General features: G+C 47.3%; 33 protein-coding genes. 20 read left to right on the forward strand and 13 right to left on the reverse strand.

Going from position 1 to position 48,380, the window contains the following annotated elements; translation table 11 throughout:
* Positions 1-188 precede the first annotated feature (188 nt).
* Positions 189-2,108: an AAA domain-containing protein gene (locus H8S65_RS17545; RefSeq protein WP_186931160.1), complete on the reverse strand. Its 1,920-nt coding sequence runs from the start codon at positions 2,106-2,108 to the stop codon at positions 189-191.
* A gap of 135 nt (positions 2,109-2,243) precedes the next feature.
* Here H8S65_RS17545 and H8S65_RS17550 point away from each other — a divergent pair, with 135 nt between their 5' ends.
* The 4 genes from H8S65_RS17550 (at position 2,244) to H8S65_RS17565 (ending at position 6,917) form a co-directional block, all read left to right on the forward strand.
* Positions 2,244-2,909, forward strand: coding sequence for a YMGG-like glycine zipper-containing protein (locus H8S65_RS17550; RefSeq protein WP_186931161.1), 666 nt, complete (start codon positions 2,244-2,246; stop codon positions 2,907-2,909).
* 93 nt (positions 2,910-3,002) lie between these two features.
* Positions 3,003-4,295 (forward strand): L-cysteine desulfidase family protein, encoded by a 1,293-nt coding sequence (locus H8S65_RS17555; RefSeq protein ID WP_186931162.1) that lies wholly within the window; start codon positions 3,003-3,005, stop codon positions 4,293-4,295.
* A gap of 10 nt (positions 4,296-4,305) precedes the next feature.
* Positions 4,306-5,361: a winged helix DNA-binding domain-containing protein gene (locus H8S65_RS17560; protein WP_186931163.1), complete on the forward strand. Its 1,056-nt coding sequence runs from the start codon at positions 4,306-4,308 to the stop codon at positions 5,359-5,361.
* A 344-nt stretch (positions 5,362-5,705) separates the two neighbouring features.
* Positions 5,706-6,917, forward strand: coding sequence for a peptidase associated/transthyretin-like domain-containing protein (locus H8S65_RS17565; protein ID WP_186931164.1), 1,212 nt, complete (start codon positions 5,706-5,708; stop codon positions 6,915-6,917).
* A 7-nt stretch (positions 6,918-6,924) separates the two neighbouring features.
* On the opposite strand, the gene H8S65_RS17570 is transcribed toward H8S65_RS17565, so the two are convergent.
* Positions 6,925-7,851, reverse strand: coding sequence for a magnesium transporter CorA family protein (locus H8S65_RS17570; RefSeq protein WP_186931165.1), 927 nt, complete (start codon positions 7,849-7,851; stop codon positions 6,925-6,927).
* A gap of 407 nt (positions 7,852-8,258) precedes the next feature.
* On the reverse strand, positions 8,259-9,602 hold the full coding sequence (locus tag H8S65_RS17575; RefSeq protein WP_186931166.1) for an MATE family efflux transporter: 1,344 nt from the start codon (positions 9,600-9,602) through the stop codon (positions 8,259-8,261).
* Between the two features lie 122 nt (positions 9,603-9,724).
* On the opposite strand from H8S65_RS17575, the gene H8S65_RS17580 reads away from it, so the two are divergent.
* The 5 genes from H8S65_RS17580 (at position 9,725) to H8S65_RS17600 (ending at position 19,584) form a co-directional block, all read left to right on the forward strand.
* Positions 9,725-10,663, forward strand: coding sequence for a tyrosine-type recombinase/integrase (locus tag H8S65_RS17580; RefSeq protein ID WP_186931167.1), 939 nt, complete (start codon positions 9,725-9,727; stop codon positions 10,661-10,663).
* Positions 10,664-11,102: 439 nt separating this feature from the next.
* Entirely contained in the window at positions 11,103-11,288 is a 186-nt protein-coding gene (locus H8S65_RS17585) for an HU family DNA-binding protein (protein ID WP_186931192.1), read from the forward strand.
* Between the two features lie 102 nt (positions 11,289-11,390).
* The gene (locus H8S65_RS17590; protein WP_186931168.1) at positions 11,391-15,257 is read left to right on the forward strand and encodes a DUF6383 domain-containing protein; all 3,867 of its coding nucleotides are present in this window, start codon (positions 11,391-11,393) and stop codon (positions 15,255-15,257) included.
* Between the two features lie 20 nt (positions 15,258-15,277).
* Positions 15,278-19,246: an Ig-like domain-containing protein gene (locus H8S65_RS17595; protein WP_186931169.1), complete on the forward strand. Its 3,969-nt coding sequence runs from the start codon at positions 15,278-15,280 to the stop codon at positions 19,244-19,246.
* A 191-nt stretch (positions 19,247-19,437) separates the two neighbouring features.
* Positions 19,438-19,584, forward strand: a complete 147-nt coding sequence (locus H8S65_RS17600; protein WP_186931170.1) for a DUF6364 family protein — start codon at positions 19,438-19,440, stop codon at positions 19,582-19,584.
* An 81-nt stretch (positions 19,585-19,665) separates the two neighbouring features.
* Here the strand turns inward: H8S65_RS17600 and H8S65_RS17605 are convergent, their stop codons facing one another.
* From H8S65_RS17605 to H8S65_RS17615, 3 genes are read right to left on the reverse strand one after another with little or no spacing between them, the layout of a single operon-like run.
* On the reverse strand, positions 19,666-20,610 hold the full coding sequence (locus H8S65_RS17605) for a GNAT family N-acetyltransferase (RefSeq protein ID WP_186931171.1): 945 nt from the start codon (positions 20,608-20,610) through the stop codon (positions 19,666-19,668).
* A gap of 9 nt (positions 20,611-20,619) precedes the next feature.
* On the reverse strand, positions 20,620-21,528 hold the full coding sequence (locus H8S65_RS17610) for a DUF2156 domain-containing protein (protein WP_186931172.1): 909 nt from the start codon (positions 21,526-21,528) through the stop codon (positions 20,620-20,622).
* Positions 21,529-21,579: 51 nt separating this feature from the next.
* Entirely contained in the window at positions 21,580-23,445 is a 1,866-nt protein-coding gene (locus tag H8S65_RS17615) for an SLC13 family permease (RefSeq protein ID WP_186931173.1), read from the reverse strand.
* 113 nt (positions 23,446-23,558) lie between these two features.
* On the opposite strand from H8S65_RS17615, the gene H8S65_RS17620 reads away from it, so the two are divergent.
* The 6 genes from H8S65_RS17620 (at position 23,559) to pgl (ending at position 30,587) form a co-directional block, all read left to right on the forward strand.
* Complete coding sequence (locus tag H8S65_RS17620) at positions 23,559-24,365, forward strand: helix-turn-helix domain-containing protein (RefSeq protein WP_186931174.1); 807 nt, start codon at positions 23,559-23,561, stop codon at positions 24,363-24,365.
* A gap of 35 nt (positions 24,366-24,400) precedes the next feature.
* Positions 24,401-25,252, forward strand: coding sequence for an AraC family transcriptional regulator (locus H8S65_RS17625; protein ID WP_186931175.1), 852 nt, complete (start codon positions 24,401-24,403; stop codon positions 25,250-25,252).
* Between the two features lie 164 nt (positions 25,253-25,416).
* A complete protein-coding gene (locus H8S65_RS17630; RefSeq protein WP_186931176.1) occupies positions 25,417-26,793 on the forward strand; it encodes an FAD-dependent oxidoreductase in 1,377 nt (458 codons plus the stop codon).
* 11 nt (positions 26,794-26,804) lie between these two features.
* Positions 26,805-28,298 (forward strand): decarboxylating NADP(+)-dependent phosphogluconate dehydrogenase, encoded by a 1,494-nt coding sequence (gene gnd, locus H8S65_RS17635; protein ID WP_186931177.1) that lies wholly within the window; start codon positions 26,805-26,807, stop codon positions 28,296-28,298.
* A gap of 46 nt (positions 28,299-28,344) precedes the next feature.
* The gene (gene zwf / locus H8S65_RS17640; RefSeq protein ID WP_186931178.1) at positions 28,345-29,811 is read left to right on the forward strand and encodes a glucose-6-phosphate dehydrogenase; all 1,467 of its coding nucleotides are present in this window, start codon (positions 28,345-28,347) and stop codon (positions 29,809-29,811) included.
* Positions 29,812-29,861: 50 nt separating this feature from the next.
* Entirely contained in the window at positions 29,862-30,587 is a 726-nt protein-coding gene (pgl, locus tag H8S65_RS17645) for a 6-phosphogluconolactonase (protein WP_186931179.1), read from the forward strand.
* Here the strand turns inward: pgl and H8S65_RS17650 are convergent.
* The 6 genes from H8S65_RS17650 to H8S65_RS17675 form a co-directional block, all read right to left on the reverse strand.
* Positions 30,548-31,456, reverse strand: a complete 909-nt coding sequence (locus H8S65_RS17650) for a DUF368 domain-containing protein (protein WP_186931180.1) — start codon at positions 31,454-31,456, stop codon at positions 30,548-30,550. The genes pgl and H8S65_RS17650 overlap by 40 nt on opposite strands.
* Positions 31,457-31,458: 2 nt before the next feature.
* Complete coding sequence (locus H8S65_RS17655) at positions 31,459-32,901, reverse strand: tetratricopeptide repeat protein (RefSeq protein ID WP_186931181.1); 1,443 nt, start codon at positions 32,899-32,901, stop codon at positions 31,459-31,461.
* Positions 32,902-32,910: 9 nt separating this feature from the next.
* Entirely contained in the window at positions 32,911-34,656 is a 1,746-nt protein-coding gene (locus tag H8S65_RS17660; RefSeq protein WP_186931182.1) for a glutamine--tRNA ligase/YqeY domain fusion protein, read from the reverse strand.
* A gap of 100 nt (positions 34,657-34,756) precedes the next feature.
* Entirely contained in the window at positions 34,757-36,010 is a 1,254-nt protein-coding gene (locus H8S65_RS17665) for an Nramp family divalent metal transporter (protein ID WP_186931183.1), read from the reverse strand.
* A 121-nt stretch (positions 36,011-36,131) separates the two neighbouring features.
* The gene (locus H8S65_RS17670) at positions 36,132-37,448 is read right to left on the reverse strand and encodes a sensor histidine kinase (RefSeq protein ID WP_186931184.1); all 1,317 of its coding nucleotides are present in this window, start codon (positions 37,446-37,448) and stop codon (positions 36,132-36,134) included.
* A complete protein-coding gene (locus tag H8S65_RS17675) occupies positions 37,448-38,803 on the reverse strand; it encodes a sigma-54-dependent transcriptional regulator (RefSeq protein ID WP_186931185.1) in 1,356 nt (451 codons plus the stop codon). The genes H8S65_RS17670 and H8S65_RS17675 overlap by 1 nt, the downstream gene beginning before the upstream one ends.
* Positions 38,804-39,134: 331 nt before the next feature.
* Here H8S65_RS17675 and H8S65_RS17680 point away from each other — a divergent pair, with 331 nt between their 5' ends.
* The 3 genes from H8S65_RS17680 to H8S65_RS17690 all read left to right on the forward strand — a co-directional run bounded on the left by H8S65_RS17680 (position 39,135) and on the right by H8S65_RS17690 (position 43,238).
* On the forward strand, positions 39,135-40,469 hold the full coding sequence (locus tag H8S65_RS17680; protein ID WP_186931186.1) for a TolC family protein: 1,335 nt from the start codon (positions 39,135-39,137) through the stop codon (positions 40,467-40,469).
* Positions 40,470-40,518: 49 nt separating this feature from the next.
* Positions 40,519-41,769: an efflux RND transporter periplasmic adaptor subunit gene (locus H8S65_RS17685; protein ID WP_186931187.1), complete on the forward strand. Its 1,251-nt coding sequence runs from the start codon at positions 40,519-40,521 to the stop codon at positions 41,767-41,769.
* Positions 41,770-41,996: 227 nt separating this feature from the next.
* Complete coding sequence (locus H8S65_RS17690) at positions 41,997-43,238, forward strand: serpin family protein (RefSeq protein WP_186931188.1); 1,242 nt, start codon at positions 41,997-41,999, stop codon at positions 43,236-43,238.
* An 8-nt stretch (positions 43,239-43,246) separates the two neighbouring features.
* Here H8S65_RS17690 and H8S65_RS17695 read toward each other — a convergent pair whose 3' ends face one another.
* Entirely contained in the window at positions 43,247-44,197 is a 951-nt protein-coding gene (locus H8S65_RS17695; RefSeq protein WP_186931189.1) for an NAD(P)H-dependent flavin oxidoreductase, read from the reverse strand.
* Between the two features lie 171 nt (positions 44,198-44,368).
* On the opposite strand from H8S65_RS17695, the gene H8S65_RS17700 reads away from it, so the two are divergent.
* Both H8S65_RS17700 and H8S65_RS17705 read left to right on the forward strand, forming a co-directional pair.
* Positions 44,369-45,868, forward strand: a complete 1,500-nt coding sequence (locus H8S65_RS17700) for a sulfatase-like hydrolase/transferase (protein ID WP_186931191.1) — start codon at positions 44,369-44,371, stop codon at positions 45,866-45,868.
* 46 nt (positions 45,869-45,914) lie between these two features.
* A complete protein-coding gene (locus tag H8S65_RS17705; protein ID WP_186931190.1) occupies positions 45,915-48,035 on the forward strand; it encodes a M3 family metallopeptidase in 2,121 nt (706 codons plus the stop codon).
* The last annotated feature ends 345 nt before the right edge of the window (positions 48,036-48,380 follow it).

The raw sequence follows: 48,380 nt of genomic DNA on the forward strand, positions 1-48,380 counted from the left end.
AATGATTTTGTCCATATTTTTTGTTTGCACTTATAATATAGACTTTTATTTTTTAAGCTGTGCTCTTTTATTAATCAAATACACTAAAAGCAGCCATACAGCAAATGTGAACAAGACCCATTCGAAATAGATGCGGTAGTAGTTTCGATTTGGACCAATGTCTTTTTTATGAATATGACAATAAGGGGTCATGGCGGAGGAAGGGGGTGAACGTCAACCACCTGTCCGTTCCGTTGGATATACTCATATAATTCTTTGTAGAAAGCATGCCGTGTCAGTGTCGGGGCGTCTCCCAAGATCATCAGTTTCATGCGGGCGCGGGTGATGGCGACATTCATGCGGCGCAGGTCGCCGAGGAAACCGATTTGCCCTTTGTCGTTGGCGCGTACGAGGCTGATCATGATCACGTCGCGCTCCTGTCCCTGGAAGCCGTCTACGGTGTGGACGGTTATCAGGCGGCGGAAGGGTTTGAAGAAAGCGTTGCGCTTGATCAGTCCGCGGATATACTGAACCTGCGATTTGTAAGGCGAGATCAGGCCGAAGTCGATGCTTTCGTCCAGGACCCGCTCTTTGCCGATCTTTTCGATATACTTCTGCAAAGTCGAGACAAGCAATGCCGCTTCATCCTTGTTGATACGGCTCATGCTGTCGGTGAGCCGGTCTTCCTCAAAATGGCAATCCGCCGTGTCGAGCCAGACGACAGGCGTATCGAATTCCAAGATGCCGCGATGCTTGACTTCCGGTGCGGATTGCAGCTCGTCATGGTAGAACCAGCGGGAAGGAAAGCGCATGATGTCCTCGTTCATCCGGTACTGTGTTTTCAAAAGCGAGACGGTTTCGGGTTTCCGGTCGGTTATTTTTTGCATCAAGGTGTGATCCAAGCCGCCGCGTGCCGCTTCCATACATTTAATAGTAGGAGGGAGTTGGTGATGGTCGCCCGCCAAAATGACCCGGTCCGCTTTGCCGATCGCAATCCAGCAGGCGGCTTCGAGCGCCTGGGCGGCCTCGTCGATAAAGAGAGTCGTGAAGTTACGGTTGGTCAACACCCGGTTGGCAGAACCGACCAGCGTGCAGGCTACGACACGCGCCTCGTCGAACAGTTCCGTGTCGATCTTCACTTCCAGTTCCGTTGCCCGGAAACGGAGGCGGGAGAGGCGGTTGCGGGCCGTTTCTTTTTCACTGTGGCTCTTTTTGCGGAGGTTGGATTGTATTTCGCGGATCGCCTTGCGGATTCCCCATAATTCGGCATAGTCGGGATGCGACTCGAAACGCCGTTCGTATGTGAAGGAAAGCATCTTGTCGTTTACCCGCGTCGGGTTGCCGATACGCAGGACGTGGATGCCGCGATCGACCAGTTTTTCGGATATCCAGTCAACAGCCGTATTGCTTTGGGCACAGACCATTACCTGGTTCTCCCGGTGCAAAGTCTCGTATATCGCTTCTACCAAAGTGGTCGTTTTGCCGGTTCCGGGAGGACCGTGCACGATCGACACATCCTTTGCCGCCAATACGTGGTTGACCGCCTCCTCCTGCGATACGTTCAGCCAGGGAAAGCGCACGGGGAAAAGCGTGCGCCGGGCGACGGGGATTTTGCCTAACAAGACGTCCCGCAAGTAAGCTAACCGGTTTCCTTTCGCCTGGATAACGGCAGACAGGGCGTTGAACATCGTCTTGTAGCTGGTCTCGTCGAAATAAAGCTGGACGCCGATCTCGCCTGCCTTTTGCAGGTCGAACAGTGCGGAGGGTGAAGGAAGCACGACAACCATCCGGTCGTCTTCCACATAACTGATGACAGCCGAGAAGTTCAAATATCCGGGTTTTCCACCTCCGTTTGTCGTGAAGAAGCAGACCGGACGGCCATATTCGAAATTGTGTTCGATCTCCTTGTCCTCCCGCCGTTCCACTTCGACGACAAACTGGTTCAATGAATTATAGTAACTCTTCCCCGGTACGACAGGATACCAGCAAAGCCCTTGCTGGATGCGGCGGTGTATGCCGGCCCGTTCGGTTTGCTGGCGGTACATCTCCTTTTCATATTCGAATTCTTTTTGCAGAAGATCGTACTGGTGTTGTAATTCTGCCGCCGGAGTCTTGAATTGAGTTGTCATCGTTTATTATTTAATCGGGCGCAAACTTACATAAAAAAACGCAATCGGATAGGGGTTTTTCTCCTTTCCGTTGTCATTAAGTCAAACGGATGACTATCTTTGTTTATTAATTTGGAAGGATTAAAATAGCTGAGTATGAAAAATAAAATTCTATGCGTGATTATGTCTTTGTTAATTCTGACGGGATGCGGATCGATGAAGAATATGAGCCGGGAAGACCGGGCAGGCGTAGGAGCCCAGATCGGAGCCTTTGTCGGGTGGCTTTTCGGCGGGGCGGTCGGACATGCTATAGACGATGATATCGGGGGTGACATAGGTGCGTTTGTCGGGACGGCGGTCGGAGGAATCGCCGGTGCGCAGATCGCAGCAAATACAGGCGACGAGGTAAGAGTGGAGAAGAGGAATCCGGGAAATTATACGCCGTCCTCGCATGTTCTGCTTCCCGATTTGCAGATCGAAGACATCCTGCTGGAAGAGGACAGCGTCACCCGCGATAACAAGATCAATGCAGGCGAAACCTGCCGTATCTCCCTCGTGATCGTGAACAACAGCTTTCAGGATGCTTTGGACGTGGAACCGATAGTGAAGGTCAAGAAGGGCAAATACCTGAAACTGTCCGAACCGGTCAAGATTGCCAAAATCACCCGCGATGACCGTATCACCTATAACGTCACGGTGCAGGCCTCCCCGAAGTTGCGTACGGGCGAAGCTGTGTTCAGCGTTCACCTGAAAGAGGGGCGGGGCAATGGCACGGAGGAGGAAACGTTCACGGTCGAAACTGTCGGCAACGATGATAAATAGCGGATTGTGGTATAATTTTCAATTTTCAACTCTCAATTTTCAATTAATAAACTACCTTTGCCGGATAAAGTCGAAGAAAAAAAGATCTATATCATGGATAAAACAACTCAAACACAAATCATCAAACTTATACATCAGGAAGTGATTCCCGCTATCGGCTGCACGGAACCGGTTGCGGTCGCACTGGCTGCCGCCAAGGCTGCCGAGGTTTTAGGCTGCAAGCCGGAGAAGACGGAAGTATTCCTGAGTGCCAATATCCTGAAGAATGCGATGGGCGTCGGAATACCCGGAACCGGAATGGTCGGGCTGCCGATAGCGATCGCTTTGGGCACGCTGATCGGCAAGTCCGCATACGGCCTTGAAGTCTTGCGCGACCTGACACCGGAAGCGCTCGCCGAAGGAAAGCAGGTGATCGAAGATAAACGGATTCATATCGCTTTAAAGGAAAATGTCGACAAGCTCTATATCGAAGTGGTTTGTTCCGCCGGAAATGAAACTTCGCGGGTGATTATCTGCCATGAACATACGAATATCGTGTATGTGGAGAAGAATGGCGCTGTCCTGACAGACCGGAGGAAAGAAGGCGTTGCCTGCGATGCTTCGGACGATGAAGGCGAACTGAGGCTTTCTTTCTCTACCGTGTATGAGTTTGCGATGGAAATGCCGCTCGACGAGATCCGTTTTATCCTGAAGACTGCCGATCTGAACCGGAAAGCGGCCGAGGCTTCCCTGAAGGGGAATTTCGGCCATACGGTTAGCAAGACCGTTTCCGGCGCATACGGACGTAAATATATGGGCGATTCAGCCTATACCCACATGTTGGCTATGACGGCTGCCGCCTGCGATGCCCGCATGGATGGCGCCATGATCCCGGTGATGAGTAACTCAGGCAGCGGAAACCAGGGGATTGCCGCGACGCTTCCCGTCCTCTCTTTTGCCGAAGATATCGAATGCACGGAAGAACAATTGATCCGCGCCCTGATGCTAAGCCATCTGATGGTCATCTATATCAAACAGAGCTTAGGACGCCTGTCCGCTCTTTGCGGTTGCGTGGTGGCCGCTACGGGAGCCAGTTGCGGCATTACCTATCTGATGGGGGGCGATAAGGTGCAGGTTTCCTATGCGATCAAGAATATGATCGGCAACATCACCGGCATGATCTGCGACGGGGCTAAACCCAGTTGTGCCATGAAAGTTTCCAGCGGCGTTTCGACCGCGATGTTGTCCGCACTGATGGCAATGGAAAATAAGGTGGTGACTCCGGTCGAAGGCATTATCGATGAGGATGTCGACAAGTCGATCATTAACCTGACTTCTATCGGTTCCAAAGGTATGGAAGCCACCGATAAGTTGGTGTTGGATATTATGACCGGAAAATCCTGCTAACAATAAGAATATGCTGACCGATATCCGCCTGTTAAGCCAGCAATTGGCAAAACCCCGGTTCAAGAGTCCGAAGGAAGTGGTTGCCTGGATGGGAGCTATCCAGGCACAGGAGTATGCGATGGCGAAATGGGCGGTCGGAACCCGCTTGAAGTCTTCTTCGTTGCAGGCGGTGGACGATGCGCTTGCAAAGGGGGAAATCCTGCGTACCCATATATTACGACCGACCTGGCATTTCATTGCAGCAGAGGATATCCGCTGGATGTTGCAATTGTCGGGAGGCCGTATACGGACGGCTTTCGATTCTTATGCAAAAAGCCGGAAGATGGAGATAACCGGAAGTTTCTATGCGAAAGGTTGCAGATTGCTGGAACAATTGTTGGGCGGGAACAAGAGCCTGACAAAACAGGAGTTGATGGATGAGTTCGGCCGGGCAGGGGTCGAGGCAGACAATCACTTGATACATTATTTTCTGGTCCGTGCCGAAACGGATGGCCTTGTATGCAGCGGGGTAGATAAAAACAAGAAGCCGACCTATGCTTTGTTGGAAGAACGTGTGCCTCCGGTGAAAGAACTCAACCGCGAAGAGGCGCTCGCCCGGTTGGCTACCCTATATTTCCAAAGCCATTCTCCGGCTACATTGCCCGATTTTGTCTGGTGGTCCGGTTTGACGACGACTGAGGCGCGGCAAGCGGTTGCATCGATCGGAACCGATCTGCTTGCCGAAAAGTTTGATTCGGAAACCTTTTATCTGCATGTCTCCTGTGACTTGAAGGCCCGTTGCCGGAAAGTGTTGCATCTGTTGCCCTCGTATGATGAATATCTGATCAGTTATAAAGACCGGACGAGCGTTATGCTACGCGAACATCATCCTAAGGCATTCAATACGTACGGCATCTTTTACCCCGTGATCCTGTATAATGGCCGTATCATCGGCAACTGGAAAAAAGATTCGAAGAAGAAAGCTCCTGTTGTCGAAACTTCTCTGTTCGATGAATCCTTCGATCTCCCGGAAGATTTGCTGAAAAAGGCAGCCGGTTATTATTGCTCTTTCCACACCAAAAAGTAGGGATTCCACACTCGATTGTGGAATTTTTACACACTTTCCCCAATCCGTTCCACACCTCCCTGATTTCTTCTGTATTATGTGTGTCGCTTTTATTGGCTTGTATATCAGTATCTTATTTTAAAAAGTATTCCCTTTCTCATTTCTGGCACGTCCTTTGCAACTTATTTATCAGAATTAGATATTATCCTTCCCGAGATATTGTTTTCTGATTAGATATTTGATTAGAAAAAGCTTATCGATTTTAAATCCGCTTCGCCTGTGAAGGTAAAGCGGATTTTTTATTGGTAAACAAGGAATTAATAAATAATCTTTGCTAATTTTACAGGATATATAAATCTATTATTATGAAATCAGAGAAAATCCTGATATCCATCATTCTTTCCATGTTCTTCGCAAACATAGGTTTGGTATCTTGTAGTAAAGAAAATACATTGGAGATTGTCAAAAATCCTTTGGAAGAGGAAGTTTATTATATCGTAGGCAAATTGAATCAGGAATATATGCCTGTGGAAGATGTTGCTGTGAGCGCTTCCGGCGTCACGGTCAAAACATCGCAAGATGGCATGTATCAATTGCCTGTGAAAAAGAAAGGAGATTATGTCGTATCGTTTACGAAAGACGGATATATACCGCTGACATCATCTGTCACGATTCCCGGAAATATGCATACCGGGAGTACTGTCTCCTTGCCTTTACAAATGACTAAGAAAAACGCAACGATTACAATAGACCCATCTAAAGATACGGTTATTATTTATCCGGGAGCCGATAAACTTACTTCTATAATATTTCCGGCGGGTATAACTAATAAACCGATTGAAGTTTCTGCAACAGAGTTTATAAATGGGGCAATGGAAAATGCTAAACGTGCAAGTTTTTCCACCTTTGAATTGGAAATATCTGGGATGGAGGGCACTTTGCCTGTTGAAATAAAAAATCAGGCGCATCCTCTCATTCGCGTCGGAAATATTGTTCAGTATGCCGAAATAGACGGGCAGTGGACCCTGTTAGGAGATGTTTCCACTTTTGATTGGGGACAGAATGTTCTTAAGACAACCATACAATCCTCTTATGTGAAACATTCCATAGGCCCTGTATTTGAAATAGTTTCCACCGATACGTCTTTAGAGAGCTTGGGCGAAGTCACGATCGATAATTTAGGCAATTTATCATCTAAAGAGGTCGAAGTCATGGTCAAACAAAAAATGGGTTGGGACATTACAACGAATATGGATGATTATTATTCAATTTACCCAGGGTTGGTTGATGACGACTGCAAATATACGACTGCTACTTTGTACAGGGTCTTGGCTTCCATTAATGGTTCTTTATTCGGAATAGATGAAACGGATCTCTCATTAGGCGTAGCCAAAGTGAGCGGAGATACCAAAATGGAAGTTAAATGTTTTGCACGTGTGGAAGATATAACGTTTAGATTCATATTATTCTTTCAAGGGATATGGGTTACTCATCATATCAGTATAAAAAAATATAGTGGCGTCAATGTTGAGTTTGATTACCAGTATGGCCCTAACCACACTGGTAATCAAGAATAGTTTGTTTTTAGAACCATTTTATCTTCTTGAAAATAAAGAACGATAAGGCCGACAATGTGATAGAGACAATGACGATGACGGCAAAACCGTATGGCATGTTCTCACCGTAGATCGGGACGTTCATACCGTAGAAGCTGGCGATGAGAGTGGGGACCATCAGGATGATGGAGATGGAGGTCATGCGCTTCATGATGGTGTTCACGTTGTTGGAGATGATGGAGGCGAACGCGTCCATCGTGCCGGTCAGGATGTCGCTATAGATATTGACCGTGAGATGTGCCTGTTTCAGTTCCGTTTCCACATCTTCCACCAGCTCGTTGTCCATATAAACCGGTTCCTGGAAGATGCTTTGCAGTTTGGTGAGCATCACTTCATTGCCACGGATGGAGGTGTTGAAGTAGACCATGCTCTTCTCCAACTTCATCAGGCGAAGCAGGTCTTCATTGCGGATACTTTTTTCCAGTGCTTTTTCGGCATGTGCCACCTCGTTGTTGATTTGTTTCAGATATTTCAGGAACCATACGGCGGACGAATGGATCAGCCGCAGGATCAGGTCGTATTTATGACGTACGACAACCTCTTTACGGCGGGTGTAGCGGATAAAGTCCGGTATCAGTTCTGTCTTATAATAGCAAACGGATATGATGATTTCATTGTTTGTCATAATCCCTAAAGGGATAGTCGTGAAAGGAATACCCTGTTCCTGGCTCTGCACCGGGATTCGAATGATGGTCAATAACCAATTCCCTTCGTATTCGATACGCGGGCGTTCGTCCGTATCGGCAATATCGCTTAAAAAAGATTCGGGAACATTGAATTGGTTTGTCAGGTAATGGATATCCTCCGGTGTAGGACATTCTACATTGATCCAGCTGTTTGGAAGCCACTGGTCTTTTTCCACAAAGCCGGCTTCACAATAAAGAAAAGTTCTCATTATTGCCTCCTTTCGTTTTTTTGTCAACGTACAGAGGCCTTACTGTTTTACCCCTGCGCGTTACGTGTTACTTACTGTTTCTGTTTCTCGCGGAATACTGTCGTCCATAATTTATCATTACTTTTTACGGCTGCAAAGATAGAAAAATCCGGCAATAGTCAAATCTCTTGGAATAGATGTTTTGACTGTTTCATCCTCTTGTTATGTCGATATTATACGAAATTGCACTCTCATAGTGCAATTTTATATACCATTTTGCACTGTCAAAGTGCAAAATTACTATCTTTGTCTGAGACAAGAAATAAACTTCAAGAGCATTTTAGTAAATTGTTGCAAGAGACTACAACCGGTTTTCATCGTTATATGACTATCCTATCTGTTCTCCAGTTATGTCTGTTCCTTTTTTGTCAAGCCCGTAAGGCTGCATATTTGCGGTAGCGGTAATAAGCGATGCCGGCCAAGTCGGCCAGGAACCAACCGATAGGAATAGACCACCAAATACCGGTGACCCCGATAGAAGGAATGGAGGCCAGCCAGTAAGAAAGAACGACACGTGTGCCTAAAGACAGAACAGTGAGCACGACGGACATTCCCGGCATACGGACGGCACGGTAATAACCGTAAAGGAGAAACAAGATACCGATACCTGAATAGAAAGCCCCTTCGATGCGTAGGTATTCTACTCCGATGCGAAGTATCTCGGTTTCATCCGGACGGACGAAAATAAGCATCAACGGCTTGGCAAAAAAGAAAACCAACAGCGAGATGACAAGGGAAAAGACGATCGTTATAAGAAATGCGCTGCGTACTCCCCGGCGTATGCGATCTCCTTTCCGCGCCCCGAAATTCTGGGCGACAAAAGTGGAAAAAGCATTCCCGAATTCCTGAACGGGCATATAGGCGAAAGAGTCGATCTTGACTGCCGCGGCGAATGCTGCCATGACAGCCGTGCCAAAACTATTTACCAACCCTTGCACCATCAATATGCCGAAGTTCATCACAGATTGTTGGATGCAAGTCAGTGTGGAGAAGGAAGTGATTTCTTTCAGGCTGGAACGGTCGAAGCGCATATCCTCCCGCTGCAACCGCAGTTCGGGACGTTTCTTGTAAGTATATAACAGAATGCCGGATGCTGCCGCTCCCTGTGCGACGACCGTTGCGACCGCTGCTCCTTCGATACCCCGGTCCAGGACGAGGATAAGGAACAAATCAAGCCCGATATTCAAAACAACCGATACGGCCAGAAACCATAGAGGTGTCACGGAATCGCCCACGGCGCGAAGCAATGCCGCATAAAAATTATACAGGAAAGTAAAGGCTATCCCCCAGAAAATGATCCATAGATAGCCGTGCATCAACGGATAAACATCACTGGGAACTTGCAACCATCGCAAAATCGGATCGAGCCAGAGGAACGCCGCCCCATTCAACAAGACGGTCACCGTGCCGATCAACAGGAAAGAAACATAGACGCTACGTCGCAGGGCAGGCAAGTTGCCGGCTCCGTATTGCAGCGAGAAAACCGTACCGCTCCCCATCGACAACCCCAGCAGGATAGAGATAAGGAAAACCATCAGGGTATAGGCGGAACCGACCGCGGCCAACGCATTTGCACCGATACATTGTCCCACGATCAGCGTATCGGCTATGTTATAGCATTGTTGCAAAAGCGACCCTGCCAGCATCGGCAATGTGAATTGTAGCAGGGTGGTGGTTATGCCTCCTTGTGTAAGGTCTCCTTTCCGTAACATTATCAGCTCTTTTTATCCGTATAATTTTGTATGAATTTGCAAAAGTACGAATTTAATCAGATAACTATTCCTTCGGGTATCCTGTTGTATATTTACCTTTTTTAAAAAGAGGTGATTAGCTTATGGAAAAGAATGATTTTTATGAATTGATGCGGGAGCAGGAAAAGAAGAAGCGGGAGGCTGGTGCAGAGAGTACCGCTGACCTGTACCGGGCGGTGCGGAACCGCTTTTTACGTTTCTGCGGGAAGGAAACTTTTTCGTTTAAGGAATTAAGGCCCCTGCAAGTGACCGATTTTATGTCTTCCCTGAGAAATGAAGGTTTGTGTGTGAATACGGTAAACAGTTATATTAGCTGTTTCCGGTCCATGTATAACAAGATTTGCCGGAAAGCCCGTTATAAACCGAAGATACATCCGTTCGAAGGGATCCGGTTAAAGCGGGAAGAGACCGTGAAACGTGCCGTGACGGTGAAGGTGATGGAGATGATGGCCCGTCTGGATTATAAAGACTGTCCGGAACAAGCCCAGGCGGCGGGGCTTGCCTTGTTTAGTTTTATGGCTTGCGGGATGCCTTTTGTTGATTTGGTACATCTGACGAAAGATAATATTCAGAAAGGAGGACGTATTTTGACTTATCATCGGCAGAAGACAGGGACACTGATACAGATTCAGATCAGCACCAGCATGAAGTATCTGATCGACCGCTATGCGGATACGCGCTCTCCTTATCTTTTTCCGCTGTTGTCGAAGGAAACCAATCATGAGCAGTATAAAGCATTGCTTGCCGAATACAACCGGCAGTTGAAAAAGATCGGCGAACGTTTGCGGTTGCCTGTTCCGCTGACGAGCTACGTTTTCCGGCATACCTGGGCTTCGGAAGCCTACCGCCAACATGTAGCCGTGAATGTAATCAGCCAGGCATTGGGGCATACTTCCGAGAAAATGACTCATCATTATCTGGCAAGACTTGACCCGCGTGAGATCGGAAATGCGAATGAATTAGTAATAAATAAAGTGGAGAAATTGATAAGAAAGGAAAAGATACCCTTATTTATGATATAAGGAGAATCGACTGCTTTTTGATTCTATTACAGTTCTTTATGGATTAGTAATTCTCCTTGAATCAACAAATACATGGCAAAGGTCACAATAAAAAGTATGAAAAGCAAGAGATTTCTTATAATTTAAAAAAATAATCAAAGCCCCTTGACAATAATTCAACCAATGTCAGCCTAATCGCCTGTTTAATAGTACACTTGTTTTTTACAGGCATAAGACGGATCGGGACTGCCTTGCTTTTAATAATCCTTAGATTAAGGATATGAAATAAAAATCCCCTAATCTTTAAAATATTACATCAAAGTCAGTACGATATACCCTGTTCTTTGAGATCCCTTTTCTCGGATAGAGACCTGAAAACACTCATTACACCTTATATCATAAATAAGGGTAAAACAGGTATTTCCCGCCTCACCAACGGGCAACTTAAATTTAGAACATTATGGCTACCGAAAAAACGATCTTATCTATCGACTTGTACGACAATGTCCTGACCGAAGCCCCCGGCGATTACACCGGAAAAGTAAATATCACCGGTACGGTTCACATGATCCTCGGCCTTGCCGGCCAAAGGAAGATAAAAGCCATACTCAGTTGTAAAAGCGTCGTCGACGGGCATGCCCCCTAACATGAGAGGGGCGGTGTACTCTCGTACGAGAGGGGTAACCTCATGTAATAAATATTAAAGACATATTTCAATATTAATAACTTACTTTTAAATGAAAAGCTTATGAAGCGAAAATTACACTTTTTGCTTGCCGTCGGTATAGGGCTGACGGCAAGTGTCGGTTGGCTGCATGCGCAATCAGAGGTTAATTCTCTGGCTGCATTAAAACAAGCCATTGAAGACGCTCAATCTGGCGCAACGATTACGTTAACCGGTGATATTACGGATGTAAACCACCCTGATGGAACTGCCGGAGGTTCGGCTATTACGATCAAAAAGGCCATAACATTGGATGGTATGGGACATTCCATTTCCGGAGCAGCCATGAATAACATTCTTGTTGTTGAAGGATGGCAGGAGGGCGCAGGGAAAGACTCTGTCGTGACAATTAAAAACCTGACACTCTCCAATACGAGTCATAACGGACTGACAGTATATAAATTGTCACCGAAGCACAAGGTCGTGTTAGAGAATGTAAAGCTGATTAACAATAAGACGGCCGGTTTGATTATCCAGTCTTCCAGGGTTGACGGAAAGAGTTTGATCGCTCACAGTAACGGTTGGGGAAGCGTCAACTTAGATGGCTCTGATGCCGTAGGCGATTCTCTTTCTTTGAAATTAGATGATAAGAGTGCTTTGGCCGGACCGGGGCAGATTTGGGCAGACCATGCGAATAAGAAAAATTGGTTTACCGCTGTTGGTTGGGAAATCAATAAAACCATTGAGGGTAAGACATATTGGACGAACAAACTCTCTGACGAGGGCAAAACGTATGCTGCCGATTTTGCAACAGAATTGCAAACGGTTCTGAATATGATCAATAAGCAAAATGCTCCGATTACTAAGATCGTGCTTAATAGAGATCTTTATTTATCAGATATATCAAAAGCACAAAGCGATATTTCTTCATTTCAGGGTATTATTAACATACAAAAGCGAATCACTTTAGATGGGCAGGGACATGCGATTTCCGGTAAATTTCCTGTTTCTGATGAAAATTCTACCAAGTATTTTTATGCGATTAAATTGGATAAGGATGCCGAAGGTGCTACTATCCAGAATTTGACAATTGAAGATACAAATACTACAGCATTGGATATTGTTACAAATGCTGATAAACAAGATGCTGAAAATGATATTAATATCCTCAATGTCACTTTGAATAGAAACACAGGTGGAGGTCTGAATGTAAACTCTTCTCATGTTATAGCCGAGAACTTAAAAACATCTGGCAATGGAATTGCTGCAGTTCGTTTAACAATGGAAGCTAATTGGACAAATCCGGTTGATCCTTCGTTTACATTAAAGGGCGATTGCCAAATAGATGAAGCAATAAAGATTGCTTATAATGCAAAAGAAAATATGAACACCTATGCAAAGCCACAAGCAGCAAAGACTATAAAAGAACGTGTTGCAATGGTAACCATTGAAACTTTAGACAAGGACAATTGGGGCATAACCTGGCAGGAAGCTAAATTCAGGGCTGCAGATAATCTTTATCCGGCCTTAACTTGGACGAATGATTTTGATACAAGTACTCTTCCCGGTAAGAAATTAGCCAAGATGACCAATGCAGCCGAACTGGATTCACTGTTTGCTTTCGGCGGTTCGACAGTTGACGGTATTGTCTGGACGGCAACGGATAAACAGACGCTTACGAAGGATATTACGTTGGATAAGTCGTTTGCGATTGTTGGTAGTGATAAAGCTAAGTGTATTGTAGAGGGACATTGGACAATTGCTCCGAGTGATACAACGGATATTGCCTTAACGAACCTGACTTTGACAGAGGCCAGCAGTGCAACAACTGCTATCATAACTCCGATGATTGATATCACAAAGCCTAAAATAAATTTGTCGTTGACAGACCTCGATATTATTCCGGTCGCTCCGGGAACAACTGATAGAAGAGCTGCCATAGCTTTGGGTAAAGAAGTCACGACTTCGACTATCGAGTTACAAAAAACGAATATTTCATTGACTAAAGATAGTCAGATCGGCTTGTTTAATGATGGTGGTTTTTGTAACTTCTCAATGACTGATTCTAAAATAGCATCCGATGAAAATGTTAATTCATTGAGTGCCCTTAGATGTATTTTAACTCAAGGTGCTGAGAACTCGACTTATACTATTAGTAATTCCAGGTTATCTGTCGGAGATAATTTCCATTATGCAATATGGGTTAAATCTCCTAAGCAGCATTTCGTAATCAACGATTCTGATGTTTATGGGTGGGCTGCTTTTTATATGCAGGGAGCTTGGTATGGTGACAAAGGTGCTGATGAAATGACTTTGAAAGCAACTAATTCTTCTTTTACGGGCGTTGGAAAAGAAGGTAGTTCTAATGGCTTTGGTGTGATTGTTTTTGAGGCTACGGAACGTTCTGTTGTTGAAATGGATAATTGTGTTGTCACAAGTAAGATTATAGACAATACGAAAAATTATGGATTTATACCCTCTATCGTGTTTCAGATGGGTGGTGGAACGGGAGCCAGTGAAAATCGTCCTTCCAGAAAACCAAGTGCCGATTGCTCCGTTTCATTAAAAAATTGTACTCTTCAGAATCTGGCAGAAGCGACGACTCCTATTTTTGTCTCTTATGAAAATGTACTTGAAAAAGACGCTGACGGATATATCGATTATAACAGAAACAAAGTGTCGATAGATTCAAACACTAAATTCTTGAATGCAGACGGTTCAAAAAGTATCTTGATTCAGAATGGTGATACGCTTCGTAGTGCAAGTAAGACATTGCCAAATGCTTTAGTTTATTTAAATGATTCTGTAAAAAAAGTCGTTGCTTATCAAGGCGATGTTATTACAACCGAACTTACCACAACTAAAGCATTAGCTTCTTTAAATGCTACAAATGCAATGCCGACTGATTATGATGTTCCGGACAGTATTACTATTATTTGTAAAGACGCTTATCTTGTTACCAGCGAAAAAGCTGCTATCGCTTTTGCTGATAAAGTATCAGATAAAGCCGTTTTCTATCTGAAACAAGATGGCGCTTCTTTCTCTACTGTTTCTGTCGGTAATACATGCATAAAAGTTTCAACCGACGTAACATGGAACGATGCTAACAACGCCAACCGTTCCGTTGAGATCGCCGCCGGTGCAACCCTGACCATCAATGTGGCTATGCCTTTGGATACAGTCTTTATGGCAGAAGGTGCACAGTTGCAAGCTAATGCGAATGTAACCGCCAAAGCCGTGCAATTGACTTACGGCGTTAAGAAGACTTGGAAAGCATTCGGATTCCCATTCACGATTGGAAAGATCATAGGGGAAAACGGAAATACAGATGTCAAGACTGTTGTTTCGAGTGCAAATGAAGGTATCTGGACTGCCGGTATCGCAAATGAAGCTCCGACATTTACAGTAACAACAGAAGGTCAAAAACCTGCAACCGCTTGTATCATCGCCGCTCATAAAGATAGTACCCTTCTTGTAACTACAGGTGATGCATCTATCTCTCTCGCCTCAAAAGCAGAGCCGAATGCACCGGATCCAACAAAGTCAGGTAATGTTAAATTCCAAATCGTTTCCAACCCCAACACGTACGACATGACGCTGACACAGACTGCTTATGTACTGAGTGCAGACGGTAAGACGTTCGAACGCGAAATTAATCCGACGATTAAAGCATTCCAGAGCTTCGTATTGGCAGATGAGGGAACAACAAGTACATTACGTTCGCTGCGCGTTGAAGGTACACCTACCGGAAACGAGATCGTACCGACCGACGGCTACTTTGTGCAGACCGGAAATGGTACAATCACAATCCATACAGCCGAACCGGTACAGGTGATAGTTGTCGATATGCTGGGACGTGTATATTACAATGCCCGTGTAAACGACGGCGCCCAGATCGCTGTTCCTGCAGGTATCTACGCTGTAAACAGACAGAAAGTAATAGTTAAGTAACAATTAAAACGAAGACAAATATGAAAAATATAAAATCCGCTATATCCCTCGCCCTCCTTGCAGTGGCTCCGGCGATATATGCTCAAAACATAGATACGAAGTCTGCACCCGACGTCCCGACGTTCTCGGTGACGCTGAATGTGACCAACAATGGGGGAGGACTCGACTCCGTATTCGTAAAGAAAACAATCAAAACAACGGAAGACAGTCTTATCTTGTCCGGTACTAATTCATTGAAGCTAACTTATAATACGGCACCAACTTTCCGCCTGAAAGCAAACAGCCAGTATATGCTGGAAAGCTTTACGGTGAACGGGACAAAGGTTACGGATATGAATGAAGCATTTAATAGCCTTTATAAAGGTGTTAACTCATATACGTATAGCTCAAGTGCTCTGACAGAAAAGACCGATGTCGTTATCACTTGGAAAGCTAAACCGGAATTGCCGGTGACGATAACCGGGACGGAAATGATAGTTAAAGAGAGTGAGTTTCCTACATTCAGTTATACTTTGCCAACAGGTAGTAACGCTGAAAGCGATACGACCTATTATTCGGATGCTGCCTGTACTAAAAAGTTGGCAGAAGATATCAAAGGTAAAGTAGGTACATTCTATGTGAAGTTCTCTATTGCTGAGACAGCCGGTTATAAGGCATTCGACAAAATCGTTTCGCTTGTTGTGACCAATAAAAAGCAGTTGGAAGCAACCGGTAAAAATGTTCCTAAATGTGATGTGACATTGATTGCCGGACAACCTTTATCAGCAGCCGCAATTATCGGCAGCGAGGTGACGGTGGCAGGTGAAACATCGGCTCATTCTGTCAATGGTACATGGACTTGGGTGAACCCTAACGCATTAGTAAAAGACGGTTCCGGTGAGAATAATAAGTATGACGCAATTTTTACACCTGACTCGGCCGCTGTTTATAGCAGTCTGGCTGCGAAAATAGGAGTAGATGCAAAGATAGTAGATGTTATCACCGTTAAACAAACTGCGGGTGGATTCGTTTCTATAAAAGATGCAGTAGCCGATAATAAGTATATCGGGACAACAAGTAGCCATAAGGGAAATATAGAGATTGCTGCAACACCGGATGCCGGTTATAAATTTGTGAAATGGGTAACTCCGGCTTCTCCAACTTCTCCAACAGCCGTTGAACCTAATAGCAGCCCAGCCGGATCGGAATCGAAGGTAACGGCAAAGTTTACACCTACCGGCGATACTGAAATATCAGCCGAGTTTGCACGTGCAACCCGCAATGTAAGTGTTTTAAGCGCAACAAACGGAACAGTGAAAGTGATGAATGGAAATTCGGAAATAACCGGAAGCACAGGTGTTCCTGTTGTTGTCGGAGCTAATCTTACTATTATTGCAACTCCTGATGAAGGGTATGAAGTGGATCAGGTAGGATATACGGCTGCTACTAATGCTAATACTACTACTAATAATGGAATAACCCCGGCTACCAGTTTCATTGTTGGTGGTGAATCTGCAACTTCTTATACGGTAAGCGCAACCTTTAAGCAAAAAGCGAATCCTCATGTTGTGACTGTCTCTGATTTAAAGAACGGATCGTTGAAATTGATGAAGAATGGTGCAGAGGATTTAAATCCGGGTTCTTCTGTCGAGGATCATGCTTCCATATCGGTGATTGCATTGCCGAACAAAGGGTATAAATTGGACGCACTGATTGTCAGCAGCCTTAACGATGGTACAAGTAAGGATATTACTGAAACGGGATTGGTAGGCGATGTATCGGATGATATCGTGATTCAGGCTACTTTTACTGAAGCCGATTATAGCGTAACCGTTACACCGGTAGAAGGTGCTTCTTTCAATCTTTCAACCACAACGAAAAAGTTTAATGAAACATTGGAAAATGTAACTGCAACAGTAGACAAAAATAATTATAAACTCGTCTCCCTGTTGGTCAACAATAAGCCGGTTCCCAATGGATCGGATATCAAGATCGAAGGACCGACCTATATTTCTGCACAGGTCCAGAAGTTAGCTACATTGTCTATCTTGAATCCGGCAAGTAAAGAAGTTACTTATAGTGGACAAATTCAGGAATATGCTGTTCAGACTGCTGCTGGGTTAGGTGGTTTCTCTGTTACATATAAGTTAGATGGTAAAGAGGCTACCCCGACAAATGTGGGAGATTATACGGTAAATATTACTCGTCCTGCTGACGATATCTATGCTGCTTTTTCTGCGACACGCCAATTAAAGATAAATCCGGGAGTACCGGGAATATTGACGATTCCGTTTAAAGATGTTATTACAGATAGTAAAGAGGGAATAATCAGTAATTCTGCAACAGTTGCCGGTCATTGGAGTGATAAGGCAACCCGTGCCGGAGGTTTTAAAGCAACTGACAATTTAGTTACGGTTTATTTTATACCGGATGATCCGAACTTGCAGATTGTGAAAGTGACAACACCAACAGATGAAAGTACCGCAAGAAGCCTGTCAAAAACAATCACTATGCCGGCAAATATTACAGGTGGTCGTCTTGTGTTGAAAAATGGAGATGCTGCTGTTACGGATGGCAGTACTTATATGGGGCAAACCTTTACTTTGGAAGCTATTCCGGATAATGGGTATTCTGTGGATTGGAAAGGTATCTCTGGTGTCACGTTGAATGAATATCATTCGTTTGAATTAGGTAGTAGTGATGTCACAATTACGGAAAGCCATTTGTTTAAGGCAAAAAGCACAATTAAACCTGCTGACAATTTGTCCGCGAATGCCACATATACGGGTAGTTCGGTTGAATTGTCTTCTCTTGCAGGTTTGATTCCGGCTACCGGTTGGGTCTTTACATTTAAAGCCAATAGAGAATTTACTACTCCTGTAAATGTTGGTGATTATGAAATATGGGCAAGCAGGGAAGAAGATGATTCTCACCAGGCTGTCACTTCGACAAAGGTAGGGATTTTGACTATTAAACAGCCTTCTATCTCAGCGACAAAAGATGTAACTCTGCCGGTCGCAACTCCGGTTCTCCAAGGTGCTTCTTTATCCACTTCCGAATTGAATGGCGGCTTTGTACAAGTGAACGGACAGATGGTTGCCGGAAGATTCGAATGGGAAGGAACAGAGGCAGGGACTATTTCTGGTGCAGGAGAGCATAGTGTGAAATTTACTCCGAATGATGTAGTTAATTATCCTGCGTTAACGGGATTAAAGGTGTATGTTTCGTTGAAGGATGTTCCTGCATATACATTTACATCCAATACAAATGAGGTAACTTTTACTGATGCCACAGGCCTGGAGGTAGTTCCCGGAACGGATAAAATTCCGGCAAGCATGAAATTGACGATCACACCGAAAAGCGGAACGATCAGTGGCGTTTCTGTTAAGGGGCAGGGCGCTCAAAGCGGACAGGTAACAACTGATGCCGGAACAACTTGGTATTGCATCGCCGGTACTGAAAACTTCGATGTTACCGTAACCTTCAAGTCTGGTAGCGAAGGCGGTGGCGACACCCCGGCCGAAGGGACTCCTGTTACAGGCATATCCCTTAACAAGTCGACGCTCACCTTGCCGCGTCTGAAGTCTGAAAAGTTGGTGGCTACCGTAGCTCCTACAGGTGCTACCAAGAAAGATGTGAAGTGGACCAGCACGGCTCCGGCAATTGCCAGCGTAGAGGCAGACGGAACAGTGAAAGCGTTGAAGGTCGGTCAGGCAACTATCATTGCAACGACCGTGGATGGCGGTTTCACTGCTATGTGTGAAGTGACGGTAGACTTTGCAACCGCTCTCGAAAAGATCCTGTCCGAAAGCCACGTTTACGGGCAAAAGGGACAAATCGTGATCGAACCGGCTGCTCCGGTAGAAGCGACGATTGTCGACCTGAACGGAAAGATTGTCTATCACAGTTCTATTAATAATACCCTGCGTATGCCGGCTTGCAGCGGCGTATATATTGTACGTCTGTCCGCATCCGGTACTACGACTACAACCAAAGTCCTTGTACATTAACATTTGGTACATAAAGAATAAAATGAATCCTGCTCATAAGGGCAGGAACATTTGATTCAAAGTGAGGAAAGGGAGGAACCGCGAGGTTCTTCCCTTTTATATTATCAGAGAAGAACAGGTGATGGATAACATAAGTGCTTTATATAGAATATTGATTGAGAATGATTTTTTTTGTAGAAAAGTGAATGGCTATGGAAACAAAATTAACATTAAGACTTAATGAGTCGATAGTAGAAAAAGCAAAAGAATATGCGCGGTCGCGGAATATGAGTCTTTCTAAAATGATAGAACAGTATTTGGATTCTACACCAGATGAATTTTTGAAAAGTAGCTATTAATTGTATAGGAAAATATTTATTAGGAGAGTCCCTCGCTATGATGAAATGGCGAGGGACTTTATTTTAGAATAAAATTGATAACTAATCGAGCATCAAACTCATATAAGCCTCCCGGCTCTGGTAGTCGAGCAACAGGCGGGTAAGAGATTGGGTGTCCATTTCTTTCAGTTCGCCGATGTTGAGAACGGAGTTTTCGTGGGTGGAAGCCCAGTGATGGATAAGGCGGTCGCGGTCGAGGACACGTGCCATGCCTAAGGGGAAAGTTCCCGGTCCGGTGAAAGGAGTGCGGTAGACGGCCTTTTCCACTTTGTTCTGCGTTGTCGCTTCCTGCAAGAGCAGGTTCTTGATGTGGTCGTTGTCGTACATCAATTCTTTGACATAGATATGGTCGCCGGCAGGATGAAAAAAGATCATGCCGATCGGTTCGTCCTGAATGTTCAAGGCGGTCAGCATCTGTCCGCCGGAGATCTGCAAGTCGCGCAGGATGGTGACGAAATCGTCATAACCGTGCAGCACATAGCAGGTACGTTCCCGCTGCTTCTTATTGAAGAACTTATAGAGAGATTCCATCGAAGGGACTTCAGGCGGAACTACCAAAACGCCCTGTTCCCAAGCTGTTTCAAAAGGCCGGATATACGTCTCTTCCGAATAGTCGAAAGCCTCCGTATATCCTAAATCGCGGTAATAATCGAACAGCCACGGATCGGCCGGGATAATGACTGTCAAGGCCACTTTCCGGCTTTCCATCACCTCGAAAGCTTCCTGTATCAGTTGGCGCATAAGCCCCTGACCACGTTCGGAAGGAAGGGTGCAGGCTCCATATATATAGTTCACGGATATCTCCGTCCCGTAGTAAGTCATGACATACGGAAGCATTTGAAGGGCGGAAACGATCTTTCCGTCTTTCTCTATAAACAGGGCGTTTTCCTTTTTGTAAACCCGGTCGAAGAACAGTTTGATAAATTCTTCGCTGTCGTCGAAAGAAGTACGCCACAGGTCGATCAATTGAGGCTTGTTGTTATCCATCGTTCAATATTATTTTGCAGGTTTCTTTATTGCTGCGGATTTTTCCAATAGGATGAACGGGTTATACGAAAGTTTAGCTTGGCGCAGACCGGGAATACCCAGGTCTTCCTCCCGGTTCACATATATATATTTCTCCGGAAGGTGGGAGGCAAATTCTTTGTTGATAACAGCATAAGCCCCCTCATAGTTCACATTCGCCTTTTCGACATGGACCCCGAAAGTATTGTGGTTGATCGGGGCGCCGAAGGTGAAAGCGACAATCTGATGGTCTACGCAAATGGCCCCCCCTATAAGTCCCAATTCGTCGTAATGGTTCAAGGCATAAATGATGGAACGGCGTTCGTCGTTCAGATCCTCTTCGTCGTTATCTTCCCGGTTTGCCTTGAACCATTTGCATTCGAGTTGGAGGCATTCGGGGACCAGTTCCGGTGTGATAGGGATATATTTGTAAGAATATTTCTTATTGAAATTGTTGATATGGTTGCGTTTCGCCTGGTATTTCTTTCCTTTCAGGGTTGCCAGGTCTTCACGCAAGTAGATGTAATCGAAATAATCCCGTTCGGGAATGTAGAAGAATCCGCCGGGGATCGCTTTTTCGAGTTCCTCTTTGGCATCGGGCGTTACGCCTAACATACAAAGCGGATGACCCTGTTCGAGCGAGTCGGCTTCCAACAGATCGATCGCCTGTTTCAGGTTGCCCTGTCCCGTAGGCGTCATATAAGCGACTCTCGTTTTGTTTTCGATCCAGAAGCGGATCAGCAAGCTGCCGTCGACAATGGCAAACTCGCTATCGTAGAGGAATCGCCAACTACAGATGTTGGCAAATGAATAGTCGCAATTCTTGTAATTGCTCGGTATCGTAAAGGACGTAATAATATCTTTGTCTTCGATTCCGATCGGTTTAAACGGTATCTTCATCTTTTTCTTTTTTGATGTGCAAATATAAAACTAATAAGTATCAGTGAATGTTTAGAACGGGAATAATAATGGCAATATGAAGATCATAATGATACCCATAATGATTTGTAAAGGCATGCCGACTTTGACGTAGTCCATGAATGTGTATTTGCCCGCCGACATGACCAGAGCGTTTGGCGGAGTCGAGAAGGGAGAGGCGAAGCACATGCTCGCACCGACCGTTACGGCCAGCAGGAACGGGTAGGGGCTGACCCCGATCGCTAAAGCCGATTGCAACGCGATGGGAGCCACCAGTACCGCTGTCGCCGTATTGCTGATGAACATGGTGAGCAGGGAAGTCGTGAAATATATTCCCGCCATTAGGACAAGCGGCCCGTAATCACCCAATCCGCTAACCAGTTTTTCCGATATCAGGTTGGAGGCTCCTGTTTTTTCGAGGGCAAGCGACATCGGGAGCATGGCGGCTATCAGCACGATGCTTTCCCAGTTGATCGTTTTGTAGGCATCCTCCACATTGCGGAAGCAGCCGGTCAGCACCATCAGGATCGCCGCGATCAGTACGGCTGCGACCGGAGGGATCGGAATAAAATCGAATACCATTGCTGCGATCATGCCGATCATGATCAGGGCGGCGACAGGTGCTTTATAGTCCAGCGTGACTTTGGATGCCTCTTCGACAGGTTGTCCGAGGACTACCCATTGCGACTGCTTATGGCTCATGCGGGCGATGCTGTCCCATGTGCCCTGTATCAGGAGGATGTCGCCGGAGTGCATCTTTACCTCTTTTATATCGGACAGGATATATTCGTTTTTCCGTTGTATGCCTAAAATGTTGACTCCATATTTATCCCTGAAACCGGAATCTTTGACTGCTTTATTGATTAGTTTGGAATCCGGCATAAGCAAGACTTCGGCGATACCGATTTCCTGCACGCTCAGTTTCTCGTCGGACGATCCGCCGGCAAACTCGGTGACTTTCGATTCCGTGAGCGACAGCCTGTTTTCACGGGCAAACAGTTCGACCTTGTCGAATGCTCCGAAGACATATAAGATGTCGTTTTCTTTCAGTTCCGTATCCGGGCCGGCCAACTTTTGATCCACGGTCTTCATGAAGCGGCCTTGTGACAGCGATTTTCTTCGTATTTCGAGGATCGTCAGGTTGTACGTTTGTGTGATGTTGAGTTCCTGCAATGTCTTATTGCAGACCAAGGAATCGGGCGTGACCCTCAAGCGGTAGAGGTTGTCGGACAGCTGGTATTTTTGTGCCAGTTCTTTTGGAGAGCGTCCGCCGGAAGCCTCGTTTTTATTGTTGTCGTCTTTTTTCGCCAGGAATATTTTGCTGAGCGGGATCAGGATAATGATCCCTATCAGTACGCAGACCAGTCCGACCGGAGTGAAAGAGAAGAACGAAAGGTCGCCGAACCCGGCGTTCTCCAAAGTCTCCTGCACGACGAGGTTGGGAGGCGTACCGATCAGGGTTGCCATTCCTCCCATACTGCTTGCGAATGCGAGAGGCATCAGGAAGCGGCTGGGGTTTATGTTGGCGTTCATCGCCATGCTGACCACGATGGGCAACATCAGGGCCACGGTCCCGGTGTTGCTGACAAAGGCGCCGATGAAGGCTGTCACAACCATGATTAAAATGAATAACTTTAGTTCGCTTTTCCCTGCCAGCTGGAGTATTTTGCTGCTGATCATTTTGGCCAGTCCGGTTTTGAAGATGGCTCCCCCGACCACAAACAGGCCGACCATCATGATTACAATCGGATTTGAAAAACCGGACAATGCTTCTTCAGTAGTTAAAATCTTACAGACCATAAGGAGCACGAGTGCACAAAGTGCGACCAGGTCCGAGCGTATCTTTCCGTTCACGAAAAACAAGGCGGAAAGCGCTAAAATGACGAGAGTTGCTATCATAAAATGTTATTAATAGGGTTTTAACTTAATCTAAAAAGACTTGTATGTATTAAACTAATAACTATCTTTAAATGTTCGAAGTGAAATGATTTTTATTTAAAAGTGAGAAGGATATGAATACAGATAAAATATTACCGATTGACCTCTATCATGCTGTGTCAACCGCGAATTTGACATTGGAAAGTTCTTTAAGGATCATTCACGTCGAAGCCGGGCAGGATCATGAACTGCTGCCGTTGGAACCGGGCACTCTTGCCGTAATTTGCCGGGGCGGGAAGTTTGAATGCAAGGCACTCGAAAAGGAGATCTCGATAACAGCCGGGCAGGTGCTTCTGGCGGCTACGGATGAAGTGAGCGAAATATCCCGTTTTTCCGAAACCGGTTTTGAAGGGATCGTGATCTATGCCGGCAGCGATCTGCTGATCAACCGGCAACGTCTGATGTTCCGGACGATTACGCCGGACGAACTGGAAGAGTCCGACCTTTATATCCGGCTGATGCAATCGCAAATCGAGCGAATGAGCGATGTCCGTGTCAAAGTGGTGGAATCGCTTTTACGCGCTCTTATTTTCTTCCTACAGCAGGGAGGACATTTAGCGGACGACCGGGATAGCGAGGTTCCGCCTTTTTTCCACGATTTCGCTTTGCTGATTAGTCGTTACCATCATTATCCGGTCTATTATTTCGCAGAGAAGTTGGGGATGACTTCGACGGAACTGAATAACAAATGCAAATCGCATTCCGGCATTTCGGCTGCGGAATGGATCAGCCAGTATGTATTGCTTGAAGCAAAAGACTTGCTGATTAAGACTCGCCTGAGGCCTTCCCGTATTGCCGTGATGCTTAATTTCTCGAATTACGATACATTTGCACGTTGGTTCAGGCGGCATACGGGGGAGTTGCCGGGGAACTGGAGGTGATGGAAATTAAGAATTGAGAATTAAAAAATAATACCATGAGATGGACATTTGAGAATGCGAAGATAAAGGGGCGGGTCGTCTTGACCGATTCGCTCCATGAAGACCTGGGTCTTCTGAAAGACAAAACGCTGTATAAATTTATATGGGTGGACTCCGGCGAAGTGGTGTTGGATATCGACCATCAGCAGATTGTTTTGAAGGAGGGGCAGCTCGTTCCGCTTTCCCATTTGCACCATCTTGAATTTCTGCGCATCGAAGGCAAATACTTTGCACTAATGTTCAATAGTAACTTCTATTGCATACATGGCAACGACCATGAGGTGTCGTGCAACGGGTTGCTGTTTCACGGTTCGTCGCATGTGCTGACTTTCGTCCTTTCGGAGGATGAGCGGCGGAAGATCGAGACGCTGACGGGGATCATGCAGGAAGAGTTTCTCAGTACCGACCACCTACAAGACGAAATGCTCCGGGTATTGTTGAAGCGGTTTATCATAATATGCACGCGAATAGCGGAAGACCGGCAGGGAGTCGTTCGGGAGAACAGTTTCCAGTTCGAGACGATCCGCAAATTCCATGTCCTGGTCGATACTTATTTTAAGGAGAAGAAACAGGTGCAGGAATATGCGGACATGCTGAACAAATCCCCGAAAACACTGGCAAATATCCTTTCCGCCTATCAGCAGCCTTCCGCCATCCGCATCATCCACAACCGTATCCAGGCCGAAGCCCAACGCCTGTTGCTCTATACGACTAAAAGCTCGAAAGAGATCGCCCTGATGTTAGGCTTCGAAGACCAGGCGGCATTCAGCCGTTTCTTTAAGAACGCAACAGGATTGAGTGCGACCGAATATCGCCGACAATATAAAAAGGAGTCGGTGTCGGAATAGGGAATATTGCCAAATCTTAGGGCAAAATCATTATCCTCTGAAATCTAAAGGCTGTGTATTTTTGCATCATAGAATAAACAGAACGATAAATAGATGCTTATTGGGAACAATTAGGTTAAAAGAAATGTTCCTTAAGTAGAAAATAAAAAGGAGGATAACAAAAGATGAAAAAGTATGATGCGATCATCATTGGTTTCGGTAAAGGCGGAAAGACGCTGGCCGCTGATTTAGGTAGCCGCGGATGGACTGTTGCCGTAGTGGAACGTTCGAAAGAAATGTACGGCGGGACATGTATCAATATCGGATGCATTCCGACCAAAACACTGGTACACCTTTCCAAAGTGGCGCAATATTCCCACTTCACGACATTCGAGCAATATGCCGATGCGTTTCATAAGGCAATCGAGGAAAAAAGGAAGATCACGGCTGCTTTGCGTCAGAAGAATTTAGAGAATCTCGACAGCAAAGAGACGGTAACTGTTTATACTGGCGTCGCCTCGTTCCTTTCCCCAACGGAAGTGGAAGTGAAAACCGATCGTGAGACTATCGTGCTGCAAGCCGGTAAAATCTTTATCAATACCGGCGCTTCCACCATCGTCCCCAACATAAAAGGGATCGAAGGCAATCCTTTCGTTTACACCAGCACTTCGATCATGGAACTGGATCGGCTACCCCGTCGCTTGGCGATCGTGGGAGGCGGCTATATCGGGCTTGAGTTTGCTTCGATCTTTGCCAATTTCGGATCGGACGTGACGGTTTTGGAGGGAGGCGACAAGTTTATTCCCCGTGAAGACCGCGATATCGCCGATGCCGTCAAGACAGTTTTGGAAAAGAAAGGTATTTCGATTCGCCTGAACGCCGTCGTACAGGAGATCGAGCACGATGCCGGCAAAGCTACCGTTGTCTATCGCGATGCCCTGACAGGCGATACGGTGCGGGCCGATGCCGATGCGATCCTGCTGGCTACCGGACGTCGTCCGAATACCGAAGGACTGAATTTGCTGGCTGCCGGCGTGAAGCTGACGGAGCGCGGGGCAATCGAGGTGGACGACCGCTTGCATACGACCGCAGAGAATATATGGGCGATCGGAGACGTGCGCGGCGGTTTGCAGTTCACGTATCTTTCGCTGGATGATTACCGCATCATACGCGATGAACTTTTTGGAGACGGCAAACGCAATACCGGTGACCGGGAAGCGATCGCCTATTCAGTGTTCATCGATCCGCCCCTGTCGCATGTCGGCCTGAATGAAGAGCAGGCATGCCGGACGGGACGTAACATAAAAGTCTCCAAAGTCATGGCCGCTTCGATGCCGAGAACCCGCACGATCGGACAGCCGGAAGGGTTGCTGAAGGCGGTCGTGGATGTCGATACGAACCAGATATTGGGAGCTACGCTGTTTTGCGCAGAGTCGAGCGAAATCATCAACCTCGTGTCGCTGGCGATGCGTACGGATAATGATTATGTCCTCCTTCGTGACAATATTTTCACTCACCCTTCTATGAGTGAGTCTCTGAATGATTTATTCAACATAAAATAAAACACTGAAATATGAAAGCAGATATAGGATTGATCGGGCTCGCCGTGATGGGCGAGAACCTGGCGCTCAATATGGAAAACAAAGGCTTCACGGTTGCCGTATATAACCGGAGCGCACCAGGCGAAGAGGGCGTCGTAGACCGTTTTGTCAATGGCCGGGGCAAAGGCAAACACTTTATCGGAACGCATTCTATCGAACAATTGGTCGACTCGGTGAAAAGTCCCCACGTCATTATGATGATGGTCAAGGCAGGGCGTCCCGTAGACGAGCTGATCTCGCAACTGCTCCCTTTCCTTTCGCCGGGCGATGTGATTATCGACGGAGGCAATTCTGATTTCCATGACACGGAACGCCGTGTGAAGGAGTTGGAGGAGAAAGGGATCTATTTCGTCGGGACCGGAATTTCGGGAGGCGAAGAAGGAGCCTTGCACGGCCCGTCCGTGATGCCCGGAGGTTCGGTGGAAGCCTGGCCGCTGGTGAAAGACATCTTGCAGGGGATTTCCGCCAAGTTGGACGACGGTTCGCCTTGCTGCGAATGGATCGGAGCGGGTGGAGCAGGCCATTTTGTGAAGATGGTGCACAACGGCATCGAATATGGCGATATGCAGCTTATTTCCGAAGCCTATTCGCTGTTGAAAAACCGGAAAGGATTGGACAACGATGCGATGGCTGTCGTTTTCGATGAATGGAACGGGGGGGAACTAAATAGTTTCCTGATCGAGATAACCGCCAATATCCTGCGTTTCCGCGACGAAGACGGAAAACCGTTGCTCGACAAGATACTGGATGTCGCCGGACAGAAAGGAACCGGTAAATGGAGCGCGATTGCGGCAATGGACGAGAATGATCCGCTGACGCTGATTACGGAAGCGGTTTATGCCCGCCTGCTCTCGGCTTTGTATCCGGAACGGGTAAAGGCTGCAAGCCTTTACAGTGGAAAGTTGAAAGTTGAAAGTGGAAAGTTATCAGACGACTCTCAACTTTCAACTTTCAACTTTCAACTTTCAATTGACGACGTCCGTCAGGCGCTATACGCAGCCAAGCTGGTTTCCTATGCACAAGGATTCTCCTTGCTTCGCCGTGCTTCCGAGCATTATGGCTGGGATTTGGATTACGGGACGATTGCCCGCATCTGGCGTAAGGGATGTATCATCCGTTCCGTCTTCCTGCAAAAGATTACGGATGCGTATAAAGAGAATCCGGGATTGGAAAACCTGCTCTTCGATGCCTTTTTCCAGGACAAGATACAAGCCGCTCTTCCCGCCTGGCGCCGGATAGTGGCCGAAGGCGCGCTGAGTGGTGTCGCCCTGCCTGCCATGAGTTCGGCCCTAAGCTATTTCGACGGGCTGCGCACACTGCATTCGGCTGCGAATATGATTCAGGCGCAACGCGATTATTTCGGAGCCCATACCTACGAACGTACCGATCGCGAACGCGGCCATTTCTTCCATACCAATTGGACCGGGGAAGGAGGAAACACGGTTTCGGGCACGTATAGCGTCTGATTCCATCGTTTCGGAAAGTTCCGACATCATTAAATTTTAAAAGCAAATGAAAACAGCAAGCAATCAATTATTAGTCATATTCGGAGCTTCCGGCGACCTGACGGGGCGGAAACTCCTGCCCTCGCTCTATGAACTGCACGTTCGGGGCTTATTGCCGGAGCGCTTCTGTATCTTGGGGGCGGCCCGTACGGAATATTCCGACGATGAATACCGCGCCTTCGAAAAGGTGCATATCCGGGAATCCCTGAAAAACAAAGAGGTGGACGAAGCCGAACTGGACAGCTTCCTTCGCCGTGTCTTTTACCTTGCGTTCGATTCGACTGATTCCGCCGAATACCATAAACTGAAAGATCGTATCCACCAGTTACAGCAAGAACAGCAGTTGCCGGACAAGATCATTTATTATCTTGCTACACCGCCGGTGATGTATGAACTGATTCCGACCTGCCTGAAAGAAAACGGGATGAATGTTGCCGGAAGCGAGGATGGCTGGCGCCGCGTGATCGTGGAGAAGCCTTTCGGAACGAGCCTCGAATCGGCCGAGCGGTTGAACAAGCATCTCATCCATATCTTCGATGAGAAGGAAATTTACCGTATCGACCATTATTTAGGAAAAGAGACGGTGCAGAACATCCTGGTGCTCCGTTTCTCCAACGGTATATTCGAACCGTTGTGGAATCGTAATTATATCGACTCGATCGAGATCAGCGCCTCGGAAACGCTTGGCGTAGAGAATCGCGGGAAGTATTATGACGGGGCGGGCGCCTTGCGCGACATGATCCAGAACCACCTGATGCAACTGATGGCCTTTACGGCGATGGAGTCGCCTTCGGTGTTCGACCCGGAGCCGATCCGCGACGAGATCGTGAAGGTGTTCCGCGCTTTGCGTCCGTATAAGACGCACGATATGGACAACCTGATTGTGCGTGGCCAGTACGACGGCTATCGGGAAGAGAAGAATGTGGCGCCTGACTCCACCACGGAGACTTACGTCGCTATGAAAATGTTTATCGATAACTGGCGTTGGAGCGATGTCCCCTTTTATATCTTTACCGGAAAGAAATTGCCGGAAAAGAGTTCTGAGATCGTGGTGAACTTCAAGTCCACTCCTCATCAGTTGTTCGCCGGACAATGTTCGGGAGGCTCCTGTAACAAACTGATTATCCGTATCCAGCCGAACGAGAGTATCACGCTGAAGTTCGGCCTGAAGATGCCGGGAGCCGGTTTCACAGTGAAGCAGGTGGGTATGGATTTCCGCTATGATTCGCTTTCGAAGAACTATCTGCCCGATGCCTATGAGCGCCTGTTGCTCGATGCCATGTTAGGCGATTCGACTTTGTATGCGCGTAGCGATGCTTTGGAGGCAAGCTGGCGACTGATCGACCCGATCCTCCATCACTGGAAAGAAGAGGGTGCAAAGAACCTGTTCTTCTACGCTCCCGGTGAAGACGGCCCGATTGAAAAGGCCAAGTTGGGGATGGTTCCGAAAGATTGTCCTTGCCAAAGTTGTTGATTCCGTTACCTTTTGGATCAAGCCAAAAGTAACATATAATTTAGTTGATTATGATAATAGAGAATTTTAAAGACGATAAAGACGCCCTCCGGGCAATGACCGGGGAGCTTGTCCGGCATATGGACCGGAAAGATGACGGACTGCCTTTCAACCTCGCCTTGTCGGGAGGAGGAACGGCACAGAAGATGTTCGCTCTTTGGGTGGATGAATATAAAGACGAGATCGACTGGGATGCGATCCGTTTCTTTTGGGTGGATGAACGATGTGTTCCGCCAACCGACCCGGACAGCAATTATGGACATGCAAACGAGCTTTTGTTCAAGCCGCTGCATATACCTGCCGACCATGTGCACCGCATTCACGGCGAAGTGGAGCCGGGAACGGAAGCGATGCGCTATTCGCGTGTCGTGAAGGAGTATCTGCCCCGGCACGGGCAATTGCCCTATTTCGATTGTATCATCCTGGGTATCGGAGGCGATGCGCATACCGCGTCGATCTTCCCAGATACTTTGCCGCTATTGACGGACAGCCGTAATTACGCCGTTTCGCAACATCCCGAATCCCATCAGTTCCGCATCACGATGACTGGCCCGCTGATCCTGAACGATTCACCGTTGCTGGTCCCGGTCCTGGGGCCGGGAAAGAAAGAGATGCTCGAAGAACTGAAAAAAGGCTATTCGGCTACTAATCCTACGCCTGCCGCCTATATCCTTTCCCATGCGGTAGAAGCGTATGTTTATTCGGCGGTCTTCATCGATAGCTTTTCCAGGAAGTAGACGATGGCGTAGCCTAAGATCATCAGGGCGACAGCCTCCCAAACAAGCTGGTTAGGCATGATGTTGGCTTCGACTAATGGTTTTACAATGCCATGGCTGTCCGTATAGGTCTCGATCGTTTCTTTCCAAGGCCAGACCTTGTTCAGCGAACCTAACATGAAGCCTGCCAGTACGGAGATCGTGATGTCATGGAACCGGCGAAGGGCGAACGAAAGCACACGGGAGAAACTGGTGATACCGATTGCCGCGCCGCAGATAAACACCAGCATCACGGGAATATTGAATGTCTTTACCGCCTCCATGATATAGAAATACTTGCCTAACAGCACCAGAATGAAACTTCCCGATATGCCCGGCAGGATCATGGCACAGATGGCTATCGCCCCGCAAAGGAAGATAAAGAACAGGTTGGAAGGCGTTTCGGCTGGCGTTGCGACCGTTATGTAGAACGCTATGACGATCCCGACGATATAACTCAGGATCGTTTTCCAATCCCATCTCTTGATATCTTTGGAAACGAACCAGGTGGAAGCCAGTACCAGTCCGAAGAAGAAGGACCAGACTAAGATCGGGTGGTCGGTCAGCAGCCAGGTGATGACTTTTGCCAACGAGAAGATACTGATCCCGATCCCTGTGACGATGGATAGCAGGAAGTTGGCATTGATCGCTTTCCAGAATGCCGCGATCTTTCCGGTAAAGAGCAGTTTGAGGCTGGCTCCGTTAATACTTTTGATCGAGTCGATCAACTCTTCATAGATTCCAACAATGAAGGCGATGGTTCCGCCTGAAACGCCCGGCACAACGTCTGCCGCTCCCATACCCATGCCTTTTAGAACTAAGAGGCCGTAGTCTTTTAGATTTCTTTTCATGCTTAATTATTGTTATCCTTATTATTGAGGAATTCTTTCGTCAGGTCTTCCGGCGGAATATGTTTGCTGCCGATGTGCTCGACCATCCCTTGATAATTGAGTCCGGCATCTTTCAGATAATCGGCCAATTCTTCGGGGGAAGTCTGCTTGTAATGTTCGCCGAAATGCTTCATATCTCCCTTTGCCAGATATGCCATTGCCATATGAAGGTGCATATAAGGCATTTCCGGATTGGCTTCCAACACCTTCTTATAGTATTGCAAGGCTTTGTCGATATCTCCTTTCATAAACAAATACTGTCCGGCGCGGTACAAGCTCTCGAAGTCTTCCTGCTGCTTATCTTCCACCTGGTCGAGGGCGGTGAAGAGGCGTTCGGTTACTTCCATGGCATTATGCTCGTCTCCGTTTTCCAGATAGGTCAGAGCCAGCAAGGAAAGGATGCGGATATTTTTCGGGAATAACCTGGAAGCTTTCATCAAAGCATCGGAGGCTTCTTCGTCATGCCCTGTTTCGACGCAACAACGGATATAGTTGATATACGTACTTGAATCTTCCTGCGGGCTATTTTGCTCAAGCTGTTCTTTCAGTAATGCATAAGCCTTTTCGTAGTCTTCCAGCTTAACATAACATTCGGCAAGCAGGGGTGTGATGCGAATACGGGTCTCGTCGGTCGTTGCAATATCGTTATACACTTCGATCGCCTTCTCGTAATTTTCGTTCATGTACAGGCAATAAGCCTTCAGTATCTTCAACTCTTCGTCCGAGTCGTCACACGTGAGGGCAAAGTCGAATGCTTCGATCGCTTTTTCATAGTCTCCGTTGATGGAATAGAGGCGGCCCAATGTGAACCAGTAGTCGTTGGAGTAAGGGTTCTTGTCGATCAGTTCGTTACAAACCTCGATCGCTTTTTTTATATCGCCCTCTATTTCCAGGTTGTAGCAAAGCTCGTCTTTCAGGATCAGGTTGTCCGGGAAGAGCATAAGGCCGCGATTGATGAAATCGTGTGCCTCCTTAGTCATCTCCACATCTCCTAAGATCGGTGCGATATATTCGAATATCGTTTCTAAATATTCGCATTTATCGGCGATGAGTTTTTCTACATGTTCGATTACTTTGTCGTACGAATCCTGCATGGCGTAACATTCGAGACGCAGCATGTCGAGATCCTGATTGTCGGTTTCTGCTATCGATTCGATCAGGACGAGCGCACTCTCATAGTCTTCGTTGTAGACGTACGACTTGCATTGTCTGATCTGCAAATCGGGATTACCGGGATGAAGCCGCAGCCCTAAGGCCAGGACTTCATCATAGTAAGTATAATCATCAGATTCTTCAAAACTGTCCAACAGTTCGTCAATCTCATCGGCATCGAAATAGGCATCCTTGCCTTCCTGATGGCCGGACAGATAACGCTGTAGCAGGCGTGAAATATCTTTTTTCTTCATATTGGCACATTATTTATCTTTCACCTTGCTCCAGGTATCTTTCAGGGATACTGTGCGGTTGAAAACTAATTTGTCGGCTGTAGAATCTTTATCTACATTGAAATAGCCGATACGTTGGAACTGCAGGTAGTCGAGCGGCTTGGCGTCTGCCAGGAACTTTTCGACGTAGCAATTTGTCAACACTTTCAGGGAGTCAGGGTTGATGATTTCTTTCATCGCTTCCAAAGGCGAACAGTTCTTTGCTTCGCGGATAGCCGCCATCTCATCGCGCGGGTTCTCGGCTTTCCACAGGCGGTCGTACAGGCGTACTTCTGCCGGCAGGCAGTGTGCGCAACTCAACCAGTGGAGCGTACCTTTGACTTTCCGGTTGCTGTCGGGCATGCCGCTCTTGGTGTTCGGGTCATATTCGCAATAGATTTCTGTGATCTCGCCGTTCTTGTCTTGATTGCACCCCGTGCATTTCACGATATATGCATTTTTCAGGCGTACTTCCTGACCTGGCGTCATACGGAAGAACTTTTTCGGAGCGTCTATCATGAAGTCTTCCCGTTCGATCCACAACTCACGGCTGAATTCGATCGTATGGCTGCCTGCCGACGGATCTTCCGGATTGTTGATCGCCTCCATCTCTTCCACCTGTCCTTCAGGATAGTTGGTGATGACGAGCTTGACCGGGTTCAGCACGGCCGATACACGGGTTGCGCGGGTGTTGAGGTCTTCGCGGACGGCACTTTCTAACAGCGCAAATTCGTTCAGCGCGTCGTAGGTGGTGTAGCCGATCTTGTCGATGAACTTATGGATCGCTTCCGGTGAATAGCCGCGACGGCGGAAACCGCAGATTGTCGGCATGCGCGGATCGTCCCAGTCATGCACCAAGCCTTCTTTGACGAGGATCAGCAGGTTACGCTTGCTCATCAGCGTGTAGCTCAGGTTCAGTTTGTTGAACTCTGTCTGGCGCGGACGGTTGTCGTCGAGATCCTTACCCTCTTTCAGCCAGTCGATGAACAGGTCGTACAAGGGACGGTGCACGACAAACTCAAGCGTACACAGCGAATGAGTGACACCTTCGAAGAAGTCGCTCTGCCCGTGTGCAAAGTCGTACATCGGGTATGCTTTCCACTTGTCACCGGTACGGTGGTGCGGAGTCTTGACGATGCGGTAGATGATCGGGTCGCGGAAGTGCATGTTCGGGTTTGCCATGTCGATCTTGGCACGCAAAACCATCGAACCTTCTTCCAGTTCGCCGCTGTTCATCTTGTGGAACAGCTCCAGGTTTTCTTCGACCGGGCGGTCACGATAGGGGCTGTTTGTGCCCGGCTGTGTCGGCGTCCCTTTCTGGGAAGCGATCTGTTCGGACGTCTGCTCGTCGATGTATGCTTTTCCTTCCTTGATCAACTGGATGGCGAAGTCCCAGAGTTGCTGGAAGTAGTCGGATGCGTAGTAAATATTATCCCAGTGGTAACCCAGCCATTCGATGTCTTCTTTGATGGCGTCCACATATTCCAGGTCTTCTTTTACCGGGTTGGTATCGTCGAAGCGCAGGTTGCAAACGCCCCCATATTTTTGGGCAATGCCGAAATCCAGGCAGATAGCTTTGGCATGCCCGATATGCAGGTATCCGTTGGGTTCGGGTGGAAAACGGGTCTGCACACGCCCCTTGTTTTTACCTTCCGCCAAATCTTTTTCCACCATTGCTTCGATGAAATTCAAGCTTTTTTTGCTTTCTTCCGGTTCGTTTGTTTTGATATCGCTCATTTTTGTAGTTGGATGTTTTCTGTTCAAAGTCTGCAAAGATAGTAAAATGCAGGCCGGAATGCAACTGTTTTCAGTATTTTCTTTTGTCGGGGTTATTGCATTAAATTAGGCTTATCAGAAGTGCGACGTTTAAGAAGGTCACAAGTGCCCCTAAAGTGACTAAAATGATCGTTGTGGATCGTGAATTCACAAATTTGCCCATCACTTTTTTACTGGATGTCAGATAAACTTGTGTGAAAACGGTGACAGGTAACTGTACGCTCAGCAACATTTGCGAGTAAATTAAGCCTTTGAACGGATCGCCTACGACAAAAATAATGAGTAAAGCGGGGATAAATGACAACAAGACTCCTAATTTGGAGTGAAGGTCTTTGTGGTTGTATGCTTCACCATAGAACCCAGCAAAGATGGAGGCTCCGGCTATTCCGGAGGTGATCGTGGAGGAAATGCCTGCCAGCAGGAGCGCACCGGCGAATATGACGCCTGCATTGTTTCCGACCAGCGGGACTAATAGTTGTTGTGCTTGGTCCAGCTCGTCTACCGCAATATTCTGTTTGAAGAAGGTGGCGGCTGCCAGTATGATCATGGCCGAGTTGATCGCCCAGCCGATAACCATAGACAGGAGCGTGTCGTAGAACTCATATTTCAATTGCTTTTTGATCACCGGCTCGTCTTCGAGGTTCCATTCTCGGCTCTGTATGACTTCCGAGTGGAGAAACAGGTTGTGGGGCATGACAACGGCTCCTAACACGCTCATGATGATCAGCATGGAGTTTTCCGGGAAAGTCGGTTTGATCCATCCTTCGATGGCAGTTCCCCACTGCACGTCCACGAGTGCCAGTTCATAGAGGAAAGAGAGGCCGATGATCGAAACGAACATGATGATCCAGCGTTCTATCTTGCTGTATGTATTGGTAAACAGCATTCCGAGACAGACAACCGTCACGATGACGGCTCCGACTTTGATCGGCATCCCGAACAGCATCCGGAGAGCGATGGCGCCTCCCAACACCTCGGCAAGCGAGGTCGAAATGCTGGCCAGCATGGCGGAGATCAGGATAGGGCGGCTCAGGGCGCGGGGCATGTATTTGTTGGTTGCCTCCGAAAGACAAAGTCCGGTTACGATCCCTAAGTGGGCAACGTTGTGCTGGATGATAATCAACATGATGGAAGAAAAGGTGACGACCCAGAGCAGGGCATAACCGAATTCGGAACCGGCAGCCAGATTGGTAGCCCAGTTTCCCGGATCGATGAAGCCTACGGTTACAAGTAATCCCGGTCCGATATATTTCAGCAGATCCAGAGCGCCGGCACTCGGACGGTGGTTGATTTTGAGTTTGTCTAATATATTCATATTAATAGTTTATGTTATTGTTTATTTGTCCAAAGATATAAAATATTAGGCGGTAGAAATGTTTATGATAATTGATAATTTTTATCGGCTGATCTGTTTTATCTTTATAATTGTCAATTTATCAAGGGAATGTCAATACGAATGTCGTCCGTTTGGCTGCCGGCGCACTCTTCAGGGCGATACTGCCTCCCGAAAGGCGCATGATCTGGCGGGAGATGGAAAGCCCGATACCGCTGCCGCCCTCTTTGGTGGTGAAGAACGGGACGAAAATGTGTTCGGCCTCTTCCTGCGGGATCACAGGCCCGTTGTTGCTGACCTCGATCAGGACGGCTTCTTCCTCGTTGCAATAGGCATTGACCTCGATCAATCCGTTTTCCTGTTCGCTGCCGATCGCTTGCATGGCGTTCTTAAGCAGGTTCAGGACTACTTGCGAGATCAGGTTCTCGTCTGCATAGACGATCAGGTCGGAAGGCTCTACGCTGACAGTGATCGTGATGTTGGGGAAATTGGTGTGATGGCGGGCTAACTTCACCATGCGCTCCACGAATTTCTGGACATAGAAGAGCGTAGGTTCCGGTGTCGGGATATGCGTGAATTTGCGGTAAGACTCAACGAAAGAAATTAAGCTCTTTCCTGTCGTGCTGATTACTTCCAGGCCGTTGCGTATCTCGTCGTCCGCATTCTGATGCAAGGAGAGAAGCGTGTCGCTGAGGGAAGTGATGGGCGTGACGGAATTCATGATCTCGTGCGTCAGTACGCGCGTCAGGCGTATCCAGGAATCGATTTCCTTGTCGTCCAACTCGCTGTTGATATCGTTGATAGCCAGGATGCGCACATGTTTCTCCTGCAGCGTCATTTCCGAAACGCGGATCGAAAGGTGCACGTTGCCGCGTTCGTTGGCAAAGGATATCTGGTGCTTGTCGCCCGGCTGTATGTTTTGTATGATGGTTTTCAGGTTCTCGTCTATGCGGGCAAGCTGGCGCACGTTCGTGAAAACGGTCAGTCCGAGCAGCCGCAAAGCTTCGTTGTTCGTCTGGTAGATCACGCCGTTGTCATCGAGCACGATGATGCCGGTATTGACGCAGTTCATGATCAGCTCGTAGTATTTCTCTTTCTGGACGGCATCCGCCTTGGCCTGGAAAAGAATCTGCGTGATGCGGTTGAGCGATTCGCTGACCAGTTTGTCGTTCGACGAGCGTCCGCGTGTCGCATACTGGAAAGCATAGTCGCTGTTGTCGATCGCGTCGAACATAAAAGCGACCTTCTGTGCATTTCGCTTATCGGACAACAGGATAAGCCGGAGGAAAAAGAGCCATGCGGCCAAGATCGGAACAAACCATATCCATTCCTGCCGAAGGGCAAAATAAGTATCGGCTATTGTCAAGAGAATGAAAACAGCTATGCGGAGATAAAAATTATGATAGCATCCTTTCAGCATTACAGTTCGTATCGTTTGATCTTATTATAGAGCGTCTGGCGGGAAATCCCCAACTGGCTTGCGACGAGCGACAAATTGCCGCTGTACTTGTCCATTGCATTTTTAATCATATTATACTCCATCTCTTCCAGCGTTGTCGCTTCTTTTACAGCCGCTTCCTTTTTAGTCCGTGGAAAATCGAAATCGTTGCCGTCCAACACATTCTCTTCGGCAATGATCACGGCTTTCTCGATCGTGTGTTCAAGCTCCCGGATATTTCCGAACCAGGGTTGCGCTTTCAGTTTCTCTTTGGCGTCCGGACTGAGGCGCATGGCGGCTTTCCCGTAGATATTGGCATATTTGGAAAGGAATATTTCGGTAAGGGGAACAATGTCTTCCGGCCGTTCCCTGAGAGGCGGTATTTCCACATGGATCGTGTTGATACGGTAGAGCAGGTCCTCGCGGAAATCCCCTTTCTGTACCATTTCCTGCAGATCACGGTTGGTTGCACAAATCAGGCGGATGTTGACCGGGATAGGCGTATTGCTTCCCACACGGACAATGCTGCGGCGTTGCAGGACAGTCAGCAGTTTAGCCTGCAAATGATAAGAAAGGTTCCCGATCTCGTCAAGGAACAGCGTGCCGTTGTCGGCGACCTCGAATTTTCCCGGACGGTCTGCCCGCGCATCGGTAAATGCGCCTTTGACGTGTCCGAACAGCTCGCTTTCGAAAAGTGTTTCCGTGATGGCTCCCATATCGACCGGGACCAATGTTTCCTTCTTCCGGTTGGAAAGCATATGGATCTCGCGGGCGAGCATCTCCTTGCCGGTCCCGTTCTCGCCGGTCACCAAAATGTTGGCGTCCGTCCGGGCGACTTTTTCGATCAGGGAACGGAGTTGCTGCATGGCGTTGCTTTCGCCCCAGAACATTCCGCTCTCTTTGGAAACGACGAGCTTATTGTCTGCGAGCGCAATGCCTTTGCGGTTTGCCGTCCGGATATTATAGGCCGTTTTCAATGTTTCCAGCAGCTTGGCGTTATCCCAGGGCTTGACCACGAAATCGGTCGCTCCTTCCTTGATGCCCCGCACGGCAAGGTCGATATCCGCGTAGGCCGTGAAAAGAACGACCTGTATCGAAGCATCTTCCTTCTTTATTTCCGAAAGCCAGAACAGCCCTTCGTTGCCGGTATTGATACCGGCACTGAAATTCATGTCCAATAGAACCACATCTATGTTTTCGTCGTGCAGAGTGGCTTTTATTTTATTAGGAGTAGAGATGGTAATCACCTTCTCGAAGCAAGTGCCTAACAGCATCTGTACGGCGGTGAGGATTCCTTTGTTATCGTCTACAATTAGTATTGTGCCTTGTTTTGTCATGTATGGTTTATACGTTTTTAATAAATACCTATAGCATAGTCGTGATTTGTTTCTCCAATGCCTGCTTGATAAAAGCATTTATGTATTTAAGTTTCTGCAAATGTAACTACAAAATAGTTGCAATCCAAAAACAGCCGATGGGAATGTATGATCTGTATTGAAAAGTTTCGACTCCTGCCTGAAAACGATTTCCATTGTCCAATTCTTTTACAGCAGTGTCTAATTTTTTGACACTCGGTAAAAAAGTGGGTTTTGTTAATTTGTTGTGATATAATGTTTTGGCTATTTTGGCACGTTCTTTGCTTTTTATCAGGTAGAAAATAATATAGCAATGAAAAAGATCATATTTACAACAGTACTTTCTTTTACCTTAGCTGCCTCGGTAATGGCGCAGGATAAAATATGGAGTTTGGACGAGTGTATGCGCTATGCGGTGGAGAATAGCCCGAAGGTGAAGCAGCAGCTTTATGCCAATAATACGTATAAAGCCGAACAGCAGTCTGCCATAGCCTCTTTTTTACCCTCTATCAGTACGAATGTGGATGCTCAGTATCGGTTTGGACGTTCTGTGGACCCGGAAACGAATACCTATGTAAACACTTCCACCTTTAATAACGGTTATGGGGCCTATGCTTCCTTGCCGCTTTTCAGAGGCGGACAGCTGATTAACCAATGGCGGCTGGCAAATGTGAACCGCCACATGGGCCGAAATGATTTGCAGAAGCAGAAAGATGATTTGGCAATCAGCATTATGGATGCATTTATTACGGTTGTCTATTATCAAGGGTTGGTAAAAATGTGTTCCGATAAGTTAGAGGATAGCCAGCGTCTTTTATACAAGACACGTCGCCAGGAAGAGTTAGGTCTGAAAGGAAAAGCAGATGTCGCCCAGATTGAATCGCAGGTCGCCGGCGATGATTATAATCTGACGCATCAGCAGAACCTTTATAATACGGCGATGATGACCTTAAAGAATGCGATGAACTATCCTTCGGATTTGACGCTCGATGTCGATACGGTCGTTCCTCAGGTGCAGGATATATTGGCCGAGGAATCTGTCAGTGCCATCCAGGATTATGCTATGGCAAACAATCCGACCGCTCTGCAAGCAGAGTTCCAGTTGAAGACCAGCCGGATGAATTATCTGATAACAAAAGGCAAATTACTTCCGAGCCTTTCCGTGGAAGCCGGCATCACGACCAGTTATTTTGAAAACCTGAAATCGGAAAACGCTCCTACGGCTTTTAAAAACCAGTTTAAGAATAACCGTGGAGAATATATTTATTTTAGTTTTAGTTTTCCTTTGTTTGACGGCCTCTCACGGATTACCAGTCTGCGCCGTGCCCGCAATAATGTCCGGATCGCTTATGAAAAGCAAACCGAAACACTTCGCCAGTTGCAGAAAGATGTAGAGCAGGCCGTTCTCGATAGAGAAGGCTATGCTAAAGAAACGATCCAGATGGAGAAAAAAGTAAAAGCCGATGCTTTGGCCTATCAGGTTACTCTGCGTAAATTTGAGGAAGGATTGATGAGCCCGCTTGATGTACAGACAAACGCGACGACTTTGTTGAACTCAAAGGCTGATCTTCTACAGAGACGTTTGCTGTATATGATGAAATGCCGTCAGGTTGATTATTATAAAGGGCAACCGTTGATTGGGAATTAAGAATTAAGAATTAAAAATTAAGAGTTGAAAAATAAAAAAATATACAATCATGGATATACAGTTAGAAAAAAAGAAAGGTCTTCAGAAGAAGCATATTCCTTATGTAGCAGGTGGCGCTTTTTTCCTGGTTTTGGTAGGATGGATCGTTTTCGGTGATCACGCTTCGACATTGAAAGTGGATGCCCGCGGTGTCAATATAGGGAATGTGACGAAAGAACAGTTTAACGATTTCGTTCGTGTGAATGGTCAGGTTCAACCTATTACGGTTGTGCAGCTCAGTCCTGAAGAAGGCGGTATCGTACAGGAGAAAGTCGTAGAGGAAGGTGCACAGGTGAAGAAAGGGGATGTGATCATCCGTCTTTCCAACTCAAACCTCGACCTGCAGATTCTGGACGCCGAAGCCCAGTTGGCGGAAAAGCAGAACTTCCTTCGTAATACGCAGGTGACGATGGAGCAGGACAAGTTGAACAATCAGTTGGAAAAAGCGCAGTTGGATGTCGATATGACGCGCTACCGCCGCGCTTACAACCAGCAGAAAAAGTTGTATGAGGAAAACCTGATTGCAAAGGAAGAATTCCTGAAAGCAAAAGAAGATTATGAACTGGCAAGTAAGAAATATGACCTGGTCGTGGAACGTTTGCGTCAGGATTCGATTTCCCGCACGATCCAGATGGACGAAATGGAAACCAGCTTGTTCAATATGCGTAAAAACATTGCTTTGGTGCATGAACGCAAGGAGCATTTGAATGTACGTTCGCAGATCGACGGTGAATTGGGGTTGCTGGATGTCGTGCTGGGACAGAATGTGTCGGCCGGACAGAAGATCGGGCAGATAAACGACTTGTCGGACTATAAGATCGAAGCTCTTATCGACGAACATTATATCGACCGCGTGAAAAAAGGATTGTCCGCGACATTCGAACGCCAAGGGGCTGACTTTGAATTGAATGTACGCAAAGTCTATCCGGAAGTACGCGACGGCAAGTTCCGTACGGATTTCGTCTTCACCGGCGAACGTCCGGACAATATCCGCAGCGGACAGACCTATTACATTAACCTCGAACTCGGACAGCCGACGGAAAGCATCATCATCCCGCGCGGAACCTTCTTCCAGAGCACAGGCGGCAGCTGGATATTCGTTCTTGACAAAGACGGCAAGAAAGCATATCGTCGCAAGATCAAGATCGGTCGCCAGAACCCGCAATATTACGAAGTGATCGACGGTCTCGAAGCCGGTGAGAAAGTAATCGTTTCCAGCTATGAGAGCTATAAGGACAACGAGGTGCTGGTATTGGAATAACAGGGACCGGGAATATGATTTGCCTTACGATAAATCCCCCTGGTTCAAACATGCAGTTGTGGATGTCCGGATAAATACGCATTAATAAGTAAATGATTGGAAAAAGCCTTGTAAGATCGTGCAAGGCTTTTTTCTTTTTACCCTTAATTTTTCCGGATGTTGATGCAAGGTTTCTTTTCGCCTTGCATTTATTGTATATAAACGATAATTAAACAACGAAAAGAATCATGAAAAAACTTGTTTTTGCTTTGCTTGCACTTTGTGCATTCGCTTCTTGTGATAATGGTGACGATATTCCCCGTAAGAAAGACCGCACGGATATTCCGTTGACGAAATCTGAACAGGCTTTGGCCGATGCCGGAAATGACTTTGCTTTCTCTCTGTTCCGCCGGGTTAGCAGCAGCCATGCACAACCGTCGAATATTATCTTGTCGCCGATCAGCGTAAACTATATGATGTCCATGCTGAACAACGGAGCAACCGGTAAAACAGCGGAAGAAATCTCCCGTGTACTGGGTTTCGGGGATTCCAAGCCGGAGGAAATAAACGCGTATAACCAGAAAATGATCGTTGCCTCGGCAGACCTCGATCCACAGGTAACGGTGCATACGGCAAACTCTATTTGGGTAAGGGACGGTATTAACATTTTGCCGGCTTTCCGGGAAAGCAATGAATCCTATTATAAGGCATCCGTGCGCAATCTGGATTTTTCCAAGCCGGATGCGTTGAAGCAGATCAACGGCTGGACTTCCAAGAATACGGATGGCAGGATTCCTGAGATTTTGGACAAGGTCAATCCGAATGCCTGTATCTATCTGCTGAATGCAATTGCCTTTCGGGGCGAATGGAGCACGCCTTTCGAGAAAAGCGATACGAATAAAGATATTTTCACGGACGCACAAGGGCGTGAACAGGAGGTGCAGATGATGAATGCTTCTTTCCAAGGAATTGTTTGCGAACATGAGAAATTCAGGATGCTGTCTCGCTCGTATGGCAACGGCGCTTTTTCCATGTCGATCCTGTTGCCGGACGAGGGAGTGACAAATGCCGAAGTGATCGCCTTGCTGAATGTCCAATCCTGGAAACAGCTTCCGCAGAACCGGAATGGTTATCAGATACATTTGAAACTTCCCCGGTTCGCTGCCTCTTACGATATTAATCTCAATGATGTGTTGCAGTCGTTAGGGATCGTTTCCGCATTTTCTTCCGATGCTGCTGATTTTTCCAAATTGAGCACGACACGGATTTTCTTGTCACGCGCTCTGCAAAAAGCCCGTATCGAGGTCGACGAAGAAGGGACAAAAGCCGAAACGGTAACACTGGGCGAGGGATGGGCTTCTTCCCCCGGACCCAGACCGGAAATGCAGAAGATGGATTTCTTCGTGAACCGTCCGTTCATCTACCTGATAAGCGAATACAGCACAGGAGCGATCTATTTCATAGGAGAAGTGAATCAGATTAAGTTCTGACCTTTTGGTTACTTTTGGCTTGATCCAAAAGTAACCGCTTGATATCCTTTGCGGAAATCTTCTATAATCTCCTTTATGACTTCTTCCGCTGTCTGCATTTCCCGGAATAAGGAAGCGACTTGTCCGATCTCCAGTTCTCCCTCCTTCAGGTCGCCTTCGAAAATGCCTTTCTTGGCACGGCCTTTTCCTAACAATTCTTTCATTTCCTCGACGGAAGCGCCACGTGCTTCGGCTTCTTCTACCGCTGTCGTGAAACCTCCTTTTACCAGGCGGGTGGGAGAGAGCTTCTTCAGTAGGAGCTTCGTGTCGCCTTCGTTCAGGTTGAGGCATAATTGTTTGAAATTCTCATGTGCAGAGCTCTCTTTTGTCAAGGCGAAACGAGTACCGATCTGGACACCTTCGGCCCCAAGAGCGAAAGTTGCCAGCATGGCGCTGCCTGTTCCGATGCCTCCGGCAGCCATCAAGGGGAGAGACGTGGCGCGGCGCACGGCGGGGATCAGGCAGAGAGTCGTGGTCTCTTCGCGACCGTTATGTCCGCCGGCTTCAAAACCTTCGGCGACTACGGCATCGACACCTGCCTGTTCACATTTGACGGCAAATTTGGAACTACTGACGACATGGGCGACTTTTATCCCGTGTTCTTTCAGGAATCCCGTCCATGTTTTGGGGTTGCCGGCAGAGGTGAAAACGATCTTTACGTGTTCCTCCACTAAGATATTCATCAATGCATCGATCTCCGGATACATCAAAGGAACGTTTACGCCAAAAGGTTTGTCGGTGGCTGCCTGGCATTTGCGGATATGTTCGCGTAAAACTTCCGGATGCATGGAGCCTGCACCGATCAATCCGAGGCCGCCTGCATGACTGACTGCCGAGGCCAGCCTCCAACCGCTGCACCAAACCATGCCTCCTTGTATAATAGGGTATTGAATACCGAAGAGTTGACAAATTCTATTCATATTCATCTAATAGTTTAATTCATTCGTACCAACCGCAATATTAGTGAAAAATATGCAACCGTATTTCATTACTATCACTATATTTGCGGATAATCACAAGTTTTAAGTTAAAGCGAATATCGTCTAACGCACAAAATAAATTAGCAAATGAAACACTATTCTTTTCCTTTAATGGGAGTAATGGGAGCTTTCTCCCTGCCGGTTTTGGCACAAACTTCACCTCAGAAGCCTAACGTAGTCGTGATTGTTGCCGATGATCTGGGATATGGAGACCTGAGTTGCTACGGGGCGACAGCCATCAATACGCCGGGCATGGACCGGATCGGCAATGAAGGCTTGCGTTTTACGCAGGGCTACTGTACGGCTGCGACTTCGACGCCGAGCCGCTATTCCCTGTTGACCGGCCTTTATCCGTGGACAAATACCGAGGCGAAGATTCTGCCGGGAAACGCCGCCCTGATTATCAACACGCAGCAGGTGACTTTGCCGAAAGTGATGAAACAAGCCGGTTATGTGACCGGCTCCGTAGGCAAATGGCATTTGGGCTTAGGTGACGGAGGAGTGGACTGGAACAAGGCGGTCTATCCTGGGGCGAAAGAGGTCGGATATGACTATTCGTTTATCCAGGCGGCTACCAATGACAGGGTTCCCTGTATCTTTATCGAAAACGGGAAAGGGGTCGGTTTGCAACCGGATGATCCTTTGTATGTCAGCTATCGGGAAAACTTCCCCGGCGAACCGACCGGAAAGGATAACCCCGAACTGCTCCGTATGCACCCCAGCGTAGGGCATGCCGGTTCTATCGTGAACGGCGTTCCCCGCATCGGTTTCCAGAAAGGCGGTAAGGCGGCACAATGGAAAGATGAAGATATGGCGGAGCTTTTCCTCGAAAAGGCAAAAGGCTTCATGCAGGCGAATAAGGACAAACCTTTCTTCCTGTACTACGGATTGCACCAGCCGCATGTGCCTCGCGTGCCGAATCAGAAGTTTGCAGGCAAGTCGGGCATGGGGCCGCGTGGGGATGTTATCCTGGAAGCGGACTGGTGCGTGACGGAGTTCCTGAAAGAGATGGATCGCCTCGGCCTGACCGAGAATACGCTGGTGGTTTTTACGAGCGATAACGGGCCTGTCCTGGATGATGGCTATCAGGACCGGGCGGTAGAGTTGGTCGGAGATCATAAGATTGCCGGACCGTACCGCGGTGGCAAGACAAGTATGTACGACGGGGGAACCTGCGTCCCTTTCATGCTTCGCTGGCCGGCAGCGGTCAAGCCGGCTGTTTCGGATGCATTGGTTTGCCAGATGGACTTGCTGGCTTCACTGGCGGCGTTGACGGGACAGAGCTATCCGGATAAGACCGATAGCCAGAACACATTGCCGGTCTTTTTAGGAAATAGCGATCAGGGACGCCGCGAACTGGTGATAGAAGGTTACTACAACTATGCTTTCCGCCAGGGCGACTGGGTGATGATCCCGCCTTATCCCGATTATTATGGCGATAAGGAAGAGGCTGATTTTGTAGGTCTGAGCGATTGCTATCAATTATATAATGTAAAGGATGATCCGGGGCAGCGCAATAATCTGGCAACGAAGGAATCGCGCCGTCTTCGCCAGATGATGATGCGTTTTGAACAATTGAAAAGAGAGACTGGCAAAAAGACTAATTTTTAGTTTAATTACATACCTTTGCGGTCATAACAAATTAATAATTACAAACATGAACAAAACACTTATGGCTGCCGGACTGGCAGTTGTTTTAGGAGCATGTAACTCATCAAAGAAAAGCGATGTGGCTGATACTGACGCCATGAATCCTTTCTTTACCGAGTACACGACACCGTTCGGCGTTCCTCCCTTTGAACAAATCAAAGTGGAACACTACAAACCTGCCTTCCTGAAAGGTATGGAGGAACAAACGGCGGAAGTAGAGGCGATCGTAAACAATCCCGATGAAGCTACTTTCGAGAATACGATTGTTGCATTGGATAAGAGCGGGGAATTGCTGATGAAGGTGGCATACGCTTTCAGCGGCCAGGCAAGCGTCAACACGAATGACGAGATCCAGGAACTCGAACAGGAGCTATCTCCGTTGCTCTCCAAGCATTCGGATGATATCAGCCTGAATCCGAAACTTTTTGCCCGCGTGAAATCCGTCTATGAGAATCAGGCAAAGTTGAACTTGGACAAGGAACAAAAGAAACTGCTCGAAGAAACTTATAAAGGATTCGTCCGGGGCGGTGCTAATCTCGATGCGGATAAGCAGGCCGAGCTTCGTAAACTGAACGAGCAGATCTCCATGTTGGAACTGACTTTCGGACAAAATTCGTTGAAAGAGACAAATGCTTTCCAGCTCGTAGTCGATAAGAAGGAAGACCTGTCCGGCCTGCCCGAAACATTGATTGCAGCCGCAGCCGCAACGGCTAAAGAAGCCGGAATGGAAGGAAAGTGGGTTTTCACGTTGCATAATCCGAGTGTGATACCTTTCTTGCAATATGCCGACAATCGTGCCTTGCGTGAGAAAATCTATAATGCCTATGTTTGTCGCGGTAATAACAACAATGCAAACGACAATAAGGACGTAATCAAGAAGCTGGTTGCTGCTCGTTTGGAAAAAGCCAAATTGTTAGGTTATGAAGATTTTGCCGCATACGTGCTGGAAGAAAACATGGCGAAGAACGAAAAGAATGTCTACGATTTGTTGAACAAAATCTGGACTCCCGCTCTCGTAAAAGCCAAAGAAGAACTGGCGGATATCAACGCCGAGATCAAGAAAGAGGGCGGTGATTTCGAGGCGGAAGCCTGGGATTGGCGTTATTATTTCGAAAAGGCCAAGAAAGCTAAGTTCGATCTGGATGAGAACGAGGTCCGCCCGTATCTGGAACTGAACAATGTACGGGAAGGCGCTTTCTATGTGGCGAACAAACTGTACGGTATCACTTTTACTCCGTTGCAGAACATGCCGCTTCCCGATCCGGATGCTCAGGTTTTCGAATGTAAGGACAAGGACGGTACGTCTTTAGGCATACTGTATATGGACTTCTTTACCCGTCCGGGAAAGAGTGGCGGTGCTTGGTGCGGCGGTTATCGCGACCAGACGTATAAGGATGGCAAGCGCGTGGCTCCGGTTGTGACGACTGTGTTCAACTTCAGCAAACCGGCAGACGGACAGCCTGCCTTGTTGAGTGCTGACGAAGCAGAAACCGTTTTCCACGAATTCGGACATGCCTTGAACGGGCTTTTTGCCGATGTGCATTATAATGGAGTGGCTGGTGTTCCACGCGATTTCGTGGAACTCCCTTCGCAGATGATGGAACACTGGGTGTTCGAACCGGAAGTATTGAAAGTCTATGCCAAACATCATGAAACAGGCGAAGTGATCCCGCAGGCGATTGTCGATAAGATCGTGAAGAGTGGAAAATATGGACAAGGTTTTGCGACAACCGAATATGTGGCTTCTTCTTTGTTGGATATGGACTATCATGTTTTGAAGGAGATTCCGGCTGATTTGGATATAGAGAAGTTCGAATCGAATGCCATGTACGGTCGCGGCTTGTTGAAACAGATCGCTCCCCGTTATTGGGGAACCTATTTCGGACATACGATGGAAGGCGGTTACACGGCCGGCTACTACAGCTATATCTGGGCTGAAGTGCTGGATTGCGATGCTTTCGAAGCGTTCAAGGAAACAGGTGATATCTTCAATCCCGAAGTGGCTGCCAAGTTCCGTACCTGCGTCTTGTCGCCGGGCGGCATCGACGAAGGCATGGTCATGTACAAGAACTTCCGGGGCAAAGAGCCGAGTATCGATCCGCTATTGCGCAATCGCGGATTGAAATAAGAATAAAACTCTGTTTAGGGCAAAAGCCTTTGTTTTCCATAGCGAAAACAGAGGCTTTTTTTATTGCTGCCGGACAGGGTTGCCCGGCAGCAAAACATAGAGAGTGATTTGAAAAAACTACAATATCCCCCTTGAAATATGAATATCAGCATAAGCTTTTGATATTTAGTGATATGCCGGAAAAAGATGTTTGTTAAAAAATATTATCATTGCGGGTAATTTGAATGGGTCTTGTTCACATTTGCTGCCTTATACACAAATCATCATTCTTTTGAGAAGTTCTATGCTTGCTCGTCCATAACACATTCTTTTAATCATCTTTAATTTGTTGACAAATCCTTCGGT

Source organism: Parabacteroides hominis (assembly GCF_014287585.1).
GTDB classification, from domain to species: Bacteria; Bacteroidota; Bacteroidia; order Bacteroidales; family Tannerellaceae; genus Parabacteroides; species Parabacteroides hominis.

Bases quoted from the DNA above. Each gene is read 5' to 3' on its own strand.
- H8S65_RS17545 (WP_186931160.1), bottom strand. From the start codon at position 2,108: ATGACAACTCAATTCAAGACTCCGGCGGCAGAATTACAACACCAGTAC.
- H8S65_RS17550 (WP_186931161.1), top strand. From the start codon at position 2,244: ATGAAAAATAAAATTCTATGCGTGATTATGTCTTTGTTAATTCTGACG.
- H8S65_RS17555 (WP_186931162.1), top strand. From the start codon at position 3,003: ATGGATAAAACAACTCAAACACAAATCATCAAACTTATACATCAGGAA.
- H8S65_RS17560 (WP_186931163.1), top strand. From the start codon at position 4,306: ATGCTGACCGATATCCGCCTGTTAAGCCAGCAATTGGCAAAACCCCGG.
- H8S65_RS17565 (WP_186931164.1), top strand. From the start codon at position 5,706: ATGAAATCAGAGAAAATCCTGATATCCATCATTCTTTCCATGTTCTTC.
- H8S65_RS17570 (WP_186931165.1), bottom strand. From the start codon at position 7,851: ATGAGAACTTTTCTTTATTGTGAAGCCGGCTTTGTGGAAAAAGACCAG.
- H8S65_RS17575 (WP_186931166.1), bottom strand. From the start codon at position 9,602: ATGTTACGGAAAGGAGACCTTACACAAGGAGGCATAACCACCACCCTG.
- H8S65_RS17580 (WP_186931167.1), top strand. From the start codon at position 9,725: ATGGAAAAGAATGATTTTTATGAATTGATGCGGGAGCAGGAAAAGAAG.
- H8S65_RS17585 (WP_186931192.1), top strand. From the start codon at position 11,103: ATGGCTACCGAAAAAACGATCTTATCTATCGACTTGTACGACAATGTC.
- H8S65_RS17590 (WP_186931168.1), top strand. From the start codon at position 11,391: ATGAAGCGAAAATTACACTTTTTGCTTGCCGTCGGTATAGGGCTGACG.
- H8S65_RS17595 (WP_186931169.1), top strand. From the start codon at position 15,278: ATGAAAAATATAAAATCCGCTATATCCCTCGCCCTCCTTGCAGTGGCT.
- H8S65_RS17600 (WP_186931170.1), top strand. From the start codon at position 19,438: ATGGAAACAAAATTAACATTAAGACTTAATGAGTCGATAGTAGAAAAA.
- H8S65_RS17605 (WP_186931171.1), bottom strand. From the start codon at position 20,610: ATGGATAACAACAAGCCTCAATTGATCGACCTGTGGCGTACTTCTTTC.
- H8S65_RS17610 (WP_186931172.1), bottom strand. From the start codon at position 21,528: ATGAAGATACCGTTTAAACCGATCGGAATCGAAGACAAAGATATTATT.
- H8S65_RS17615 (WP_186931173.1), bottom strand. From the start codon at position 23,445: ATGATAGCAACTCTCGTCATTTTAGCGCTTTCCGCCTTGTTTTTCGTG.
- H8S65_RS17620 (WP_186931174.1), top strand. From the start codon at position 23,559: ATGAATACAGATAAAATATTACCGATTGACCTCTATCATGCTGTGTCA.
- H8S65_RS17625 (WP_186931175.1), top strand. From the start codon at position 24,401: ATGAGATGGACATTTGAGAATGCGAAGATAAAGGGGCGGGTCGTCTTG.
- H8S65_RS17630 (WP_186931176.1), top strand. From the start codon at position 25,417: ATGAAAAAGTATGATGCGATCATCATTGGTTTCGGTAAAGGCGGAAAG.
- gnd (WP_186931177.1), top strand. From the start codon at position 26,805: ATGAAAGCAGATATAGGATTGATCGGGCTCGCCGTGATGGGCGAGAAC.
- zwf (WP_186931178.1), top strand. From the start codon at position 28,345: ATGAAAACAGCAAGCAATCAATTATTAGTCATATTCGGAGCTTCCGGC.
- pgl (WP_186931179.1), top strand. From the start codon at position 29,862: ATGATAATAGAGAATTTTAAAGACGATAAAGACGCCCTCCGGGCAATG.
- H8S65_RS17650 (WP_186931180.1), bottom strand. From the start codon at position 31,456: ATGAAAAGAAATCTAAAAGACTACGGCCTCTTAGTTCTAAAAGGCATG.
- H8S65_RS17655 (WP_186931181.1), bottom strand. From the start codon at position 32,901: ATGAAGAAAAAAGATATTTCACGCCTGCTACAGCGTTATCTGTCCGGC.
- H8S65_RS17660 (WP_186931182.1), bottom strand. From the start codon at position 34,656: ATGAGCGATATCAAAACAAACGAACCGGAAGAAAGCAAAAAAAGCTTG.
- H8S65_RS17665 (WP_186931183.1), bottom strand. From the start codon at position 36,010: ATGAATATATTAGACAAACTCAAAATCAACCACCGTCCGAGTGCCGGC.
- H8S65_RS17670 (WP_186931184.1), bottom strand. From the start codon at position 37,448: ATGCTGAAAGGATGCTATCATAATTTTTATCTCCGCATAGCTGTTTTC.
- H8S65_RS17675 (WP_186931185.1), bottom strand. From the start codon at position 38,803: ATGACAAAACAAGGCACAATACTAATTGTAGACGATAACAAAGGAATC.
- H8S65_RS17680 (WP_186931186.1), top strand. From the start codon at position 39,135: ATGAAAAAGATCATATTTACAACAGTACTTTCTTTTACCTTAGCTGCC.
- H8S65_RS17685 (WP_186931187.1), top strand. From the start codon at position 40,519: ATGGATATACAGTTAGAAAAAAAGAAAGGTCTTCAGAAGAAGCATATT.
- H8S65_RS17690 (WP_186931188.1), top strand. From the start codon at position 41,997: ATGAAAAAACTTGTTTTTGCTTTGCTTGCACTTTGTGCATTCGCTTCT.
- H8S65_RS17695 (WP_186931189.1), bottom strand. From the start codon at position 44,197: ATGAATAGAATTTGTCAACTCTTCGGTATTCAATACCCTATTATACAA.
- H8S65_RS17700 (WP_186931191.1), top strand. From the start codon at position 44,369: ATGGGAGTAATGGGAGCTTTCTCCCTGCCGGTTTTGGCACAAACTTCA.
- H8S65_RS17705 (WP_186931190.1), top strand. From the start codon at position 45,915: ATGAACAAAACACTTATGGCTGCCGGACTGGCAGTTGTTTTAGGAGCA.